General features: G+C 48.0%; 35 protein-coding genes and 4 pseudogenes (2 of these 39 only partly in view). 2 read left to right on the top strand and 37 right to left on the bottom strand.

The genetic code is table 11. The annotated features are described in order from the left end of the window. The 11 genes from BP95_RS30740 to alv form a co-directional block, all read right to left on the bottom strand. On the bottom strand, window positions 1-1059 hold the 5' portion of the coding sequence (locus BP95_RS30740; RefSeq protein ID WP_051614125.1) for a non-ribosomal peptide synthetase. It extends 9927 nt beyond the left edge of the window; the window shows 1059 of its 10986 coding nt (coding positions 1-1059); it begins with the start codon at window positions 1057-1059; the stop codon falls past the left edge of the window. An 18-nt stretch (window positions 1060-1077) separates the two neighbouring features. Continuing rightward, window positions 1078-8787, bottom strand: coding sequence for a non-ribosomal peptide synthetase (locus tag BP95_RS0117550; protein WP_028532856.1), 7710 nt, complete (start codon window positions 8785-8787; stop codon window positions 1078-1080). 24 nt (window positions 8788-8811) lie between these two features. Then, complete coding sequence (locus tag BP95_RS0117545) at window positions 8812-24519, bottom strand: non-ribosomal peptide synthetase (RefSeq protein WP_028532855.1); 15708 nt, start codon at window positions 24517-24519, stop codon at window positions 8812-8814. 16 nt (window positions 24520-24535) lie between these two features. Next, window positions 24536-25747, bottom strand: coding sequence for an ACP S-malonyltransferase (gene fabD / locus BP95_RS30735; RefSeq protein ID WP_036590782.1), 1212 nt, complete (start codon window positions 25745-25747; stop codon window positions 24536-24538). A gap of 290 nt (window positions 25748-26037) precedes the next feature. Then, entirely contained in the window at window positions 26038-28416 is a 2379-nt protein-coding gene (locus BP95_RS0117535; protein WP_021253397.1) for an ABC transporter permease, read from the bottom strand. 6 nt (window positions 28417-28422) lie between these two features. Next, on the bottom strand, window positions 28423-29193 hold the full coding sequence (locus BP95_RS0117530; protein WP_021253398.1) for an ABC transporter ATP-binding protein: 771 nt from the start codon (window positions 29191-29193) through the stop codon (window positions 28423-28425). 26 nt (window positions 29194-29219) lie between these two features. After that, window positions 29220-29963 (bottom strand): DUF4097 family beta strand repeat-containing protein, encoded by a 744-nt coding sequence (locus tag BP95_RS0117525; protein ID WP_021253399.1) that lies wholly within the window; start codon window positions 29961-29963, stop codon window positions 29220-29222. Between the two features lies 1 nt (window position 29964). Continuing rightward, window positions 29965-30510, bottom strand: a complete 546-nt coding sequence (locus BP95_RS0117520) for an HAAS signaling domain-containing protein (RefSeq protein WP_021253400.1) — start codon at window positions 30508-30510, stop codon at window positions 29965-29967. Beyond that, window positions 30507-30824, bottom strand: a complete 318-nt coding sequence (locus BP95_RS0117515; protein ID WP_021253401.1) for a PadR family transcriptional regulator — start codon at window positions 30822-30824, stop codon at window positions 30507-30509. The genes BP95_RS0117520 and BP95_RS0117515 overlap by 4 nt, the downstream gene beginning before the upstream one ends. 681 nt (window positions 30825-31505) lie before the next feature. After that, complete coding sequence (locus BP95_RS0117505) at window positions 31506-32702, bottom strand: macrolide family glycosyltransferase (protein ID WP_021253402.1); 1197 nt, start codon at window positions 32700-32702, stop codon at window positions 31506-31508. Window positions 32703-32968: 266 nt separating this feature from the next. Further along, window positions 32969-34474 (bottom strand): cholesterol-dependent cytolysin alveolysin, encoded by a 1506-nt coding sequence (gene alv / locus BP95_RS0117500; protein ID WP_021253403.1) that lies wholly within the window; start codon window positions 34472-34474, stop codon window positions 32969-32971. A gap of 438 nt (window positions 34475-34912) precedes the next feature. Here alv and BP95_RS0117495 point away from each other — a divergent pair, with 438 nt between their 5' ends. Next, window positions 34913-35101, top strand: coding sequence for a YgaP family membrane protein (locus tag BP95_RS0117495; protein WP_021253404.1), 189 nt, complete (start codon window positions 34913-34915; stop codon window positions 35099-35101). Between the two features lie 121 nt (window positions 35102-35222). Here BP95_RS0117495 and BP95_RS0117490 read toward each other — a convergent pair whose 3' ends face one another. The 15 genes and pseudogenes from BP95_RS0117490 to BP95_RS30730 all read right to left on the bottom strand — a co-directional run bounded on the left by BP95_RS0117490 (window position 35223) and on the right by BP95_RS30730 (window position 50631). Further along, complete coding sequence (locus BP95_RS0117490; protein WP_028532854.1) at window positions 35223-36119, bottom strand: LysR family transcriptional regulator; 897 nt, start codon at window positions 36117-36119, stop codon at window positions 35223-35225. A gap of 145 nt (window positions 36120-36264) precedes the next feature. Continuing rightward, entirely contained in the window at window positions 36265-37803 is a 1539-nt protein-coding gene (locus BP95_RS0117485; RefSeq protein ID WP_028532853.1) for an acyl-CoA carboxylase subunit beta, read from the bottom strand. Between the two features lie 31 nt (window positions 37804-37834). Then, entirely contained in the window at window positions 37835-38617 is a 783-nt protein-coding gene (locus BP95_RS0117480) for an enoyl-CoA hydratase (protein ID WP_021253407.1), read from the bottom strand. A gap of 51 nt (window positions 38618-38668) precedes the next feature. Next, window positions 38669-39571, bottom strand: coding sequence for a hydroxymethylglutaryl-CoA lyase (locus BP95_RS0117475; RefSeq protein WP_028532852.1), 903 nt, complete (start codon window positions 39569-39571; stop codon window positions 38669-38671). A gap of 23 nt (window positions 39572-39594) precedes the next feature. Continuing rightward, window positions 39595-39807, bottom strand: coding sequence for an acetyl-CoA carboxylase biotin carboxyl carrier protein subunit (locus BP95_RS0117470; protein ID WP_021253409.1), 213 nt, complete (start codon window positions 39805-39807; stop codon window positions 39595-39597). 63 nt (window positions 39808-39870) lie between these two features. Beyond that, the gene (locus tag BP95_RS0117465) at window positions 39871-41217 is read right to left on the bottom strand and encodes an acetyl-CoA carboxylase biotin carboxylase subunit (RefSeq protein ID WP_028532851.1); all 1347 of its coding nucleotides are present in this window, start codon (window positions 41215-41217) and stop codon (window positions 39871-39873) included. 14 nt (window positions 41218-41231) lie between these two features. Next, window positions 41232-42371, bottom strand: coding sequence for an acyl-CoA dehydrogenase family protein (locus BP95_RS0117460; protein ID WP_021253411.1), 1140 nt, complete (start codon window positions 42369-42371; stop codon window positions 41232-41234). Between the two features lie 17 nt (window positions 42372-42388). Further along, window positions 42389-43687, bottom strand: a complete 1299-nt coding sequence (locus BP95_RS0117455) for a dihydrolipoamide acetyltransferase family protein (protein ID WP_021253412.1) — start codon at window positions 43685-43687, stop codon at window positions 42389-42391. A gap of 17 nt (window positions 43688-43704) precedes the next feature. Further along, the gene (locus tag BP95_RS0117450; RefSeq protein WP_021253413.1) at window positions 43705-44688 is read right to left on the bottom strand and encodes an alpha-ketoacid dehydrogenase subunit beta; all 984 of its coding nucleotides are present in this window, start codon (window positions 44686-44688) and stop codon (window positions 43705-43707) included. A gap of 15 nt (window positions 44689-44703) precedes the next feature. Continuing rightward, a complete protein-coding gene (locus BP95_RS0117445; RefSeq protein ID WP_021253414.1) occupies window positions 44704-45717 on the bottom strand; it encodes a thiamine pyrophosphate-dependent dehydrogenase E1 component subunit alpha in 1014 nt (337 codons plus the stop codon). A 262-nt stretch (window positions 45718-45979) separates the two neighbouring features. Next, window positions 45980-46828, bottom strand: a complete 849-nt coding sequence (gene bla, locus BP95_RS0117440) for a class A beta-lactamase (RefSeq protein WP_081676862.1) — start codon at window positions 46826-46828, stop codon at window positions 45980-45982. A gap of 339 nt (window positions 46829-47167) precedes the next feature. Beyond that, window positions 47168-47263: pseudogene (locus BP95_RS32620) on the bottom strand (DNA-binding response regulator); the annotation flags it as partial. 81 nt (window positions 47264-47344) lie between these two features. Next, window positions 47345-48184 (bottom strand): polysaccharide deacetylase family protein, encoded by an 840-nt coding sequence (locus BP95_RS0117430; protein WP_028532849.1) that lies wholly within the window; start codon window positions 48182-48184, stop codon window positions 47345-47347. Window positions 48185-48479: 295 nt separating this feature from the next. Next, window positions 48480-49835, bottom strand: coding sequence for an erythromycin esterase family protein (locus tag BP95_RS0117425; protein ID WP_028532848.1), 1356 nt, complete (start codon window positions 49833-49835; stop codon window positions 48480-48482). 130 nt (window positions 49836-49965) lie between these two features. Then, entirely contained in the window at window positions 49966-50631 is a 666-nt protein-coding gene (locus BP95_RS30730; RefSeq protein WP_197035304.1) for an AraC family transcriptional regulator, read from the bottom strand. Between the two features lie 312 nt (window positions 50632-50943). Between BP95_RS30730 and BP95_RS0117415 the strand changes: the two genes are divergently transcribed. Next, window positions 50944-52386 carry an MFS transporter gene (locus tag BP95_RS0117415; protein WP_028532847.1) on the top strand — a complete coding sequence of 481 codons (1443 nt, stop codon included), beginning with the start codon at window positions 50944-50946 and terminating at the stop codon, window positions 52384-52386. Between the two features lie 175 nt (window positions 52387-52561). Here the strand turns inward: BP95_RS0117415 and BP95_RS33190 are convergent. The 11 genes and pseudogenes from BP95_RS33190 to BP95_RS34605 form a co-directional block, all read right to left on the bottom strand. Next, window positions 52562-52687, bottom strand: a pseudogene (locus BP95_RS33190) (DinB family protein); the annotation flags it as partial. A 28-nt stretch (window positions 52688-52715) separates the two neighbouring features. Then, a complete protein-coding gene (locus BP95_RS0117405) occupies window positions 52716-53348 on the bottom strand; it encodes a class I SAM-dependent methyltransferase (protein WP_028532846.1) in 633 nt (210 codons plus the stop codon). Window positions 53349-53926: 578 nt separating this feature from the next. Further along, a pseudogene (locus BP95_RS33185) lies at window positions 53927-54136 on the bottom strand (NADH-dependent alcohol dehydrogenase); the annotation flags it as partial. A 58-nt stretch (window positions 54137-54194) separates the two neighbouring features. After that, window positions 54195-55160, bottom strand: a complete 966-nt coding sequence (sbnB, locus tag BP95_RS0117400; RefSeq protein WP_028532845.1) for a 2,3-diaminopropionate biosynthesis protein SbnB — start codon at window positions 55158-55160, stop codon at window positions 54195-54197. Window positions 55161-55422: 262 nt separating this feature from the next. Continuing rightward, window positions 55423-55755, bottom strand: coding sequence for an AMP-binding protein (locus BP95_RS34615; RefSeq protein ID WP_442952335.1), 333 nt, complete (start codon window positions 55753-55755; stop codon window positions 55423-55425). Between the two features lie 225 nt (window positions 55756-55980). Then, a complete protein-coding gene (locus BP95_RS0117390; RefSeq protein WP_028532844.1) occupies window positions 55981-56208 on the bottom strand; it encodes an AMP-binding protein in 228 nt (75 codons plus the stop codon). 33 nt (window positions 56209-56241) lie between these two features. Further along, window positions 56242-56640, bottom strand: coding sequence for a VOC family protein (locus tag BP95_RS0117385; protein ID WP_021255701.1), 399 nt, complete (start codon window positions 56638-56640; stop codon window positions 56242-56244). Between the two features lie 108 nt (window positions 56641-56748). Beyond that, window positions 56749-56841 (bottom strand): annotated as a pseudogene (locus tag BP95_RS34610) (VOC family protein); the annotation flags it as partial. 9 nt (window positions 56842-56850) lie between these two features. Continuing rightward, the gene (locus tag BP95_RS0117380) at window positions 56851-57297 is read right to left on the bottom strand and encodes a GyrI-like domain-containing protein (RefSeq protein ID WP_051614123.1); all 447 of its coding nucleotides are present in this window, start codon (window positions 57295-57297) and stop codon (window positions 56851-56853) included. A gap of 19 nt (window positions 57298-57316) precedes the next feature. Further along, window positions 57317-57601, bottom strand: a complete 285-nt coding sequence (locus BP95_RS0117375; protein ID WP_028532842.1) for a VOC family protein — start codon at window positions 57599-57601, stop codon at window positions 57317-57319. Continuing rightward, window positions 57598-57671: the 3' portion of a VOC family protein gene (locus BP95_RS34605; RefSeq protein ID WP_414813110.1), read on the bottom strand. Its footprint extends 19 nt past the window's final position; the window shows 74 of its 93 coding nt (coding positions 20-93); the start codon falls outside the window, past its right edge; the stop codon is at window positions 57598-57600. Before BP95_RS34605 ends, BP95_RS0117375 begins: the two co-directional genes overlap by 4 nt.

Genomic DNA, 57671 nt, shown 5'->3' with positions numbered 1-57671 from the left:
GAAGCCGAATAGGTGATCGATCAAATTATGTTTCGGGCTAGAGAGCGATTGAATTTCCGCCAACGGTAAGTAGTCGTGATGCTTCGCTTCAGCGGATTGCTGCTGCACCTTCTTTGCCAACTCCGCGAATGTCTCATGATCGTGGCAGGAAACTCGAACCGGGATGGTGTTAATGAATAGTCCGACCATGCTCTCGAAGCCTTCAATCTCGGTTGGCCTGCCTGAAGCGACCATGCCGAATACGACATCGCTTGTGTTATTGTATCGGGCAAGCAGAAGTCCCCATGTTGTCTGTAGCAAGGTGTTCAGCGTCACCTGACTATCTTTCGCCGCAAGTTCAAGCCGTTCTGTTAACACTTCTGATACCGGGAAATAACGGTCAACCTGCTTGTAGCCGCCCGCTGTTTTCGCCATTGGCAACTTGGCCTTGCTGTCATAGCCGCTTAAATACGAGGACCAGAATTCGCGTGCCAGCTCCCGATCCTGTGCATCCAACCACTTGATATACTCCGAATATGGAGGTGGAGCCGGACGCTCCGGCAGCGGCTCCTTGCTGCAGAGCGAACGGTACGTCTCGAACAGCTCTTGTATAATAGTTTTCAGACAGCCTCCATCCATCAGAATATGGTGGTAACTCCAGATCAACTTGTGACGATGTGCCGTTATTCGCAGGACGCAAAGCCGCAGCAGAGCATCGGTCATCAGATTGAACCCGGCCTGCTTGTCCTGCTCTCGGTATTGTTCAATGAACAGCATTTGTTCCGCTTCTTCAAGCTGCGACAGATCTTCAAGCCGTACACGAATTTTACGTTCACTGAACACGACTTGCTTGGGCCTTGCGGTCTGTTCATGTACGAAGTTCGACCTCAAGACGTCGTGTCGTGCGATTAACACATTGAAGCTTTTCTCCAGAATGTCTACATCCAGCATGCCTTCAACGGTACAGGAGAACTGTTCGAAATACGCATACGACTTGGGATTTAACAGTGAATGAAACAGCATCCCTTCCTGCATCGGGCTCAAATTATAGATGGACATAATATTGCTTCTGCGTTCCACAACGAACCCCCCTCTCTATTAGCCTTCATACAAGGATAGAATGGCATCCAATTCATCAATGGACAGATCCTTCGCACCTACGTCCGAAGGTGTCACCTCGCTCGTTTCTTTCTCTGCGCAGTGTGCGATCATGAGGTTCAGGCTTTCCTTATACATGGAGCCAAAGGAGACAATGGTCGCTTCTTCAAACTCTTGCGTATTGTAATCAATAAAGATTGTCAGTATGCCATCCTCCACAATACCGCCGATGTTGAGAGCAATTTCTCTTTCCGATTCCAGGCTGACCGTACGTCCTTGCGAGATCGAAGAGGCTTGGAACGCCTCGGTATTAATATCGTTATCGAACTGCCCCAGGTAGTTGAACTTGATTTCCGGTTCAAGCTTAAATGCAATCCCACTCCGGCTTGACTCGGGGGTCAAGTAGCGGAGGATTCCATAACCGATGCCCTTATTTGGTACCTGCCTCAGCGTTTCTTTGACGTTTTTCAACTGGTAGGCATAATCGTCGTTTCTTCGCATATCCAGAATGACCGGATACATTGTCGTAAACCAGCCAACTGTACGGCCAATATTCATATCCGATAAAATCTCTTCTCTGCCGTGCCCCTCCAGGCATACCAGCACCTGATCGTGCCCGGTCCATCTCCGTACGGCCATGCCCAATCCGATTAGCAAAATATCGTTAATCTCCGTGTTGTAGGCTTTATTGACAACGGTCAGTAATTGATGCGTCGCTTCTGGCGACAGTGACCATTTCACCTGGCGATTATACCTGACTATAAGGTCGGTACTGGTAAAATTCTTCGGCAGTGGTTGAACTGCCGAGGCTTCAATCCGCCTCCAATACGCCTCCTCCGCCAATAGCGCCTTACTCTGCGCATACACCTTGAGCGCATGTGACCAATTCAAGTACGAGTCTGTCTTATCCGGAAGCACGATCATCTCTCCGTTCAGAGCCCGCCGATAGCTCTCGTTCAGATCCTCGAATAAAATCCTCCAGGAGACGCCGTCAATAACCAAATGATGAATGATAATGGCCAGGTGATCGCCAAGATCCGTCTTGAACAGGCCAATTCGGATAAGCGGCCCTTGCGTAAGATCGATGCTCTGTTGAATCTGATTAATCTTCTCGTCAATCAGAAGAGCAGTTTTCGCCGCTCCTTGGAAGTCAAACACCGACAGTACGAACCCATCTCCTGCTATGCCTTCATTGTAAGACATGACCGTGTCCTGCTCGATCTGGAAGGTCATACGCAGCGCGTCATGATGAGTGACAATCGCCTGCCATGCCTTCCTTAATGCCTCTTCCTCAAACCCGTTCTGGCTGTACAGAACAACGGCTTGATTCCAGTGATGCATCGAGGTAAAACGGCTATCGAAGAACCAGCGCTGAATCGGCGTTAGCTCGGCTTTCCCCTCGACCATCCTCTGATCGATAACCCTTTTGCTCCGCTTGACATGTTTGGCCAGCTTGCTGATCTGCGGGTTCTGGAACAAGTCCTTCACCTTCATTGTATACCCCATGCTGCCAAGCTTTGAGGCGATTTGAATGGCCTTGATGGAATCACCGCCGTGCTCAAAGAAGTGATGCTCGATCCCAAACTCATCTGCGCCCAGTACGTCTCCGAAGACGCCGACGAGCAATTCCTCCACCTCATTGCGCGGAGCAGTATAGTCCGTGTCGCCTACAGCTTGGAAGTCTGGTTCCGGTAAACCTGACCGACTAATCTTCCCGTTCTCAAGCAACGGCATCTTATCAAGCTGGATATAATGGGCTGGTATCATATAATCCGGCAGCTCAGATTGAAGCCGTTCTTTGAGTGCCGGCAGGCTGAAGGGCTGCATGGTGACCAGGTAGGCACACAGCCGCTTATCTCCCGCTTGATCGCCTTTAGCCACAACGACAGTCTCCCGAACACCGACTTCGGACAAAATCACCGCTTCAATCTCTTGTAGCTCGATGCGGTAACCTCTTATTTTCACCTGGAAGTCGGTTCTTCCCGAGAACTCGATATTTCCGTCTGGAAGCCAGCGGCCTATATCTCCCGTCTTGTATAGCCGGGTACCCCTCATGAATGGATTGTCAATGAACGCTGCCATCGTCCGAATTGGATCATGAATGTACCCACGACCGACGCCTAAGCCAGATACGGCGATTTCACCGAACACACCGACCGGGCACAGCCGCATGTTGCGATCTACAATATACAGTTTCATATTAGCGATCGGTTTTCCAATCGGCACAGACAAGGTACCATCTGGTAGCCACTCTATTACCAATTGGCTTACGTCATCAGCCGCTTCAGCCGGACCATAGGCATTGACCATCGGGATGCCTGGACACAGCCTGAACCAGCGCTCCGCCGTTGCAGGTTTAACCGTTTCGCCTGTAATCATCAGATACTGCAAGCTTGGAAGAAGGAGGCCTTCATTCTCGAGATAGTCCATTAGATGCTCCAAATATGTCGGGACAACCTCAAGAAGACGAACCTTGTCACGAATCAGCCTTTTAGTGAAAGCAGCGATTTCCAACACAAGTTCATTCGGATAAATCGCCGTTTGTCCGCCCAAGGCAAGTGGCCCGAACAGCTGCCAGACAGAGATGTCGAAGCATTGGTTTGCATTCTGCGCAAACACTAACTCAGGGCCCAACTGCAGCGCTTCTGCTTCAGCAAGAATATGGTTGAGCATCCCGAGATGCTCGATCATGACCCCTTTTGGCTTGCCTGTGGAGCCAGAGGTGAATAGAATATAGGCGAGACCGTGAATATCACCCGGTAATTGCAGGTTATCCGTCTGTTCCTCCTTCAGCTCTGCCGCAAGGAGATCAAGGCACATAATATGTCCATTGAATTCACGCTCAACCTCTGGTGACAGGTAAGCGGACATTGTAATTAGCACCTTCGCACCGGAGTCCATCAGCACCCCGACCTTCCGCTTAACACCATGGCCGATATCCATCGGCACGTAGGCGCCTTGGCTCTTCCATATGCCGAGTACGCATTCAACGAAAGCAGGTGAACGGTCCAGCAACACGGCAGCCACGTCCTCCATGCCCAGTCCCCTCTTTCTTAAGCAACGGGCAATCCTGTTAGCGCGTTGATTGAGCTCCATGTACGAGATCGCTTCGTCCTTATACAGCAGCGCGGGGCGGTCAGGCGAACGTGCCGCATGCGCCTCGAACCGTTCGTGAACGGTCTTGCTGAGGTCATATATCGCATCAGTAGCATTAAATTCGTTTACAATTTGCGCGGTTTCTGTCGCCGACAGCATGTTGATTCCGGCAATCATCATATCCGGTTCTGCACAAACCTCCTGCAAAATACGCATATAATGCTCCGCCATCCGTTGTGCCGTTGCATCCTTGAACAACGCTGTGCAATATTGCAGCTCGAAGAAAAAACTATCCTCGCTAAAGAAGGCGTCCATCATCAAATCGAATTTGGCTGATCGCTGCTCGAACGGATAAGAGGTAACGACCGCATCACCCAAGCGGAACTGCTCTTCATCCTGCTCGAACATGCTGAACATAACGTCAAACACCGGATTGCGGCTTGCATCCCGCGGCACATTCAGCTGCTCGACCAGCCGCTCAAATGGATACTCCTCGTTCGCGACCGCTCCACGGATCGCTTCGGCCACTTCATCCAGAAATCCGACGAAAGTCTTTTTGCCGTCGGGATAAACGCGAATCGCCACCGTATTAGCAAACATGCCGAGCATCGATTGAAGTTCCTGCTTGCCTCGGCCCGATACCGGAGAGCCGACAATCGTGTCCTCTTGCCCCGAATATCTCGACAGCAGAATTGAGAAGACTCCAAAAAGAACAGAGAAGGGTGTCGTGTTCGCACGTGCGGCTATCTGGCGTATTCGCTCTGCCAAGCCTGCTTCAGCCTGAAACCGAATCGTTCTGCCTTCGAAGTTTTGCTCGGCAGGCCTTCTGTAATCGAGCGGCAAATCGAGAACCGGGAGCTCTCCATTCAACTGCTCCAGCCAGTATTGCTCCTGTGTCAATAAATCGCCGCTCATATGCCGTTTATTATGCCAAACTGCATAATCCTTGTATTGTATAGCTGGGAGGGGCAATTCATGGCCTTCATACAGCTGGATCAGCTCCTCTAGAAACACCTGTCCCGACAGTCCATCTGAGATAATATGGTGCATATCGAACAGCAACATATGGTCGCCGTCTGCAACCTTTACGATTTCGATCCGAAATAAGGGTGCCTCGGCCAGGTCGAACGGGCGAATGAAAGATGCCACCGCATCATCGAGATTACTATATTTTGAAGCTGTGAGTTCATTGCAGCGCATCACGAACTCGATTTGCTCATGAACCAACTGAACAGGCTCTCCGTCGAGCGCTACGAAGCTCGTTCGTAATATTTCATGTCGGTTCACCATAGCCAGAATAGCTTGTTCCAGACGCTCAATGCCCAGCATACCTTGAATCTGGTAGACTCCAGGCATATTGTATGCAACGCTGTCGCTTGTCTCCAGCTCGTGCAAGATATACATCCGTCTTTGCGCTGCACTCAGCGCATAATAGTCGCTCTTTGGGGCAGGCGGAATTAGTGCATGGTAACCCTTGGCGCACGCGTCGATGTATTGGGCGAGCTGTGCAATAGTCGGATTCGCGAACAACTCCTTGACACCCAACTCTACATTCAACTCGTTGTAAATCCGGGATACGATGACCATCGCTTTAAGTGAGTGGCCACCCAGCTGATAGAAATTGTGGCGGATGCTGATTTGCTGCTTCGCTCCCAGTACGTCTTGCCAGATGGAAACTAGTAGCCGCTCGGTATCGGTGGCCGGTATGGCAAAGTCCTCTTGCGAGCCATGCTCCGGCTTCTGGAGCCGCTTCCGATCGACCTTACCGTTCGAATTTAGCGGCATTTCATCCAGCTGGATGAAATGCGCCGGAATCATATAATCAGGAACATACTCGCCCATGAATTGATTCAGCTCTTGTGCCGTCAAGCTATCATCCGATGTAAAGTAAGCGCACAGAAATTTGGCTTCGTTATGCTCCTCCCAAGCCAAAACGGCCGTTTCTTTCACCTTATTATGGGAGGTCAAGCGGCTCTCGATTTCACTCAGCTCAATCCGGAAGCCGCGAATTTTGACCTGAAAGTCCTTTCTGCCACAAAATTCAATGCTTCCATCGGCATTCCACTTCCCCAAATCCCCCGTCTTATAAAGCCGCGTTCCTTCTCCCAGCATAAAGGGATCGTCCATGAACTGCTCCTCTGTCTTCGCCTGGTTGTTCAAATACCCTCGGCCGACTGCTAAGCCTGCAACGCATATTTCGCCCTGAACGCCTACCGGACAACTGTTCATATGCCGATCGACGATATAGATACGAATGTTGGCTAGTGGTTTGCCGATTGGCACCGTATCCATCGTCTCTGCTGTTGCAGGATCTATAAGCAGCTGGGCAATGTCGTCCGAAGCTTCGGCCGGCCCGTACGCGTTCACCATCGGGATGTCCGGGCAAAGTGTGTACCATCTTCGTACAAGCGAAGGGGTGGCCGGCTCTCCTGTAATAAACAGATGGCCAAGGCGTGGCAGGTGAATCGACCGTTGTTCGATCAGGTCCAAAAGGACTGTTAAATAAGACGGCACGACCTCCAGCAGCGTGACTCCGTCCGCCTTCAACTGGTCAAGAAATTCGGCCGGTCGCATCACTACCTCATCTGGGTAGATTGCTGTCGTACCGCCAAGAGCAAGTGCGCCGAACAACTGCCATACGGAGATGTCGAAGCATTGATTCGCATTTTGCGCAAATACGAAATCCTCTGTCAGCCCCAGAAAATCGGCTTCTGCCAAAATGTGATTGAGCATTCCCAAATGCTCAATCACAACGCCTTTCGGCTTGCCGGTTGAGCCGGAAGTAAACAGTGCGTAAGCGACGTCCTGGATATGGATATCAAGGTTCATATTATGCTGAGGCTCCCTGCCTATCGCATCTTCATGCTCGTCCACTTTCACAAGGCGCTCGTCGTAAGGGAGGTTTTCATACACCGATAGCGATAGAATGAGTCTCGGCTGCGCATCGGCGATAACATCCGCATTCCGATCGGTCGGATGCTTTACATCCATCGGAATATAGGCCGCACCAGCCTTCCAAATTGCCAGAATACATTCGACCATAAGCGGTGAGCGCTCCATTAGTACATGGACGTAATCCCCCTTCTGAACACCACGATTGACAAGAAACCGCGCCAGCTGATTCGCTCTTCCGTTGAGATGCTCGTAGGTGATCCTCTGTCCATTAAATAGAAGCGCGGTGCGCCCCGGATCTTGTTCCGCGAATGATTCGAACCGTTGGAATAGCGTCCGACTCCAATCGTATGGCTTACCCGTCTGATTGAAATCGTACAGAATGGTTTGCTTTTCCTCGTCGGTAAGAATACTAAGTGTGGTTAGATCTGACGCTGGCATGGCGATCAATCGCGATGCAATCATCGTAATGTGGCCTTGCATCTGGTGAATAAAGGAAGATTCATAGACGGCCTCGTTATATGTAATGAGGAACGTCAGCTCCGGGTGCGGGAAGACGGTCACGTCAAAATGATAATTCGAATGCTGGTTCATATCGGACGCCGTAATGCGAAGACCGTGCTTTGGGTCAATCGTATCCCCATCCATCGGGTAATTCTCGAACACGAGAATATGGTCGATCAGATGGTTCTTCAAAGCCGACATGCCCGCAATATCAGCCAACGAGAGATAGTTGAAGTTGTTCACTTCCAGCATCGACTCGTTCACTTCCCGGAGCAGATCGCCGACTGACTTGCCCGCTGCGCTCGTTACACGCAGCGGAACCGTATTAATGAATAGGCCGATCATCTGCTCAATACCTGTAATTTCAGGCGGCCTGCCGGACACGACGGAACCAAACACAACATCGTCGGTGTTGTTATACTTCTGGAGCAGGATTCCCCAGATTGTATGAACGACCGTACTCATCGTGACCGAGTGTGCTGCGGCCAGTGCCTCTAATTCTGCGGTGAATCCCCGGCTCAGCTTGAATTCAGTCTGGATGTAGCTAAACGACTGCGTCGTTTCCGAAAAGCTGCTGACAGGAACAGAGGCTTGCTGCTCATATCCGTCCAGATAGCTCGTCCAGTACGCGATCGCCTTCTCTTTATCCTGTTCCTCCAGCCACATCAGGTAGTCGCCATATGGGAATACAGGATCCAACGTGAGCGGTGTGCATCCGGCTAGCGATAAATAAATGCCGAACAGTTCCTTTCCGACCAGGCTGAGGCTCCAGCCATCCATAATGATATGGTGATAGCTGACGATCAATTGATGCTTGCTTTCCTCTAGCTTGATAATCGCAAGGCGGATGAGTACATCTTTCTCGAGGTCGAAGCCTCGTTTCCTATTGCTTCTAATATAAGTCTGCACAGATTGTGCTTTGCAGTTATCCGTCGCATCGGAGACGTCTATGTACTCGATGCTCGTCGTTCGCTTATGGACAACAACCTGCAAAGGCCGGTCCGCTTCCTTATATACGAACAAGGTTCTAAGCGCGTCATGCCGCTCAATCAGCAGGTTGAGACTTTCCTCGAACAGAGCAGGGTTCAATTCCCCCTCGATAGTTAGGCTGACCTGCTCGACATAAGCCTCCGGGTCCTCACCGAGTACATAGTGGTACAAGATCCCTTCCTGCATGGGAGTCAATTCATAAATATCTTTAATATCAACTACACTCACACCAGTCCAACCCCCATATTCAACTTACTTATTCAATTTCAGCAGCTTGGCGATATTATTCAGCTGCTTCTGTGACAAGTTTTTGTACTGGTAATCGGTAAGCGTCGATTCACGTTGCTCCTTCGTGCAGCAATGCTCAATAATGGCGACCAGACGGCTCCGGTAGGCATCGCCGAGCTTCTGCACATCGCCAAGCTCATACTGGTTTCGGTTAAATTGGAAGTCTATCTCGAGCGCTCCGTCTCGAATCATGCAGTTGAGCTGGAATGATGCATGCCGCATAAAATCAAGTCCTGCTTCGCTTCCTGTCGACAGATCGGATGCGGTGAAGACATCGGTGGTGAACGTACCGTTGAATTCCCCGAGATAATTGAATATGATCTCCGGCTTCGAGTTAAACTTCAAAGGCAACTCCATGTAAGGTACGGTCAAGTGCTTCAGCACCTCATACCCGATTCCTTTATGGGGCACTCGCCTCAGCTCGTCCTTAACCGTTTTGATCAGCTCAAAACTGTCTTCAGTCTGTAGCACAAACGGGAACAAGGAGGTGAACCAGCCGACGGTTCGGGACACATTCATATCCGGAATTACTTCCTCTCGGCCATGCCCTTCGATCATCACAAGCACCTGAGCAATGCCGGACCACTCCTTTACCGCCATCCCCAGCGCCGCCAGCAGGAGATCGTTAATCTCCGTGTTATAAGCTGCATGCGCCTGTTTTAGCAATTGCTCGGTATGCTCGGCATCGAGCGTCAACTTGACGGATGAAACCTCCTTCACTGGATAGCCGATCGTTGGAAGCCTCATATTCAGGAGAGAAACGGTAGATTCCTCGACCTTCTGCCAGTACGACACCTCCCTTAGCAGCTTCTCGCTGACTGCATAACACCCAAGCTGCTCCGACCATACCTTGAACGAATCGGTTTTGTCTGGCAGCTTGATTCCCTGACCGCTTGTCAACTGGGCATATAAGGTGCAGAAGTCCTCAAGTATAAAGCGCCAGGACACGCCATCTATGACTAGATGGTGGATCACAATGAGCAGATGATCGCCATCATCGACCCGGAATAATGCCAGCTTCACAAGCGGTCCACGGTTTATATCGAAGGAGGCTTGAAGTTTGTCCGACTGTTCCGCAACCGCTGCACGGTAATTCGCCTCACCGATCAAATCGATCAAGCTGAATTCTGCCAAGGATTGCTCCAAGCCCCTGTTGTATTGGACGACCTCATCACCCTGCATGCGGTATTGCATGCGCAGCGCATCATGGTGCCGTACGATCTGCTCGAACGCCTGCTTCACAACATCGGCATCGAATCGCTCCTTCCGGTACAGCATGACGGAATGATTGTAATGCTGTGCTGCTTCCCAGGTTTGTTCGAACAGCCGCTTCTGGATCGGCGTCAGCCGGACCTCGCCTTCCACCGTCTCCTGCGATATCGTTCTCACGGACGGCTTCACATACTTGGCAAGCTCCTGAATAACCGGGTGGCGGAATAATGACCTCACCTCCATCTTGAGGCCATAGCGCATAAGCCGAGAAGAGATTTGCAAAGCCTTGATTGAATCACCGCCTAGCTCGAAGAAGTTGTGTTCCGTGCCAACCCCTTGTACGCCGAGCGTTTCCTCCCACACCTGAACCAGCTTCTTTTCGGTCTCATTCTGAGGCAGAGTTCCTTTCAGCTCAATGACAGCGTTAGCGTCCGGCTCCGGCAGTGCCCTGCGGTCAATCTTGCCATTCTCGTTCAGCGGCATATGCGCCAAGCAGATGATATGGGCCGGCATCATGTAGTTTGGAAGCTTCTTCTTCAGAAAGTTACGAATGTCCATGACGCTGCCTTCCTCATGCGTGACCACGTAGGCGCACAGATACGTGTGTATGGCATCCTGCTGCTTCGAAATTACGATCGCCTGCAAGACAGCCTCATGCGCAAGCAGGCATTGCTCGATCTCGGCCAGTTCTATCCTATAACCTTTAATTTTCACCTGGTGATCGACCCTGCCGATATATTCAATCGTTCCGTCAGGCAACCACCGGGCCATATCGCCACTTCTGTACATCCGTTGACCAGCTGCGTAACGATTTGGTATAAATTTGTCCAAGGTTAGTTGCTTGTTGTTCAAGTAGCCTCTGGCTAGCCCCTCGCCTGCGATCGCGAGCTCGCCCGGAACGCCAATCGGAACGAGCTGCCCGTATCGATCCAGAATATAGATGCTCACATTGGAGATCGGCTTGCCGATAACCGACTGAAGTCTTAACGTTTCGAATTGCCCGGTCGGAATCGGGTACGCCACGCAGCCAACCGCGGCTTCGGTAGGTCCATAGTGGTTCGCAAAGACTGCCTTCGGATATTGGGTATAGAAGGCGGCCACGTCCTCCACGTTAACCTTTTCCCCGCCGCAGACGACAAGCCTTAATGAGTCGAGCTTATCGTGCGCAGCGAAAAGTTCATTGTTCACCAGCAGGTGGAAGAGCGACGGCGTCGTTTTGATAAAGGTGATGCCTTGCGCATGGATGTAGTTTAGTACATATTCAGGATCGACAACATCATTGCGACCAACCAGATGCAGCTCGCAGCCTTTCACTAGGCAAGAATAAAGCGCCGTGTAGCCAAGATCGAAGCTTGCAGAAGAAAGGAGGACAGTCCGGTCTCCCGGCACAATACTGAACTTGTCCGTAAACCATGAGATATAGTTGACGAGATTCCGATGCTCCAGCATAGCCCCCTTCGGCATGCCGGTCGTGCCCGATGTATAGATGACATAGATCAGATCCTCTGGTTTGGAGGAGCGGCTGACAGTTTCATCAGTGCCCTCATCATAGAGCACCTTATCCAGGCTAATAAATTGAACATCCAGACCAAGCTTTTCTGGCGTCTGTCCATAGCCGAGCAGCATCTGTGCCCCGCTGTTATCAAGCATGAACGCCATTTTATCCTCTGGAAAATCGGCATCGATCGGCATATATGCGCATCCAGCCTTGAGAACCGCAACGATACCAATGACGGTCTCCGGGCGATTGTCCGTTATAATCCCGATGATCTTGCCGACTTCCGGTTCATTCGGCTTCCCTTCAAGCAGAGCGGTTATGGACTTCGCAAGACGGTTCGCCTTCCTATTCAACTCAGCGAATATCAACTTGCCACCTTCGTACACAATAGCAGCCTTGTCTGGCATCAGGACTGCCAGCTCCTCAAATAGGTCAATTACTGTACGATCTCTCGGATATGGCGTTAACTTTCCGTTGAACTCAGTAAGCAGCATATGACGCTCTGACTCAGCCAACAGATCCAGTTCGCTGATCAGGCCGCCGATATGACCTGGCATGAGCTGTAGCGTATTGACATAATGGCCTGCCAGCCGTTCCATACTGTCCTTGCGGAACAGCTTCGTGCAGAAGATCAAGTCAAAGTAGAGGATTCCGTCCCTCTCTTCAGCCTGCAGGGACATATCGTATTTCGTCGTATCACGGTTTAGCTCTTGGAACGTAGCCGTAAGCTGTTCTAGCTGGAATGTGGCTGTACCAACATTATTCATCGTGAACATAACATCGAAGAGAGGATTACGGCTGAGGTTGCGGTTCAAACGCAAGCTCTCGACGAGCTCCTCGAACGGGTATTCCTGGTGCTCGTAGGCGTTCAGGCAGTTGTCCTTGACCTCGGCCAGAAACTCCGCCAGCGTCTTACTTCCTACAGGCTGGTTGCGGATGGCCAGCGTATTCACGAACATCCCCATCACTTGCTGAAGTTCGGCATGGGTACGTCCCGCGATCGGCGTGCCAACGACAATATCCTCTTGCCCTGAATATTTGGATAGAATAATGTTGAAGGCAGCGAGCAGTACCATATACAACGTCGTTCCCGTTGTCACGGCCAGGGCATTTAGTTCCCTCGTCTGCTCGGCACCGATGGCAAATGAATAGCGGTCTCCCTCGAAGCTCTGATTCTGAGGCCGAGGGAAGTCAGTTGGCAGCAACAATACCGGCGTTTCGCCGCTGAATTGCTTGAGCCAATATGGCTTGTGGCGTTCGTCAACCGCCTGCTGTACGAACTCACGATACCAGTTGGCGTAGTCTTTATACTGATATTTCAAAGGTGCGAGCGTATGCCCGGCATACAGTAGATTGAATTCCTCGATAAACGTTGCTACAGAAGCCCCGTCCGAAATGATATGGTGCATATCCAGCATGAGCACATGCTTCGTCTCGGACAGCCTGACAAGGCTTGCCCGAAAGAGCGGAGCATGGCCCAGTTCAAACGGCTCCACGAACCGCTTCATGATGTCCTGAAGCTCCGCCTCATCTGCCCATCCGGCTAGATCCAGTGTGAAAGAAACGTCATCGTCGACGATTTGCACAGGCTCTTCATCTACCAGCCGGAATGAAGTGCGCAGCGCATCATGCCGACTTATGAGTTGCTTCAGAGCACTCTCCAGTCGGTGTACATCAATCATGCCACATAGCTCCAATGCGCCCGGCATATTATAGGAGGTGTTCGCTTCCTCATGAATCTGATTAAGAATGTACAGCCGCTTCTGTGCAGGCGATACCGCATAGTATTCTAACGGCTCCACTTTCCGTATCTCATCGAACTCGCTAGTGCCTAGTGATGCAATCAGCTCCGCCAAGCCGCTGATGGTCGGATTCATGAACATATCCCGAATTGGAATACGCACATCCCACTCTTTATTGATCTTCGCAATAAGTATGGAAGCCTTGAGTGAGTGCCCGCCGCACTCAAAAAAGTTATCGAAGATGCCGATGCCGGTCTGGCCAAGTTCCTCTTCCCATAGGCGGACAAGCATCCGCTCGGTATCATTCCGGGGCGGAACATGATCGGCTCGATCCAGCATATAGCTGCTGGTTTTCGGAAGCGCTTTCCGGTCCAGCTTCCCGTTCGATGTCAATGGCATGTGGCCGAGACGAATAAAGTAGGTCGGCACCATATAGTCCGGAAGCGACTCTAGCAATCGGCTTCTCATATACGAGACGCCCAGTTCCGTATCTGCCACATAATAGGCATAGAGCAGTTTATCATTCGAGCTCCCATCCCTCGCTAGAACGACCGCTTCTTTAATTTCGGGAATGAGAGACAAGCGATGTTCGATTTCGCCTAACTCGATTCGGAAACCACGGATTTTCACCTGATGGTCGATTCGACCCAAGTACTCCATTTCGCCATTAGCCAGCATCCGTACAAGGTCACCCGACTTGTAGAGCCGTTCCCCCGGCTTGTACGGATGCTCGACAAACCGCTCTCTAGTGAGACTGTCCCGGTTCAGGTATCCTCTTGCGACTCCTTCCCCGCCGACATACAGCTCGCCGGGCACGCCAAGTGGAACGAGCCGTTTATGCGCATCCATCACATAGCAGCTTAAAGTCGGGATTGGCGAACCAATGTTGCTAACATCGCTCTCCATCTCTCGCTCCGTGATTTCCTTGAATGTGACATGTACCGTTGTCTCGGTAATACCGTACATGTTGATTAGACGGGTGTCCGGGTAAGCTTGCTTCCAGCTTTGAAGCATAGCCGGCTTGAGCGATTCACCGCCGAAGATGATGTACCGGATCGAGCCCAGCGTACCCGATTGAAGCTTCGTTTCATGATGCAACAGGTGATAGAAGGCTGTCGGCGTCTGGTTTAATACCGTCACCTTTTCCTTCGACATTAGATCGATGAAGTCAGACGGATTCTGCGCCACATGCTTCGGTACGATGACCAACTTGCCACCGTATAGCAGTGCACCGTACATTTCCCAGACCGAGAAATCAAAGCAGTACGAATGGAACATCGTCCACACATCATGCTCGTTGAAAATAAACTGCATCCGGTTATTCGCCATTAGACGAATGACTTGCCGATGCTCGATCATGACGCCCTTCGGCTTGCCTGTCGTCCCTGAGGTGTAGATGATGTAGGCCAAATGCTCAGGCACAACGGGCTCATCTGGGTTTGCAGCAGGATACGTTTGAAGTACGGCGCAATCCGTAATGTTAAGCAGATGGCCCGAGAATACAATGCATTCCTCGATGGGCGCTCCGGTCAGCAGCATAGACAACCCGCTGTCGTCCAGCATGAACTGGATTCGCTCCTGCGGATAAGACGGATCGATCGGCAAGTAGGCCGCTCCCGCTTTCAGAATGCCAAGCATCCCGATGATCATCTCGATGGAGCGGTCAATCATGATGCCGACAAGCGTATCCGCCTTAGCTCCCTGCGACCGAAGCCAATGTGCCACTTGATTGGCCCGGTTGTTCAACTCGCCATACGTCATCGCGGCCTCCTCACAAACGACCGCAACCCGGTCAGGGGTTCGCATAGCCTGTGCTTCGAATACGCGATGAATCGTTGCAGCTGTGTCATATTTGGCATCCAGGCTATCCTGCTCATGGAGCAACCGGTGTTTCTCGTCAGCTGTCAGCAAATCGATATGTTTGATCTCCAGCGCCTCATGCGCAGCAACTTGATGCAGAATACGGCTGTAATGCGTGCTTATCCGCTCGATTGTCGCCCTCTCAAATAGCTGCGTGCTGTAATCCACATGCAGGATCAGTCCATTGGCGCGTTCCTCGACCGTAAACATGATGTCGTATTGGGATACACCTGGATTAATCTCCGAAGGGGTAAACGTCAATCCACCCGATGTCCATTGGCCGATCCCCATATTTTGAACGACGAACATTGTGTCAAATAGCGGACGTCGGCTGAGGTCGCGCTTCATATTTAACCGATCTACCAACCGTTCGAACGGATATTCTTGATGCTCGAAGGCCGACAGCACGCACGCCTTCGTCTCCTCGAGCAGCTCAATGAAGCTCCGATCTCCCGGATAGCCACGAAGGGCTACCGTGTTGACAAACATCCCAATCATTCGATCCACATCGGGATGACTTCTGCCAGATACCGGCGTACCTACAACGATGTCTTCCTGTCCGGTGTACAAATGGAGCAGCACTTGATAAGCCGATAGCAATACCATGAACAAGCTTGCGTTCGCATTCTCCGCTACATTCCGCAACTGCTGCGCCAACTGGCCATCCAGAGTGCACGTGAATCGATCCCCCTCTAGTGTGAGCTGCAGCGGTCTTGCAAAGTCCGTTGGTAGGTTCAGCACCGGAATTTCATCGCTGAACTGGCTCAGCCAATACGTCTCCTCTCGCACCATGCCCGCTTCGTTATTCGATTCCTTCAGCCACATGGAGTAATCGATGAATTGAATCTCAGTCGGTGGTAGCCGCTCACCGTCATATAGGCGAATTAGCTCATTCTGTATGACGGATACTGACACGCCGTCTGCGATAATATGATGCATATCGATAAGCAGAACATGATAGCTGTCCGAGACGGTAATCAGGTCTGCTCTACAGAGAGGGCCTTGCGCGAGATCGAACGACTGAACGAAGTGCGCGATTCTCGCTTCCAGCTCCTCTGCAGACATGCAGGTTCGATGACTGATTACAGGCTGCATTCGGTTCAAGATACGTTGGACGATACCGTCATTTTCTTTGTTGAACACGATCCGGAACACCTCATGTCTGTCAATCAACTGCTCCCACGCCTGCAGCAGACGGCCGGTGTCTAGCTCACCCTCGATAATGAGCTGGATTGGAATATTGTAGGCAAGACCATCCTTGTCGAATTCGTTCATGAGATAGATTCTTCGCTGGGCAGGGGTAAGCTCGTAGTATCCTTCTCGCTCAGCCCGCGGGATCGGTATGAAAACAGCATCCTCCGCTTCGGTAAGGCAGACGGCGAGCTGCTTGATGGTTGGACTCTGAAACAGCTGCCGCACTGGCAGCTGCTTGCCGAACTGCTTGTGTACATGCTTTAGCATGATGGTCGCCTGCAGAGAGTTTCCGCCTAGTGCCCAGAAGCTATCGTTTATACAGATGCACTGAACGCCCAAAATTCTGCTCCAAATCTCCGTCAGCTGCCGTTCGGTACTATTCCCCGGGCGGACATGCGGCTCCACTCGCTGAAGGAGATGCAATGCTTCCACGTCAACCTTGCCTTCATCGGTCAGAGGAAAGGTATCCACCACCGTAACCTGGCTTGGAAGCATATAATCAGGTAAACCATCGGCCAGTTTCTGCCGCACGTAATCTGCATCGAGCGAGCCTTCTATATAAGCTGCCAACTGCCGATCATGCTCTTTCCCGAATGTATCAAAGACGCATCCAACCACACCAAGGAGCTGTGCCACCGTATGTTCCAGTTGAACAAGGTTGACAAGAAAGCCTCGAATACGAATCATTCTTTCCTTATCGCCCAATACCGTCACTTTACCGTCCGCTGTATAGGCCGCCACTTTGCCCGTTGCCCTGTATTCTGAATCATCCTGCCAGTACAGTTCGCCAATCGTACCAATCTGCGACGGCTGCAGGTACGGATCCATAATCATATGCCCAGAGACTTCACCCATCTGTTCCGCGAATCTGCGATGCTCGGGCGAGATCAAATCAAGTTGACCGATATGACAATGACCATCTATTACGACGGCCTGCAGAAGTCGAATAAACGACTGCGTCCAAGCTTCCATCGTCTCCGGCTGCACGAGATCGGCGTTGTAATCAAAATCAAGCCGCAACTTATCGTTCATTTCCATCGCATTTAAGAACAGATCATAATGGGTGTACGGCGCCGGAAGCGGCGTCACCTCCAACGTTAAATCAGCGAACTTCAGGCCCCGCAACGGCCTATCCATATTAAACAAAATGTTGACCACCGGAGCTTGTCTGCCGACTAATCGTTCTGACAGACCGGCCAGGGAGTAGCTCTGGTAGGTATCGATCTCCTTAATCGCCATCTTCACATTGGCTGCGAATTCGCTGAAGGATGCGTCTCCGTCTGCACAAGTAATCACCGGCAGCAGGTTGACGCAGTTGCCTGCCAGGCAGTTCTGACCCATCTGTGCTTGGCCGGACGTAGCAATGGCCACCACCAGCTCATTCTGCCCTGTCAATCTATGCAGCCACACCTTGTACGCAGCAAGCAGCGTAACAAACAAACTATTGTGCGCGGAAATGCTGAACGATCGCAGCTGCTTCGTCAGCGCGGCATCTACGTAAGCCGTATGGCGGCCACTCTTGAAGAATCTCATCCCTATCGTTTCGTTCGTCGATGGAATCGACAGGGTCGGAACAGGCATCGCGAACTTATCACACCAGAATGATGCGGCTTCCTCGCTTTCCTGCTTATGCAGCTGCTTCTCCTGCCAATCGAGGTATGCGCCGAACGGAGTGGGATCGGGTAATGACAGCGACGTCCCGTCTCGCAGTGCAGCATACGCTTTGCCTAGCTCGTCCAAGTACAGCACGATGGACCAGCCATCGGTCGTGATATGGTGGAACACGAGCACGAGCTCATGCTCAAGCTCCGACAGCTTGAGCAGTCGAGCGCGGAATAAAGGCTCCCCAGTGAGCATACTCATGGCCGCTCCGGAAATCTGATGTAAGCACTGCTCCTTGGCAGCTTGCTGTTCCGCATGCTCCAGTCTGGACAGATCCAGCACAGGAAGGTGGACATCTAACACCGGGAGTACATGCTGATTTTCCTCATCTGCATCGACTACAATCCGCAAGGCATCATGGCGGTCGACGATTGTCCGCAGCGCCTCCTCCATCAGATGGGCATCCAGCGAGCCCTCAAGATTCAGGACAACCGTTTGGTTCAAAGCGGCCGACTGCGCCTCTCCGCCTAGCGATGCAAGCAGCAGTTGCTTCTGCTCTTCGGACATCGGAATGTACTTCGTATCCTTTCGTTCCACGTGCATATCCGGCGAACGGCCGCCAAGCGTTGGGGGTGTCGTCTCCGGTAAAAATCCTCCCTTCCTTAGTTCCTCCACCGTTTCTTTGACCGCTTCAATGATCCGGTCAAGGTCTTCGCGGGTATGTGCTGTGGATAAGAAGCAATTGCGGCCCTCCCATATATAAATCCCTTTATGAATCAGATGATAAAAGAACAACTCGGTATCTCCGTACGATACGAATCGGAACAGTGACCCGTAATTTACCATATGGATGGGCACGCTGGATGCTTTGAAATAAGCATTAAGCTCCTGGATCAAATATTCGGTGTTCTGATTGAGCGAGCTGTACAGCATGTCCTTATGATCCTTCAAATATTGAAGCGTTGTTCGCGCTGCCCGCATCGTTAGCGGATGGGTACAGAATGTGCCACCGACGAATGTCTTCAATTCAGCTTGGGACGGATAGGACGAATCTCCGAAACGCCATGATCCACCGTCAACCGGGCTCATGAACGCTTTCGTTCCCGCTACAACGCCGATCGGCAGGCCGCCACCGACAACCTTGCCGTAGACAACTAGATCCGCTTTCACGCCGAACCATGCCTGTGCGCCTCCAATACCGATTCGGAAGCCTGTAATGATCTCATCGAAAATAAGTACACTACCTGCCTGCTCCGTAATGCTTCGAAGTTCATGTAGGAATTTTCTAGGTTGTAAATCCGGACGCCTGCTCTGGACAGGCTCGACAAGGACCGCTGCCAGCTCATGGGCGTACTGCCGGATGACCGCTAGTGAATCCTGGCTGTTATAATTCAGCATCAGGACATCGTGCAAATAATGGTCCGCTATGCCAGGCGCCATCGGCTGCGCGAACGGATTGTCCGGCTGTGGATTCGATACACCAAGCACACCGTCGAAGGTACCATGATAGGAGCCGGCAAAGATGACAATCTTAGATCTTCCGGTTACAGCCCGCGCCAACCTTAAAGCGACCATCACCGCTTCGGTACCGGAGTTGTAGAAGGCAACACGCTCCACCCCAGTCATCTCGCTAACCATCGTAGCCACCTCGCCAGCGAGATCGGACATCGGCCCAAGCGGCGGCAAATCGGAGGACAGACTTCTTTCATGCTCCTCGTTAATGAACGGTGGGTTATGGCCAAGCAGATTGACGCCAAAGCCCATCGTCAAGTCGATATACTCATTCCCGTCGACATCCCACATTTTCGAGCCGGAGGACGCGGATGCAGCGATTGGGTAAACCATTTCCTTCCAATATGAACGGAATCCGGCTACATTACGGTTATTGGCATGGGTGAGCCGTGACGCCTCTGTTAATCGTTTCGAGCCTTGCGTCCGGTCAATATACTTCGTCATAAAGGCACTTAAGTACTCCGCCTGCTTCGGCGTCAGTCCGCCGTCCCCGCTAATGACAATCGGCTGATACGGAATAAACGGCTTCGATTCAGAAGCAGCCGGTACAGCAGTAGTCTTCTGTACATTTGGGCCGAATGGCGAGGCAGGCTGATGCTGTGGCTCTATTTTCGTGGATGCGGTGCCGCCAAGCGCATTCAGCTGCATGCTAATAATGTCAGCCATATGCTGCTGCTGGGCGCTCATTAGTTCGAGCTGCTGGCTTATAATGCGCTCCAATGCAGAAGATGAGTTGACAAGTGCTCTTGCATTAGGGGCTTCGGCATTGCTGTCTCCTCCCTGATGAGATCCTCCAATCACCACCGGCTGAGCTGCGCGCTGTTCTTCCGGTGCGACAGCAGTCTGCATCTGTATAGCGGGCTCGTTACCCGCAGAGGCAGGATGTAGAGGAACAACAGTCGCATGTACCGCGATATGATCAGCCAGCAACTGCAAGCAGGTTAGCGTATCAAAAAATTGTTCCATTGGGATTTCGACGCCGAAGCACTTCTTAATGTCGTCCCGAACTTGAACCAACATAATCGAATCCAGTCCCATCTCAAGAAAATGGACGCCTGGGTCAATATGCTCTGATTCAAATCCGGATGCGCGGCTGATGATTCCCTTCAGCGTCTCTGCGACGTCATCGGATGAAACTGCTAAGCGAACTGAAGTTGCCTCCCGCTTCCTCTCGACCATCGCAATGCCTGCCGCTACCTCCGTCAACGAATGGACAGGGTTCGGCAGCAACTTCGCTTCATTTGTATACCAGCACCGGTTCCGCTCAAACGGGTAGATCGGTAAAGGAAGCTTCTGACGGGCAGTCATCAACACTTCATACAGTGCGTTCCAGTGAATCGAGGCGCCTCTGCTGTACAGTTCGGCAATCGCTTCAAGTTCTTCCCTGCCCGCATATCGGCTATTGCGCACTTGGCTGATGATCTTCTCCACCCGGCTCTCCAAGACCTGAAGATGGTCACCGGCCGGAAAAATATTCACTCGCTCTAGCGCATTCAACTGATCCTCTCCTGCAAAAATAGCCTTAAGCTTGCTCAGCAGCTCCTGCGAGCTGTCGGCGACGATCGCAAGCCGATAATCGAACAGGCTTCTGCCCGTATTCGCCGTATAGCAGACGTCCGCAATCGAGACCTCCGGATACTGGACGAGGTAATCCGAATATTCCTTCACAAGCTCCTGAAGCGCCCGCTTGCTCTTGGCTGACAGCGTCAACAACTGTGGTCCGCCATCCGCTTTCTTCACCCTCACCGAGGCATGTTGATATTCTTCCAGTACCAAATGAGCGTTCGTTCCGCTAAAGCCGAAGGAGCTGATTCCACCTCGTAGAGGCGTCCCATCCGATTTGATTAAATCGGATGTTTCCGTGTTCAAATAGAACGGCGAAGCCTCGAACCGAATATTAGAATTCGGCTTATTGAAATGCACCAGCGGCGGATTTTGTTTATTCTTTATCATAAGCACCGATTTAATCAAACCGGCGATTCCGGCAGCCTCGAAAAGATGCCCGATGTTCGCCTTGACCGAGCCAATCGCACAAAACTGCTTTCTGCTTGTATAGCGCTCAAAGGCCTTAATCAGGCCGTCGAACTCAATCGGATCGCCGATCTTGGTGCCGGTTCCATGCGCTTCGATAAAATCGAGCGTATCTGGATGGATCCCTGCATTCCGCCAGGCCTCTTCAATCACTTCCGTCTGGGAAGCCCGGTTCGGCGCTGTAATTCCGGCTGTTGTACCGTCTTGATTAATCGCGCTTCCCTTTATGACGGCATAGATGTGATCACCATCCTGCTCCGCTTTGGCAAGCGGCTTGAGCAATAACGCTCCGACCCCTTCTCCGAATCCGGTGCCGTCGGCATCGGCATCGAAGGTTCTTGCCCTGCCGTCGGATGACTCCATATCCAATCCAAGCTGCAAAGGCAGCAGAATCGTACGCACACCGCCGGCTATAGCCATGTCGCAATCACCGCTGACAATACCCTGACATGCTAAATGAACTGCGACAAGAGAGGAAGAGCATGCGGTGTCCACCGTAACGGCTGGCCCTTTCAAATCCAGGTAATAAGCGATTCGGCTTGCCAGGACAGAGGGCAGGTTACCGATAATGTAGTTCTGGAACTTGTCCTGGTTGCCGCTGAACAGAAGCCGTTCATAATCGTAACCTACCTTGGAAAAACCAACGTAGACGCCCACCTTTTTGTTCCGAAGCTGATCGCCAGCATATCCCGCATCTTCAATCGTATGCCAGGCCGTCTGCAGGAACATCCGTTGATTCGGGTCCATATATTTCGCTTCATTCGGACTTATGCGGAAGAACGAGTAATCGAATTTATCGATCTCTTTCAGATATCCGCCTTCTACAAACGCTTTGCCGGTGTCCTCCATACCGATAGCAGATAGGTAATCGGCAGCGTCCTGTGTCCGCTCCAATCCGTAGACACCGATTGAGTCACGGCCTGCGGCCAGATTGTCCCACAATTGCTCCTTCGTCTTTGCTCCCGGCAGATCGAAGGCGATTCCGATTATGGCCACATCGGTTTCCTTCCGAGTTTCCGCCTCCCTAGGAGAATCTGTAGCAGACTTCCTCGGTTGGCTATGCTCTGCAATAAATGCCGCCAATCTTGCGATCGTCGGATATGTAAACATGTCGGTGATGGATAGCGGCATACCGAATTTCACTTCGATCTTACCAATAATCTGGGTAAGCAGCAGCGAACTGGCTCCGACGTCAAAGTAGCTGTCATCACGACCGATTGATTCTCTGAGTAGAGCCTCTTCAAACAGCTGCATCAAAAACCGTTCGACCTCACCCTGTGTATATGCGGGCGATTGCGCCTTCTCCATCTTCTTCTCCGCTGTGATCGCCTTCAATTCGGCTATAACTTCCGCATACTCGCCATCCTCGAACAGTCTGGCTAATTTATAACGCTGCACCTTACCGCTTGTCGTCTTGGGCAGTTGCTTGATCGGAACGACCTCGCGTACATCCCAGCCCGCAGCCACCAGAAGATGCTGCCTTACGCTTGCTGCGATCGGGATAAACTTCTCCAGCGAACGCTTGGATACGACGAACAAGACGATATCCTCCTCTTGGGAGGAGGGTTTCCGCACACCACAAGCGACGACACGGCCGACGCCGATACCATCCACCTCTTCAGCAACACGCTCGATATCATGCGGATATACGTTCTGGCTATTGACGAAAATAATATCCTTCGCCCTGCCAGTTATTACGAGCTTGCCTTGCCTCATAAAGCCCAGATCGCCAGTATTCAGCCACCCGTCTTGCAGAATCACTTTGGAGGTCGCTTCCTCGTTGTTATAGTAGCCCCTCGTTACGTTCAAGCCTTTGATATGTATATTGCCGATGATGCCCTCATCCACTTGAAGATGGTTCTCGCCAGTAATCCGAATCTCGCAATAATCGATTGCTGTCCCGACCTCTACGAAACTCACGCAGTTAGGAGTGCCTTCTTCGACTTCGACGACCTTCTCGCCCGTATTTAGATGCTCTCGGTCGAGATACACGGTCACCATTCCATCTTCAATACCAGAGAAGGATACCCCAACCGAGCCTTCTGCCATCCCGTACGCGGGCAGCATGGCTGTTTTGCTTAATCCGTAAGGGGCCAGCGTCTCATGAAACGTCTCACATAACTGAGTTGAGATCGGCTCGGCACCATTGACGATGACTCGAACTTGCGATAGATCCCAGCCGATTGCCTTCTCGGGTTTAAAAAAGGTAAGAAAATAGTTGTAGCCAAAGTTGGGTGAGGAAAGATGTGTAATGCGGTGCTGGCTTGCTTTTTTAATCCATAATTCGGGGTGTCGGATGAATAGATTCGTCGGCAGCATATATTGGTCGACCCCGGCGACGTAAGGAGCGATATGGTTGAAGATCAGCCCCATATCATGCGTTAATGGCATCCATTGCAGTAGCCTGTCTTCGGTTCTGAGATTCATGGCTTTTATGAGAGCGTATGTATTGTGGAGTAAATTGGAGTGGGTTAGAATCACCCCTTTGGGATCGCCTGTGGAGCCTGAAGAGAATTGAATGAATGCGATATCTTGAGGGTTGGGTGTGCGAGTAGGAGAAGAAAGCGGGAAAGTGACCGATTCATCGATTATGAACGCCCTGCTCTGGATCGTGGCCCAGTGCACTGACTCGCACTGCTTCTGAATGAATTTATCAAGATTATCATATGTTTTGGACGTTGCTAGCAAATAAGGACGATTGAGAATGTCCCAGATTTTAAACATTTTGCTGATGTGTTCCTTGTTGTTGCCAATGCTCACCGGAACCGGAATCATGCCACCTAATATGCAGGCCCAGAAAGCGATAGAGAATTTACGGTTATCGTCGATTTGGAACAGCACTTCATCGTTGGGCATAACGCCTTGGTGCTGCAGGAAGCCAAGAAATCCAACTGCTTCTTCATACATGTCTCGGTACGACAAAAAACTTTCCCGTTCATCGCCCTCTATGAACATAATCCCTTGCTGCGTAAGGGCGCTTCTTTCTTTGATTACGTCAGCTAACGTTTGAACGATACTCATGATTTATCCCCTATCGTCAAAATAGTTGCTTGATTTTACCTAGAAAACGCTGTATTTCCGCCTGGGTAGCTTGCTTGGCTTCCAAGACGGCTTGCAGAAGAGTCAATGCCTCGTTAGTCACAGTCATGTTCATAGCATAAGTATGATCCTTCGTCTGCTTATGTAAAGTCTCGAGTGCCCTGCAGGATGCGTTCACACGCATCTCGTAATCATCGAGGCTCCAGTTGCGGTTACGTGCTGTAACAGCTGCGGTTAGGCATTGTTCAACAACCCTCTGTTGCTTGTCCCGAGTGGACGACAATAGCGTCCCAAATTCGGACAATGAGTCCGGTCCGGAGAATGAATGGGCAGCGACATCAGGTATGGTGTCACTTATGAATTCGCCAAGCAGCCGCTTCGGGCCTATCTCGATGACATCGGTAACTTTTTGCTTCTTCAAATAGCGCATCGTATCGGCCCACCGGACGGGCATGGTCATCTGCTTGAGCAGCATTTCCTTGACCGTATTGTCGATTCCCTCATATGGCAATGCGGTCACATTCGATATGACGCGGCTGTTCATTGGGCCAAACGAGTACTTCTTTAGCTCCGAATCCATCTCTGAAGCAGCTCCATGCATCAACGGGCAGTGAAAAGGAGCACTGACATTCAGCGGTATTGCCCTTGCATGCATTGCGTTTAACCGCTTGATAGCAACCTCCACCACTTCCGTATGACCGGAGATCACATTCTGGTTCGTCGAATTAAGACAAGCGACGTGAATGGATCGGCTTCCCTGCGTCAGATCGGCACATAAAGACTCTAAGACTTCGAGCGTGACCCCTTTAACGGCGGCCATCTTACCTTCTCCTAGCGGAACGGCCCGCTGCATGAAATTCCCTCTGTGACGCACCAGCTTTACCGCGTCGGAGAATGCGATCGCCCCACTGCATACCAAGGCGGTGTATTCCCCCAAGCTATGTCCTGCCATATATGCCGGTTCGATACCAAACTCCTCCTGCCACACCCGGAAGGCGATGACGCTAACCGTCAATATGGCAGGCTGGGCATTGCTTGTCATCGCTAATTCCGTACGTTCGCCTTCGAAGCACAAACTTTTCAAATCAAAGCCTAAGGAATCACCTGCCTCTTCAAATAGCTGCCGCGCGAATGAAAATTGCTGATAAAACCTGCTCCCCATGCCAGTATATTGGCACCCTTGTCCCGGAAACACAACTGCTAGGTTCACTACTCAGCCTTCTTTCTAGAACTATTTATGGGATGAAATAACTGCTTGCATAGGAAGTATATTACATCAAAATACAATATATAGTCAATTCAAACTATGTCGAATGACATAATATATTCAGGTTTCGTAGACATTTTTGCTGAACTAACGAATCAAAATCACTTAATGATGGTTTTTGTCATGTTTCGGGGGGAATCTCTTTTGAATCCATAAACAGCTGTCTCCTATCTGATGAACGCGACAAAAAACCTCTGGCACCAAGGCCAGAGGTCATGGATATTGACCGCCTATTAATCTACGGTCAGTATGCGTGGGGACATGCTCTTCACCGTCTTCGATGCAAGCCAAGATCCCAATGTGGCGGCAGCTACGCTCAGAATAGCTCCTAATACAACTTGCTCCGCTTGAATCGACAATGGCATTTCGACAATGCCATAGTTGGCAAGAATGACATTCAAGAGGCGCGGTAGTAGGAATAGACCCACAGGGATACCGATAATGGCCCCGATCATCGATAGATTAAAGACGCCGCTGGAGATCGATACTCTTATTTTGCGGGAGGTCATGCCGATTGATTTGTAAATACCATAGTTTTTTTGCTCTTTGCGGATGTTAATCCGGCAAATACTGAAAATAATAACGAACGTAGCGAGCAGGAACAGTAATCCGATGACGGACATCGGCAGAACCAATCCGGCTACCGCAGCAGAGAAAACCTCATTGACCAGCGATTCATGCGTAGCCGACCAGAGCGCGCTTCCGTACGAATTATTCAATTCAGTGACGAAGGTATCCGGATTGATATTGTCTTGAAGGTTAACGAAGTAGGAATCCATGTTGATGACATGTCGCTGACTGTTCGGAATGGCAGCAGCTTTCATGCGGGCAGAATACGCAAGATTTGCAATCGCCTGATAGACACCCGTGATCGTCATTGACTTCTTATCGCCAAGTACGTAGACATCGATTTTGTCCCCTACATCTTTTTTCAATTGCTTCGCAACGTTGATGCCGATCGAAATTTCATCATCCGCATGCGGATTGCCGCCTCTTAGATTCGACACTCCGATCTCATCATAATTTCCATCGACTAAAGTCAGCACGACATTGAGCTGGTTGGTGCCCGTATCGTCCTCGAAAGGGATAACGCCGTTCGTATCGCCAAATCGACTGTGGTTAACAATACGGCTGTCCCTAAACAGTGTCTGGTTCAACTGCTCATTAGACAGTTCCTTCGGCTCATCGATTCGCATCGAAATATCCGAGGAGTCATAACCCCAAGACGAAATCGTCTTGTTAATCGAGACGATGCTGTATATAAAGATGGAGCAGAAAATGAGCACCGCACTTGTAGCGACCGCCATTAACGTCATGAGGATGGAGCCTGCTCGGTTTTTTAACACCCCTCTTAGCCCCAGCACCCACACGATTGGAAGCCTGGAGAAGCTGATCAGCCAATTGGACTGCTGCTTCGCAGCACTTCTTTCGGACATACCGTAGCGGATAGCCTGGACTGGCTGTATGAACCGGGTACGATATGAGAACAACCATGAGATAACTATGACAACTACGAGAATGGACGCACCTACTGCTGCCGCCGCACCGAAATATTGAATGCTAAAGCTGGCGTCTCCCGATCTTAAGTAGGCTAGCGACTGGGCAATAATGAACTTGGAGAAGGGGTAGCTTAAGGCGATGCCTGGAATGATGGAAATGACGGACAGAACAGTATATTGTAAGACGTAAATCCCTGTTGTTCGGTACGAGGTGAAGCCTTGCGATTTTAAGATTCCTATCGTTTTGTAACTAGAAAGCACCGCGTCTGAAATCGTAAAGCCTACCGTATATAAGGCGACTAGAATCATCATAAGCGCCAGGAAAATGATCACGAAGCCCAGCATTTTGTTCGTCACCGTGTAGAACGAGGATAAGCTTTCAAACTTCGTTACGCTCTCCAAATACGGTGTTCCCAATTCGCGTTCGAATGATCGCCAATACGTAGCGTTCTCTTCGTAATGATCAAAGCGCAAGGCAAGCATAAACATGTCTTTGCCCTGCATGCTCAAGAGGTTACTTTGGAAATCAGCATGGTTCATCCACACTCTTCCTGTTGAAGTGAAGGGTGAACTGTACGCTACATCGATGACGACGGCAGCTACTTTCATTGACATCGTTCTCGTATCTTTCTTGAACTCAATTGTGTCACCGACCCCAATTCCTTTCGGGTAGGCGATTGATGTAGGCAGCCACACTGTGCCTTCCTCTGGCTCTGCCTGCTGTGTCCCCTCCGCGAACACAAGTCGATCCACCGTCACAGGCTGCGCAGGCGTATCCATCATCATTAGATCCGTGTTGGGATAATCCTTTCCGTTGAATGTATATCCTGTCATGCTCCGGTATCGCAGAAGCCCAGAGGACTGAACACCTTGCTGACTGCCCCACCAACTTTCCACTTGATTCGGATTATGCAAGTCCTGCTCCAATTTCAGAATTTGATGCGAGCCTTGTACCTTGGTATGAAAATCCATGTAGCTGTTATTCGTGTTCGTAATGACAATGACAGCAGTTGAGAACAGCAAGGATGCGAGTAGCATGATTAGCGCGATAAAGCCGTTCTGTATTTTCCTCCGTTTGAGATTGGATAAACATAACAGCCAAATTGGATACACGTGGGTTCACTCCTTCTCAGATACGAAATTGAAGATGGTACTTTCCCTCAATTTCATGTCGGATGACCGATAACTGCCCAACTCCAATATGCCGCCGATCATACCATCTCTCACCACGATGAGACGATTTGCTCTGCAGGCAGCCTTGATATCGTGCGTAACCATAACGATCGATTGGCCCTGCTCGTTCATCTGCGTGAAAATATCAAGAATTCCCATGCCCTGCTCATGGCTGAGCGCTCCGGTCGGTTCATCTGCAAAAATAATCTCTGGAGAGTTGATCAGCGCCCTGGAGATTGCCGCTCTCTGCTGCTGTCCGCCTGACACTTGAGAAGGTAAGCGGTTTTGATGCTCACTGAGCCCGACCCGCTTTAGAAGAGTGGCTGCTTTCTTGTTGACTTCGCTTTTACTGATACCTGCTATATAACCAGGGAATGCGACATTCTCAAGTAAGGTGAGATCAGGAACCAAATTTATCGACTGATAGACGTAACCGATTTTGCGGGCACGGAAGTCAGCCATTTCCTGTTCGGTGAAACGGTCAATTCGACGTCCATTGAAATAAATCTCTCCTCTTGTAACGGAGTCCAGGCCACTCAACATGTAGAGAAGCGTTGACTTGCCTGAACCGGAGCTTCCCATGATGACAGTGAAGTCGCCTTTGTACAAGTCCATATCGATATTTTTGATGGCATGGAATTGTTCTGAGCCGGATATGTATGTTTTGTTCAGGCCAGTCACTTTCAGAATTGTCTTTTTCTCTGTTAATACAGGCATCTTGATCGCATCCTTCTTATTCAAAATTATTGGGTCAGCATTACATCCCCAGAATCCGATAAGAGACTGACCATAGGTCCATCCATACCGATTGTCCCATTCGCTGCATCCGGGATATCTATGATGATTTTGCCTGAATCAGACTGCAGGCTCGTTTGCAGAGCGCTTGGGCGTTCCTTCACCTTTACCGTAATATTACCGGCATTCGTCTTCGCGGTAATCGGATGCTTGATCTCGGTTAGATCTAGGTTGACATGACCGGAGTCGGAGTAAATGTCGAATGCCCCGGCAGCTTCCTTCACATTGATGTTCCCGGTATCGCTGGCTAATTGGAACCGCTCTACGTTAATGTCCTGAACTTGAATGCTCTCGGTATCAGTAGTAACCTTGATCAAACTGAAGGATTGACTTGGAACCAAGAGAGATAGATGCAGCTTATTGTAGATATCGAAAAATCTCAGCGGCGTTTTTTCCTTCAGTTCGATTGTTAGTTGTCCGTTGTCGGTACTTGCGACAATTTCATAGTCATCTTTCCATTTATATGTCGTCTTGCCATGTATCTGTACTTCGATCGTATTTCCGTTGGTTGGAATGATCTTTACATCTGAGAGAGCCGACTTTACATCGATCGTACGAATGCCTTCGGCGTTTAACGTTCGGCTGCTGTTAATCTCAACAATGTTGTACGGTGAATTTCCAATCAGAAACCATACTCCCATTCCGAATATGGCAATTGTGATGAGCACGACACCTATCTTTTTGACTGACATATCAAGTTCTCCCCCTAATGATGGAAAGATTGTAGTTGAGGTAACGTAGAACCGTTTTATAATACCAGCGAGTCACCCGTACGACGCCGATTCCACAGAGTAACCCCAATCCGAATAAGCCCAAAATATAGAAGATGTCTTGGAAAAATGATGCGGAAAAGTTGTGCTGAATAAGAAAGAGGATCGGTGAGCTTAATAGAGCGGCAGTCAGGAAGTAGTATCCACCCAGTAGGACTAAAGTTACTATAAACGGCACGAGAACAAACACTAGATTCAATATGCTTACTCGGATCGTGACTCGAACGGCTCGAAGCAGGTTGCGGAATGATTGAGTATCACTGGCTTTGCGGATTTCGTATTGTGCTAAAATTTCATTTGCAATCGACGACGGCGCGCCCAACTTGCTTATAATTTCACTCATGGGACGACCTGCATCGATCGCGTAGTCAAAATGTTCAGAATAATCAAGTAGCACTTCATCTCTCTCGACCTTGGACAATGGCCTCAGCAGCTTGGCCATCTCTGCCAAATACGATTGTTTGTTCATTTCCTCCCCTCCTCGATTACAGCGTAGACACCATCTGTAAATCGCATCCATTCGTCTGTCAAATCGGCCAGCATTTCTCTCCCTCGTTCCGTCAGTTTGTAATATTTACGAGGTGGCCCTTCAGTTGATTCCTTTAAGTAAGTGGAAAATACGCCGTCAACTGTAAGCCTTCGCAAAAGTGGATATATTGTACCTTCGGCAATCTCGATCTTATTCGATATGGCCTCAACCAACTCGTACCCGTAACAATCTTTCTTGGCTGTCAGGGCCAATACGCAAAGCTCCAACACCCCTTTTTTGAATTGTACGTTCATCGCCATGTCACCTGCGCTTTGCTTGGTACTGATTATTGTAAGGTACTGTTTTTTTGCAAATCATACCAAATTATGTTCAGAATAGCAAGTGAACTTCATTATTACCAGAGCATTGCGGTTGACTCATATTGGGCTAAAGTTAAGGCAATATATAAGAAGGCATCAGGACGCGATAAGCATTGGCAATCACGCCGGCAGCAACTGGTCGACAGCTTTTAACGCACGGCAGCGGCGAATTCTGAGCGGATCAAAGCCTGCCAGCTCGGAGCTGGGGTTGAGCGTCATTTGTTCGGATTAAAGAGAATAGATCAAACGATGGGGGATGATTACCTGGATTACTTCTCGCTGCGCTATAACCGCTTGCGTCGAAATAATCAAGTATTAAGCATGCAACCGGATTACCCTATTGCTGACATGGTGATGCGCGAGCACTAGCCGTCGCTTGTGCTGGAATGACAAACTTTCGGAACTTTACCCAGTCCCTTTTTTAAATGATCGACCAATTGGATAATTTACAAAAAACCTGTACTTTCTAATCTATATGGATAAAAAAACAGGTTTTTGTAATATGAGCAATGTGATTCCGGACATCCCCCAAGACTCGAATGCCAATATGGCTGTAAATCTTGGGGGATGATTAATTCGTTATATACAGGGAATCAATTATGAGCATTCTGGAGACTAATTAAGGCTTCTATATTCTAATATCTCATCAACAGCTAGTACAAACCCACCCGATTCGCGGAAGGATTGTTGCATGTTTACAGCGGCTGTCTTGTAAGATGCGTGGCTTAACACATGGTCTGCGGCTTCGCGGATTTGCTCTGCAGTCAAGTCATCCATACGTAATGTAACACCCGCTCCAACTCTGGAGATTTGCTCGGCAATGACTGGCTGATCGGCACTTTGCGGGATAACAATGAGCGGAACTCCGTAATAGAGACCTTCATGAGCACTATTCATGCCACCATGTGTAATAAATAATTTCGTGTGTGGCAATAGATCGGTTTGTGGCACAACGTTTTTTACGATGAAGTTTGCAGGGATCCTACCTAAATCTGAAATTTGGACTTTATCACCGATCGACATGACAATCGTATGTTCCATGTCTCCCAAAGCATCCATACAGAGCTTATAGAAATCAATCGCTTGGTTAAAGACAGTACCGAGTGAAATGTAAATGAGGCTTCTTCCTTCGATTGCCGTAAGGTCGAAGTCTGTTTGGCTGACCCGTGAAGAGATGGATGGCCCAACAAATTGAAAGGAATGATCAAATGTTTCTCCTTCAGGTTGGAACTCCCTAGTCGTATACACGATGGTAAGTGGTGCTGGATTACAAAATACTTCATAAGGAGAATGGATCTTCACATGATAGGTTTCCTTTACTTTATCCGTCAGGCTTACAAATGTATCATGGATAGGCTTCGCGATCTCTGCAGGTACACTTGCATGGAACTGTTCCATCAAGCTTACGAAGGATGCCTCTGATTGCACAAAAGAAGTACAGGAATTGATTGCAGGCAGTTTCAACATGTGAGCTAGTATTCGTCCACAACCGAACATAGAATCATGAATGATGTAATCGAATTGCTCTCCCTTGATTTGTTCAAGTACGCTTGGTATGACGACATCTGCCGTAAGCAGCAAGCCGTTGATTCGTTCAAGTACATAATTTCGTCCACCTGAAATAAAGGCTTTGATGAATTTCTCATCATCAAATGTTCGTACGATAGCGCCTGTCTTCTCCAATCGCTCCCGGAATGCTTCTATGCAGAAGTACACGACCTCTTCTCCCCGTGAGATAAGCTCCTGTACGACTCCAATCGTGGGATTGATATGTCCCTCTGATCCCCCATTTATAAATAAAACACGTGCCATTATCATCACTCCTAAACAATACGGTTCGCTTACATTGTTCGCAAGGATCCACATGCCCTCGCTTGGATCAACTTGAAATTGTATTCGGGATCAAGTTTATCATAGTATACAAATAGTACAAATAATTTTTGTATAACCCCCGTAAATCTTCTCACTCCAAATGTAATTAGTGCAAATCCTATCATAAATGGGGATAAAGAAAAGATGCTAAAGCAAAAAAAACATCTCCCCAAATGAATGAGGAGATGTCCATGTATTCATATTAATTAGTGAGTAATGGATGATTTCGGATATAACGTTGTTCCCCAAATCGAAACATTAATATCGCTAGCTAACGGAACGTTATATTCATCAACAACTGTTCTCCACCATTCCCAAGCAAGACCTGTGCATTCTCTTGCAAAAATTCTGATGTTCTTGGCATTAGGCGGAAGTGGGATTTCTGTTGAGAAATGAGCAGTTCTATCGCGCCAATTTCCATCCCAACTTTTACGAGTCACGATTTCTTGTCCATTTTCATCATATGAAAACTCGTCCCAATATACTTCAAACTGAGCTACATATGCACCACTATGGTCAAGCTTAATTTTACCCTTCGTATATTCCGTCGTTTTCGTCTCGATATACTCGGTATTATTGTGAACGGCAGCGATGGAATTGTCTTTCAAGAAGACGCTTGTATATGAAATCGGGTAAGCTGGATTCTTGCTGCTGAATTCTGCATTGTCCTTGATTACGCTTTGGATAACATTGAAGTCTTTCGTGACAACTTGGTTATGTGTTTGCGCGTCGCCACCTAGTACAACGGCAGTAAATGAACTGTTTTCATAAATATCTTTGTACTGTCCGCTTGCCTGAATGCTAGGATTATTGAGCAATAATTTAAATGCCGTTTGTACATCATTGCTCTTGGAGGTCGTCTCCAATTTGACGTAAATGGTACGGCCATAAGCTACGTTTGATACCATCAACGGCGGAGTCTCGTTGCTAACCCCTTTACGGACTAGCTCGGCAAACGACACACTGTCATCAAACAGATCCGATGGATTGTTGGGCAGTCCTGCACTTACGGTATAGAAGATTTGCTTATAAGCAGCAACCATCACTTTTTTCTCGCCGTTTGCGACCGCGTTAAAGTCGATTCCCAGCGTCCCGTTAAGCACTTTAGCGTTCACATTCAGTGCACTGGAAATTTGATTTTGGCTGTAAACCATGGATTCAGCATACTGTAATCTAGCTGGGAGTGTATGCGTGCTGGAATACTTCTCGCCCCAAGTCGATACGAGCTGATCAATGGCACTAGATACGCTGCCGTAATTTGGATTTTGAACGGAAATTGTGTTCTCGTTCTTCAACCCAGGCAGATCAATGCTAATATCCATTGGCTTTCTTGCAGCCATAACCAGACTAGGCTGATTATCTGCAAAATCCTTATTTGCAAGCTGTATTGCACCTGGATAAGTACGATTCGTGATCGAATCAATGATTGAAATATCTACGGGTGACGTTGTAAGTGATTTTTTGTCCCGTTCAACCACGATGAATTTACCGTTGGACTGAATGCCTTCTTTGGGAACAAAACTACTGATTTGATCCCCTTGTACTGCCAAAACCTCATTGCGATTATAGTTCAAGCCTGCGATTCCAAGATCAATATCATTGGATTCGTTGGGTGCAGCGGAGGAAATACTCGCAAAAGTGAACACTTGCAAACTCACCAACAGACTTACGAGTACTTTCCTTCCTTTCACATAGTTTGATTTTTTCTTCATACAATTACCCCTCTTTATGTAAAATTGTAGTACTAATGTACTACATTAATTTTTTTATCGGTAATTTGGTATGAAATTTTTATATTTTTATTAAGAAATAATACGAAACTTCATAACTTTTATGACATGAATAAAATATTTTTAAGTCTAGTTCGATTATTTAGAGTAATATTTTCAAATTATAGGAATTTTCTTGTTTATTCTATTATCGTATATGAAATCCTAAATTACTAATAATATCCTTTTGATGAAAGAGTGAAATAAAACACTCCCCTAAGCATTACATTAGGAGAGTGTCGATAACCTGTTACATAAAAAGGCAGCCTCGAACCAATCAATTCCACGCATGAGAATGTGCCCTATTTCAAACCATAATTATGCGGCAACTCTAAATGGTGTATGAGCAAATTGACAGTAGCTTATGGAGGTGTAAAGTACGTGAACTGTAATGTTGGAAAAACGGAACAAGCGATTCGAATATCAGTTGGAGCTGCAATCATCTTTACGGGACTTTATTACAGAAAATGGTGGGGATTAATTGGATTGGCTCCTATCATTACAGGCACAACCCGCTATTGCCCGGCGAATGCAGTTCTCGGCATACAAAATTGCAAAAAAGTGAAATAAATGCTTCCCTTCGCTTTACTATTTACCGTAATCCAATGATGATTGGGTGAAGTCTCCAATAAAGAGTCTAAAACCTTAATAGGTTTTGGACTCATGCTTCATCCAATTTCTTCAGCCACTGTCATAATCCCGGTTGATTCGGCGGATTGGCCTTGATATAGGAGATAAACGCGCGGGATGCATAAGAAAGATATTTATCCCGAGGATAAATGAGAGCCAGCTCCCAAGCGATTTCCGGTTGGGACACGGTAACGGCATGAATGGCAAGATGATGCAATCGGTTCGCCATCGATCGGGGAATCAATGATATTCCTAGTTGCGAAGCTACCATCTCGCAGCAGAAATCCCATAGAGAGGTCAAATGAGCCACCTTGGGTTCGAACCCAGCCTGCAAGCATGCTTGCTCAACTACATCATGAAGGGCAAATTCCTTGGTGAACAGAATGAAGGGCTCATTCTGCAATTCGTTCAAGCTGACGGATTTCCTTCCAGCCAGCCAGTGATGATTACTCACGATGACAACCAGTTCTTCCGTTAACAAGGAAACCGTTCGATACAGCTGCGTGTTCACCGGCAGCACCGTGACCCCAAAATCGATATTTCCTTGCTCCATCTGCATCTTTACTTGTTTCGCGCTGTATTCTACCATTTGAATCTCAATCTTGGGATAGTTCTTCTTGAATCCGGAAATGATTTTTGGGAAAAGCAATGCGCTAATTGTAGGCATGATCCCCATTGTCACTTTTCCTCTTTGCACGTGAACCAGCTCATTTACGGAAGAAGATAAATCCTCTAGCATCTGCAAAATTTTTAAAGCTTTCTCGTTAACCAGCCTTCCTGTATCGGTGAGTACAACTTCCCTGTCGGAACGGTCAAGCAACATAACGCCCAATTCATCCTCGAGACTCTTGATCATCTTGCTGATGGACGGCTGAGAAACATACAAAACCTGAGAAGCTTTTGTAAAATTTTTATGCTTGGCTACTTCTGCAAAATAATGAAGTTGTTTAATATCCATGTGATCCGGATCTTCCTCCTTCCCCTACAGGCAAAGTGGTATCCAAACCATTCATCCCTTGGCTCAAGATCATGATATGCCTAACATGCCAAAAACAGCACTTCGCGCCGTTAAACGCTTAGTGCTGTTCAAATATGCCAATGGATTAAACCGGATATACCGGGTGCTTGCGCTCTGAGAAGACGACAGCCTTTGATGAATAAGCCGCAAAACGGTTCACTAACTCGGTACGCAGCGAATTGGCGGGAATAATTCCGTCAATAATCATTTCGGAGGCCAGTCGGTAAATATCAATGTCCTGCTTATATTCTTCACGCTTTTGTTCGATAAAAGCAGCCCTCTCGCTTTCAGGCAATTGAGCAATTTTATTGGCATAGACGGCATTGACTGCAGCCTCTGGCCCCATCACCGCGATTTGAGCTGTAGGCAGTGCGAGGCAACAATCCGGTTCAAAAGCTGGACCAGCCATCGCGTAAAGACCCGCTCCGTACGCTTTGCGAACGATTACTGAAATTTTAGGCACGGTTGCTTCGGACATCGCTGAAATCATTTTCGCCCCATGGCGGATAATTCCTGCCCGCTCCACCTTTGTGCCGATCATAAAACCAGGGACGTCGGCAAGGAATAGAAGCGGGATATGAAATGCGTCGCAAAGCGTAATAAATCTGGCTGCCTTATCCGCTGAATCGAGGAACAGCACGCCACCCTTCACCCGTGGCTGATTGGCAATGATCCCGACCGGTTTGCCATTCATTCGTGCCAGTCCTGTAATAAGCTCACCGGCAAACAGCTTCTTCATCTCAAAAAATGATCCCTCGTCGATAATACGGTCAATCAGATCAACCATATTGAACGGGGCATTCTGATTGGTCGGGATGAGCTCTTCTAATGATTTCTCAAAGGATGGCGGTGCCACTGGTTTCGCAACCGGCGGTTGTTCGGAAAAATGGGAGGGAAAGTATGAGAGATATTGCCGCGCCATCAAAATGGCTTCTTCTTCATTCTTCGCCAGCACATCCCCACACCCTGAAATCGAACAGTGCATGTGCGCACCGCCCATCTCTTCTAGCGTAACCTTTTCTCCGATTACCATCTCCGCCATCCGCGGGGAACCGAGATACATGGATGCATTTCCATCTACCATAATCACGATATCACAAAATGCCGGAATGTAGGCTCCGCCCGCAGCCGAAGGGCCGAACAGCAGGCAGATTTGAGGAATTTTGCCTGACAACTTGACCTGATTGTAAAAAATACGGCCAGCCCCGCGCCTGCCAGGAAACATCTCGACCTGATCTGTAATGCGGGCACCTGCGGAATCCACGAGGTAAATTAACGGCACTCTCATTTTCTCAGCTGTCTCTTGGATTCGAATGATCTTCTCTACCGTACGCGATCCCCACGATCCGGCTTTTACCGTAGAATCATTGGCCATTACGCATACGATTCTTCCGTTCATTTTCCCTATCGCCGTAACGACGCCATCCGCTGGAAGATCTTCTGCGGCGCAGTTGGCGAACAGCGCATCCTCCAGCTCGAAACCCGGATCAAACAGTAGGTTTAGTCGGTCGCGAACAAATAACTTCCCTTTTACCGCATTCTTTTGATGATAAGACGGATCCCCTCCTTCGAGGATTCGTGAAACACGTTTCTGCAGCTCCTCCGGATTGAATTCGATGGACATCCCCTATTCCTCCTTATCTGCGATATGCTTGTTACTCGCCCTTAAATATGGGAGGACGTTTATCTTTGAACGCCTGCAGTCCTTCTAAGCGATCCTTTGTCGGAATTGTGACTTCATATGCATGCTGCTCAATCGCAAGTCCAGTGTTCAGCTCCACTTCCAATCCCTTATCGATGGCGAATTTGGACTGAGTCACAGCGATAGGAGCATTTCGAACAATACGGCCTGCTATTTCCAAGGCCTTATCTATCAGGAATTCAGGCGGTGCCACAGCCTCTGCCAGTCCGATGTTCCTTGCTTCTTCAGCGTCGATTTTTCTTGCCGTGAAAATGAGCTCCTTCGCCCGTCCCTTCCCGATCAGCCTCGGCAGCCGCTGTGTTCCTCCTGCGCCGGGAATAATTCCAAGTGAAGTCTCTGCAAGGGCGAATGCGGCTGTTGTGGAAGCAATCCGAATGTCACAGGCCAAGATCAATTCCATTCCCCCGCCAATAGCGGCTCCGTTTACCGCGGCAATGACCGGCTGGGGCAAGGCTTCCACATCATTGATGGTCTCGCGAATGAAAGATACCGTTCTACGTACTTGGCTCATGTCCATCCCTGCGCGTTCTTTTAAATCAGCACCTGCGCAAAAGGCTTTCTCTCCAGCGCCTGTGATGATAATACAGCGAACAGCCCGATCCAATTTACATGCATTTGCCGCATCACGCAATTGTTCGAGCATCTTGATGGATAACGCATTGGCAGCTTCCGGCCGGTTCAACGTGATGAGCACAATTCCATTTCCCATATTGGAGACCAGTACGGCTTTTTCCATGATCGCCCCTCCTTCCTAGTACCGAATCATTCTCCTACATCATGTACCTGCTCATACGTTCGAGCTGCTGACCTGAAGATTCCGGCTCGGCAAGGTTCTTCCGACCTTCTCCTGAATATAACGCGCCGCGGAGAGAAGCTTTTCCTGATTGATCCCCGTCTGAATGCCCATTGAATCCAGCATGAACAACAAGTCCTCTGAAGCGACATTGCCGGAGGCTCCAGGTGCATACGGGCATCCGCCCAACCCTCCGACAGAGGCATCGAATGTTGTGATCCCCATGTTCATGGACGCTAGAATATTAGCCAGCGCCGTTCCACGCGTATCGTGGAAATGCAAAGTCAGTTTCTCGGCATCAAAACGCTTGAGCATCATTTCCAATACATCTTCTACCTGTTTCGGATTTGCAATGCCAATCGTATCCCCTAGAGATAATTCGCCAATCCCCATTTCGAACAACGTTTCCGATACACGGATGACCTCGTCGATAGAGATAGGCCCTTCATAGGGGCAGCCAAAAACCGTTGACACGTAACCGCGGACTGATTTTCCAGCGGAATGGGCTGCTTGCACGACTTCATGCAGAATGGGAAACGTAGCGTTTATTGACTTGTTGATATTTCTTTGATTGTGGGTCTCACTGGCAGACATAAAGACTGCCACCTCATCTACATCGGTCTCAAGTGCTCGCTCTAGGCCCTGCCGATTCGGAACGAGTGCCGAATACGTAATGCCAGGCATCCGCTCAATCCCTTTGGCAACTTCAGCGGCATCTGCCAGTGCTGGAATCCACTTCGGATTCACAAATGAAGTGATTTCTAAGGATGTGATTCCGGTACGGGACAGTTGGTTGATCCAAGCGATTTTATCTTCTGTTGCAACGAAAACCTTCTCATTTTGCAGTCCGTCCCTTGGACCAACCTCTTTGATCGTTACTTTCGCCGGCCAGTTCATCTCCCCCAACCCCCAGCATCTGTTTAATCAAGCTCGATCAACAAATCTCCTTCATCAACAAAGTCGCCTTCGCTCACGTTGACCTTGTTTACCGTTCCTCCGGTGCCAGACGTAATCGAGATCTCCATTTTCATCGATTCCAACACGACTACATTTTGCCCTGCCTCGACTTGATCCCCAGGGTTGACAAGAATCTTGTATACATTCCCCGCCATAACCGCCACGATTTTGCTCATCTGAATAACCTCCTTTTTTACGAATAGCCTTACGGTAACTCGCCGAGGCCTTATCCGATACAGTTATGTCTGCTCCAGCACATATTTCGCAACAAAGCCTGTTGTTGTCTCGCCTGAACGGAATGCTGGATGCGCGATGACTTCTTGCAGCATTGGAATGTTGGTCTTGATGCCTTCAACCTGATAATCGGCCAGCGCCTGTTGAAGCCGCTCAATCGCTTCATTGCGATCCTTCCCTGCGACGATGAGCTTTGCAATCATCGGATCATAGAAGGGCGTGACGACAGAACCATCATGTACAGCCAGCTCATGGCGAATTCCGTCTCCTTCAGGGATAGCGAACTTCGTAATGATTCCAGGAGATGGGAAGAACGTCTTCGGATCTTCTGCATAAATCCGTACTTCTATCGCATGGCCTTCGCGTTTCACATCAGATTGACCGAAGTTCAAGGAATGTCCTGCCGCAATTCGCAGCTGCTCCGCAACCAGGTCCAAGCCGGTAATCTCTTCTGTGATCGTATGCTCCACCTGCAGACGAGTATTCATTTCAAGAAAGTAGAAATTTTTATGCTCGTCGACTAAAAATTCGATGGTTCCGGCATTCCGGTATCCGATGGATTTAGCGGCTCTAACCGCCGCTTCTCCCATTTTTTCTCGTGTGAGTTCATCTAAAAAGGTTGAAGGAGCTTCTTCCACGACTTTTTGATGACGCCGTTGTATCGAACATTCCCGCTCCCACAAGTAGACGGTATTTCCCTGGGCGTCCGCTAAAATCTGAATTTCGATATGCCGAGGATTTTCTACAACCTTCTCTAGATACATGGCCCCATCTCCGAAGAAATTAGAGGCACGCTTCTGGTTCCCTTCAAATGCTTGCTTCATCTCCGCTTCGTTATTCACGATTTGCATGCCGATGCCGCCACCACCGGCTGAGGCTTTCAGCATAACCGGATAGCCGATTCGGCCGGCTGCCTGTGCTGCTTCTTCCGCATCCGCTAATGCACAGGAAATGCCGGGAATAACAGGCACGCCTGCCTGTTCCATGCTGTTTCGGGCTTCAATTTTACTGCCCATGCGGGCGATGACATCTGATGATGGGCCGATGAATACAATACCCGCTTCCTCGCAACGGCGTGCAAATTCCGCATTTTCCGAAAGTAACCCGTATCCGGGGTGAATCGCATCCGCTTGTGAAAGCTGGGCGATTTCTAAAATCTTGTCGATTTTTAAATAGCTATCTGTAACTTTTGGATTTCCTACCTCATAGGCCTCATCTGCCATTTTGACATGCGGAGCTTCCTTATCCACTTTCGAGTAGATGCTGACGGTGGCAATGCCCAGCGCTTTGCAAGTGCGGATCACTCGAGCAGCAATTTCGCCTCGGTTGGCGATTAGAATCTTTTTGAACATAGAACCAATCCCCTTTAACAACCGATCTGGCGTGCAATGACCATTCGTTGCACTTCCGAAGTTCCTTCCCCGATCTCAAGCAGCTTGGCATCCCGAAAGAATCGTTCAACCTGGTATTCCTTCATATATCCATAACCGCCATGGATTTGTACGGCTTGATCGCATGCTTTCATGCATATTTCCGAGGCAAATAATTTGGCCATCGCCGCCTCCTTCTTGAACTTCCTGCCCTTATCTTTAAGCCATGCCGCTTTATAAACCATTGTGCGTGCGAGTTCAATATGCATGGCCATGTCAGCCAGCTTGAATTGGATCGCTTGAAAGGAGGATAAGCTTTGGCCGAATTGTTTTCTTTCTTTGGCATATTGAAGCGATTTTTCGTAAGCCCCTTGGGCAATTCCGACCGCCATCGCACCGATACCGATTCGGCCTCCGTCAAGCGTAGCTAAAAATTGCTTGTATCCATGCCCTTCTTTCCCGAGAAGATTTTCTTTGGGAACGGTTACATCTTGTAAAATTAATTCCGTTGTATTTGATGAATGCAGCCCCATTTTTTCATAATTGTCAATGACCGTAAATCCTGGCGCATCTGTAGACACGATAAATGCACTGATTCCATTCGTCCCTTTAGTGCGATCCGTAACGGCTGTGAGGGACAAGTTTTTGGCATAGCTTGCATTGGTAATAAAGCATTTGGAGCCGGAAATGATCCACTTATCTCCATGCAGATTCGCTTTTGTCTGGGTTCCGCCTGCATCCGATCCTGCATTTGGTTCCGTCAGCCCGAACGCGCCCATGTATTCTCCTGTACATAAAGGGGTTAAGTATTTTTCCTTTTGCTCATGTGTTCCGAATAAATGGATGGGTGCCCCGCCTAAAGAAATATGGGCGGAATAGGTAATGCCCGTGGAAGCACAGACCCGGCTTAATTCTTCTACAGTGATAGCGAAGCTAATGGTATCCGCTCCGCCGCCGCCATATTGTTCGGGAAAAGGCAGGCCCATGACGCCCAGCTTCGTTAATTTTTCGAAAACATCCTTCGGAAATTGCTTCGTACGATCCCGTTCATCCGCGCCTGGGGCAACCTCGCCCTCCGAAAAATCGCGCATCATTTTTTTGATCAACGCTTGTTCCTCGGTTAAATCAAAATGCATGAATTCATCGCTCCCTTTTAATATAGTCCGATGTCCGTGCCGTAGCTTTCAATCTTTTGCTTGACTCTCTTCAAGAAGCGGCCGCACACAAGACCGTCCAAAACCCGGTGATCCAAGGAAAGACAAATGTTCATCATATCGCGAACGGCAATCATGTTATTAATGACGATCGGGCGTTTGACGATGGCTTCCATACTTAGAATGGCTACCTGCGGTGGATTGATGATCGGGGCTGAAAGTACGGAGCCGAAGGAGCCTGTGTTATTCACGGTAAACGTTCCGCCAGTTAGATCCGCCTGCGTTAATTTGCCTTCTCTCGTTTTCGTGACCATTTCGTCTATCGCTTTGGCTAGACCGAAAATGCTTTTTTGGTCGGCGTCCTTAATGACAGGAACGAATAAGGCATTCTCGGTAGCAACGGCAATCGAGATATGAACCGCTTTTTTGGCGATGATGTGATTGTCTGTCCACTGCGAATTTAAAATAGGGAATTCTTTTAGCGTCTCTGCTACTGACTTAATAAAGAATGGCAAATAAGTAAGCTGGAGTCCTTCTTTTTTCTTAAATTCCTCTTTGATCTGGCTGCGATAACTAACCAAATTCGTGACATCACATTCCACCATAAGCCATGCGTGCGGAATTTCCTGCTTGCTTTGTACCATTCGCTTGGCTATGGTTTTGCGGATGCCGGTAACTGGGATCTTCTCGTCGGCTTGATGAATGGTAGAATGGCCAGCAGATAAGGCATCAAATGTTTCGGACGGTAACGCAATATCGGGAACTGATGCAGCCGCTTGTGATAATGACTGAGATGGAGATTCGATTTGCTGAGCTGGGGAGTCTTCAGACTGTTTCTTTCCTTGGACGAGTTGCAAGATGTCTCTTCGGGTGATGCGTCCCGCAGTGCCCGAACCCTCTATACAGGAAAGATCCAGGTTGTAGTCTTGCGCCAGTTTGAGTACGGCCGGCGAATAGCGCTGCTGCTTGGCTGATTGTATAGTTGAATCATCGGTCTCCTCGTATGGGGCGGCGGCATCGGCGGCAGCTGGCTTGGATTCAATCGGCGTGACCGCTTGTTTTTCCTCCTCAATACAGCAGAGCAGCGTTCCTACTGCTACCGTTTCGTCTTCTTGAACGACAATTTCGGTTATCGTGCCGCTAAATGAAGAAGGAACCTCCGCATTCACTTTATCTGTCAGCACTTCGCATACAGGATCGTATTTATTGACTTTATCCCCGACGTTGACGAGCCACTTGGAGATGGTTCCTTCCGTTACGCTTTCGCCTAACTGGGGCATGACGATTTTCTTAGCCATATTCTCCTCCCGTCGGCTCACAATTCGGCCAATTCTTTCATGGCCTGATATACTTTATCCGGGTTGAGCATGAAGAACTTTTCCATTGGCAAGCTGTAAGGCATAGCAGGGACATCCGGACTGCAGAGACGTTTGATTGGCGCGTCCAATTCATAAAGGCATTCTTCTGCGATGACAGCAGCTACTTCAGCTCCAACGCCGCCCTCTTTGTTGTCTTCATGAACAATGAGCACTTTGCCGGTTTTGCGAGCAGCCTCTACAATAGCTTCCTTGTCCAGAGGATAGAGGGTACGTAAATCCAGAATGTGAGCGCTGTATCCATCTTTAGAAAGCTGCTCTGCCGCTTTTATCGCAAAATGCAAAGAAAGTCCGTAAGAAATAACCGTGATGTCTTCCCCTTGCCGCTTAATATCCGCCTTCCCGATCGGAACCGTATAATCCGAGTCTGGCACTTCTCCCTTGATCGATCGATAGCATCGCTTATGTTCGAAGAAAAGAACAGGGTCTTCATCGCGGATGGCCGCCTTTAGCAGGCCTTTGGCATCATACGGTGTGGAAGGCGTGACCACTTTTAGACCAGGAATACAGCAAAACATCGCTTCTACGCTTTGCGAATGATAGAGGGCTCCGCGAACTCCTCCGCCATAAGGGGCACGGATGACCAAGGGACAGTTCCAATCTCCGTTGGAGCGGTATCTCATTTTGGCTGCTTCATTCACAATTTGGTTGACGGCAGGCATGATATACTCGGCGAACTGAATTTCTGCAACAGGCCTCATTCCATGAGCGGCTGCACCAATCGATACACCTGCAATGGCTGCTTCCGATAGCGGTGTGTCGATAACCCGTTGTTCCCCGAATTCTTCCTGGAATCCCTGTGTAACCCGAAATACGCCCCCACGCACTCCGACGTCTTCTCCTAATACAAATACCCTGCTATCTCGCTGCATTTCCTCTCGAAGAGCTTGGGACACTGCTTCAAGATAAGAAATTACGGCCATTTCTCCTCACTCCCCCTATTCTGCATAAACGTGCTTAAGGGCATCTTCCGGGGCTGAATCCGGGGCATTCTCCGCATATTCCGTGGCCTCATCGACCTCCATGCGTATTCGGTCATGAATCTCCATGTCTTTATGTTCATCTAATAGCCCCGATGCTTTCAGATAATTGCTGAAGGTTATGAGCGGATCCCGCTTCTTGGCTTCTTCCACTTCTTCACGGGAACGGTAGGTTCGATCATCATCGTCGCTTGAATGCGGGACTAAACGATAGAGCACCGTCTCGATAAGCGTTGGCCCTTCACCTCTTCTTGCCCGATCGGCCGCCTCTTTTGTGACTTTGTATACTTCTAATAGATCATTTCCATCCACACTGATGCCGGGAAACCCATATCCCTTTGCCCGATCCGCGATGCTTTCGCAAGCCGCCTGCTTGGAGAACGGAACCGATATGGCGTACTTGTTGTTCTCACACATGAAAATGACAGGCAGCTTGTGCACCCCAGCATAGTTAGCCGCTTCGTGAAACTCCCCTTGGTTGCTGCCGCCGTCCCCGAAGGCCGTTAATGCAACTAGCCTTTTTCCTTGCATTTTTCCAGATAAAGCGATTCCAACTGCGTGCGGAATTTGGCTCGACACGACACTAGAGCCCGAAAGAATATTCCGGCTTTTGCTCCCGTAATGACCTGGCATTTGGCGGCCTCCGCTCGTTGGATCTTCTGCCTTGGCGAAAGCGGAAAGCATTAATTCCTGTGCTGTCAGCCCGAAAGCAACGACCATACCCATGTCCCGATAATAGGGACACAGAAAATCTCTCGTTCGATCAAGCGCATATGCCGCCCCTACCTGAGCTGCTTCATGGCCTTGGCAGGAAACGAGAAAAGGGATCTTTCCCGCACGATTGAGCAGCCACATCCGTTCATCTACTTTTCGCGCCAGAACCATATGCTGATACATGTCAAGAACCTGCTGATCTGATAACCCCAGTGCTTGGTGCCGGTTCTGGACTTGACCAAATTCGGTGTTATTCATATCGTATCCCTCCGACAATTGTGCCGCTGCATACTGCGGTTTCCTTTATTTTATTAACCATCGTTCCAATCGTGAAATACATATACTGCATAGTAACGATGCAAAAAAAATATAGCCATTTGAAATGCTTCAGAAATATGTTCGACAAGAACCATGTGAAAATAAAAACACAGCGCCTTTGTCGGCGCTGTGCGTTTTTGATCTGATATGATGAGGGCCACCATATGGATAGCATTTTATAGGAGATGGAACAGCAAAGGGGTCACTGGAGAGCTTTCATTGTAACCTTAGCAGCCTCTGCAATCAGTTCATTATGATAGGCAGCATCTTTCTTATCGCGGCTGGATAGAACTGCAATGATAATAGGTGCTCGATTTGGTGGCCATATGATGGCGATATCGTTTCGCGTTCCGTAGCCTCCTGCTCCTGATTTATCGGCAACTTCCCAATCCTTTGGTACGCCAGCACGAATGAGCTTGTCTCCAGTAGCATTTCCACGCATCCAATCCGTTAGGAGTTTGCGTTTATCGGGCGGGAGCGCATTTCCGACTGTGAGGGCCTTCAGATCGTCAGCGAGCGCTTGAGGTGTGCTTGTATCACGAATGTCCCCAGGAGCAGCCTCGTTTAATTCTGTTTCAAAACGATCCGCGTGAGTAACTTGATCGCCAATTTGTCTGAGCGCTTTTTCGAATCCTTTCGGTCCATCTAGTTCTTTAAGAATAAGGTTGCCTGCCGTATTATCACTGAAACGAACAGCAGCCTCTGCAAGTTCTCCAAGCTTCATCCCTGTATCTACATGCTTTTCCGTGACCGGTGAATATTCAACAAGGTCATCTTTTGTATACGTAATTACTTTATCAAGCTGCTTTATTGAGTTTTGCTGCAGCAGAACTCCTGCAGCCAGAGCTTTGAAGGTAGACGCATGGGCAAACCGTTCATTCGAACGATAAGTGATTGATTGGTTTGTGCCCGTATCGATCGCATAAACACCTAGTCGAGCATCATACTTTTTCTCAAGTTGAACGAATTGTTGATGAACTTGATTTACAGGCTTGAGTTGTTGCTCATTTTTGTCTTTTGCTTCTGCCTGTAAGGATACTCCAGTAAACATGTTGCTATTTGCAAGAGACAAAGTTAGTATTCCGACGAACAGCGCTATTTTTCGTATCCTGGTATGTTTCAAAAAGATCCTTCCTTCCCTAGTTTGTTCAATACGTTTCACTACATTGATCGTGTATCGTGTTGATTATAAAATGTGTAGTTATTACCAGCTTAACAAGCGTTACCTAGAATTACAAATCTAGCTGTGCAGTTGAGATTGGTAGAGGCTCATTTGGCCACGATTTCAATCGGGGCTTGCGATACCTTCAGACTCAATTGCTTGTTTGAACTATCAGCATACAGCTTTTCGCATGATTGCTAGATGACAGTGTCAATAAGGAACGTTTCCAGCTTCTAAAACGTAATATCCTTTGCTAAGAAAGTAATCTTTCATAATTTCTCGTAAAATATGCTCGTCTTCTACAATTAATATTGATTTACTCATGGTTGATCCCCCAATTACATGAAAAATCCCCCCTTTTTATGGGGGGGCTGCGTACATAATATCATCACCAACATGTGGGTGTTATAAACGGTTATCCTTTTGGAAGTTAAGACGAAAATGCTCTTCATCCCGGTACACTGCAAACTCATATCCTTTTTCTTTATAAAATTCAATGATTTCCGGTAATACCTGCAAGGTTTGCGGCTTCTCGTGCATAAGGACAACTTCCAAATCTTCAGTCGTTTGTTCTTTTACATTTTCAACAATCTTATTTGGGTTATCTTTTAACTTCCAATCATACGAGTCAATCGTCCAATCCCATATTTTAATACCTGCATCTGCGATTTGATCACGAATTTGTTCTTCTTTCAAGCCGGGAGCTGAACCATATGGAGGACGTGTCAATTTCGGATTTGTACCGGTAATATTGCGGATCAAATGTAATGTTTCTAGCATTTCGGGGACAAATTGTTTATTGTCATATAATTTGATAGCATCATGCGTCATACTATGGGCTCCAACATAGTGACCTTCTTCTACGGCTCTTTTGACGTTATCTTGATACCCCGTATTTTTTAGATTGCTTCCTTGCATGAAAAAGGTTGCTTTTACATTGTGCTCTTGCAATACATCTAGAAATTGCCCCGTTAATGAGCTCGGCCCATCGTCAAAAGTGAGGTAGACTACCTTTCCCTTCGGTTTACCGTCTGACTGTTTTTGCTGTGCTGGCAGTGTGAAAGGTCTCTTATCTTGCTGTTGAACAGCGCTTTGGCTGACATCTCTGACCCTTTCAGCTGCAGTAGAGGATAGTTTTCCAATATTAAAAAATATAAGAAAAGATACTACTAGGACGATCCCTACTAAAAAACCTGCTTTCATGATTGAGCGCTTATTACTTCTGCCGTGTCGTGATGATCTCATGTTATCGATCCTTTCTCTGTCATTCACTTGTTGAGATGAATACATTCATGTCTATTTCTTCTTTTTACAAGTGATAGATTAATGTAGAAAGATAAAGATAAGATGCAGATCATGTCGATAATATTTAAAGAATAGGCTGTACAAATAAATATCGTGTAGTGAGGTCAGTCAACTAATTGGTTACTTCCTCTTCGATTAACGAGGCTTGAGAACGAAGCCCGAACAAAAATCCCCCTGCAGCAGCACGCGCGGTGTTACTGACAGGGGGAACGATTAATTCTCCAATGGAATAAGATTAGTATTTCGTTGTCGGTTCCTTCACTTTATCGAAGACGATGATCCCGTCGAACTGTTCTCTCGGAACGAATCGCATTGACATTGGTGCGATAATCTCGGAGGTCATGCCATCTTCCGCTGCATAGATCGGTTTGAACATCCATGAGTTACTCTGCTTCGGAGATTTTTGCTTGGACAAATCGGCAAATGCAATTTTATACCCGCTACGCATCATCAACTCTTCCAGACTTCCCTTCGGCATTGGCTTTATATCGAAGAGCTTCTGCGTCGTAATGGTGCTTGCCCTGCCGCTGTTCATATAGAGCCCGACTACATAAGCTTTATCCTTCAGCTTCTTATGGAGCAGTTCACCCATGCTGGTGAAGCTGCCGATCCATTTTCCTTGCTCTTTGGTCTGAATTTTAGATGTATTCTTCGCCAAATGATCGTTATGTGCCCATAAAATCACTTTTTTGCCGGGATACATCACCTTCATTAGCCATTCGACGTTGTCAGCCATAATCCGGTCGCGGAATTCATAGCTTTCCTTCGTATTATACATCCCCATCTCGATGAACTTCACTCGATCTCCGAGCGTCTTGATCGCAATATCCACCATATGCGGGTTGGCTGGATAAGCCGCTGCGAGCTCCTTCTTGTGCTCTTGGATGAATTGGATCAAGGCGTTGTATTTTGGCTCGTACGTTTCCTTTACCTTCTTAACAGCTGTCTTTGCCTCTGGATGGCCGTCTTCCATGCCATATTCATTAAACACCTTATACAAATCCGTCATGGCTTGCATCTCGAAGTTGAAATACTGCTGTCCTTGATCCTTGTCCACCTTGGCAATCCAACCGGCAATAAACTGTGTGAGATAGCCCGAAGTGAATTGCATGTCATAACCAGCGAGATGGAGCGGGTTGTTGGTTCCCTGCTGCTTCTTGATGTATTCGAATAGATTCAGCGTCTCCTTGGAGTGCCAGATTGGGAATATCGAATGCTGCATCATCTCTTTCGGGGTCAAGTTGCGGGCATTCTCGTTCGTCATGAAGGCATCCCCAAGTCCGGATTCAAATGCAATCACGTCATAACCCAGCTCTTCGTGCAAATACTTAATCAATCTTGTCTTCATGCTGCTGTATTCTGCAACACGGTGGAAATTCTCACCGAGACTGACGACCGTCTTATCCTTCAAGATCGGCTTCAGAAACTCTAAATCTTTATAATTTGATGACGTTGTCGATGTAATCTCCCATATATTTTCCTTCACTCCGTCATTCTTTTGCGCTGCCGCTGAGGCATTGAACGGGGATAGAACGAGCGTAAACGCCATACCTAGAGCTATCAATCCTTTTAATCGTTGTACTGCTTGCATGATGAAAATACTCCTCCTTAGAAATCCATTCTCGTTACTCTTTTGTTTGCAAAGACATCGTAACAGCGAATTCTAAGGAAAGTATAAAGATAGAATACAATTCTAGTTATTTTCCGTCCGTATACCCCATTCAGTGATTAGGAGTATGTGGAAGGTTATGTTTCAATTCGCGTCTGACCGCCAAATAATGCGATGGAGAATCACCGAATGCGCGGCGGAACATCGCAATAAAGCTGCTCGGAGTTCCATAGCCAAGCGCATCAGCTACCATCCCTACAGAATCCCCTTGCGCCAGCATTTCCAATGCAAGCGTGAGACGAGCCTGTTGGCGCCACTGCGCAAAGGTCAACCCGGTTTCTGCCAATATTAAGCGGCGCAATGTACGTGGAGATAATGCTGCCCAAACGGCCCATTCGTTAAGCGTACGATTATCTTCGGGCTGCTGCAGGATCGCGTCCGTTATGCGCAAAAGGCGCGGATCAACCGGTAAGGGCAAATGTAATGGCTCAAGCGGAGCGATTTTAATCTCATCGAGCAAAACCGCGATTATTCTTTCTTGATGAGGTTCCATGATTTCTTGATCCCTCCACGACACCGTTCGCTGCACAAGCGCACGCATGAGCTCACTTACATTGATGACACACGGAGTATTTGATAAGTCTCTGCTGATTTCAGGTGTAAGCAGTAAGCTCCAGCCGCTCATGGCTCCACTAACTGTGACCTTATGCGCTACATCCGGCGGAATCCACCCTGCACGGCGGGGAGGCAGCAACCAGGAACCGGTTGCAGTTCGCACATGGATTAGCCCGCTTTCCACACAAAAAAACTGCCCTCGCCGATGGCTGTGCCAATCGTATTCACGTGTTCCAAGCCGGAAAGGGTTGTCGGAATCATCATTGCCCCAAAAGGCAATTAATGAAGGCCCTTCCAGCCAATCACTCTTATCTACCTCTTCTGAGTTCAGTTTGCTACGCCCCTTTTTTTGGCCATTTCTCGTTATTTTTTGTCCAATTAGCGTTATCGTACATCGTTATTCCTATTCTAAAATATAGAACAGACCATGTCTAATTGATTGAATTCACCAGCATATTTTTATGGAGGGATCTCGATGTCATCTAATTCTGTGAATTTGTCTGCCCCAATCGTGTCGTCACCACTGAAAAAAGGCATACCTGCATGGGTTGCCGCATTAGTTGCTTGTTTATGCGCCTTTATGGTTGTCATGGACAGCTCGATTGTTAATGTTGCTTTGCCGGCCATGCAAACGGATCTGGGCCTTTCTGTTGCTGAACAGCAATGGGTAATTGATGCCTATTTGCTGACATTAGGCGGTTTTATGCTGCTTGCGGCACGTGCCAGCGACATTTATGGCAGAAGAGTAATACTTCAGTCTGGACTTATCCTATTTACGTTAGCCAGCCTCGCTGGCGGACTTGCAACAACAGGCCCCATGTTATTAGCGGCACGTGCTGTACAAGGACTGGGAGGCTCTGTGCTCGCCACATCTACACTAACCGTAATCGTTGCTGCATATCCGAGAGGTGCCAAGCAAGATCGGGCGATATCGTTATGGGCAGCCTCTTCCTCTATTGCATCTGCGTTCGGAGTAATGATTGGCGGAGTTCTAACGAGCTTAATCAACTGGCGTTGGGTAATGTTTGTTAATGTTCCGATCGGGGTTGTGCTCAGCGGTATGGTCGCCATTTGCCTGCTTCCACAGTCGAAAGAAAATAGTCCCGCCAAGCTGGATATACCAGGAGCTGCTGCAATTACGCTTGCTCTGACAGCCTTTATTTTTGGAATCACACAAACGCTTGAACGGGGTTGGAAATCTCCAGTTGTTCTGTGCTCGTTAGCCGGTGCGCTTGTGCTATTACTGGTGTTCATCGCTATTGAGAAGAACACGGCTGCGCCTTTAATTCGTTTAAGCATTTTCCGCCACTGGAATGTACGGATTGGCATTTTCATGGTACTTGGACTTGGCGGAGCACTAACAGCCAACGTGTTATTTTCATCCCTAAGTTTACAGCAAATCAGCGGATACAGTCCGCTGCAAACGGGATTAGCGCTGCTGCCTATGGCGGCTATGCTTGCTATTTCTTCGATTATATCCCGGCCACTTCGTGCCGCTGGCTTTAAAAGGCTTCCATTTCTGGGTGGTCTCTTGGCCGCTGCAGGATTTGTCTGGTTCAATTGGCTGCCGGCTCAACCCGACTATATTTCTGAGTTCTTGTTTCCAAGTTTACTTGTAGGATCAGGACTAGGCTTGATGTTAATGACCGCCATCCAAGCTGTGCTTGCGGGCATTCCGGCACAGGATACAGGCCTTGCTTCCGGTTTGCAAAATACGGCACGTCAACTTGGTGGCGCGCTTGGTATAGCCATACTTGTGACACTCTCTCATACGGTGACCACGATACATGTAGAATCTGGGAGTACTGCCGTAGTGGCACAGCTAGCTGGTTACCATAGTGCATTCCTTGCAGCAGGCGTAATCTGTGGCATATCCACCTTGATATCGTTATTACTTCGAAGTAATAGAGCCGATTGATAGTGAATACATCGCTAGTGTATGTCATGAACCGTAATGAAACCAACGGCAGACTTCTTAGAGTTTGTTCGAAGTTTCATTCATAGAACACAAATAAGCCGCAAGGAATAATCCTCGCGGCTTCGATATCCATAGTAATGAGTCTTTTCATTACCTCTTTCTTCCCATCAATCCTCTATTCTCCCAAATAACGTTCCTTCAGCACATGCAAATGATGCAGCTCATGCCCCGCGATCGTATAAGCAAGCGCACGCGCCGATATCGTCATGTTGTTCGTGGTACCTGTGCGAAGCGCAGCTTCTATGACTATTAACGAGCGGATTTAAAGTTTAGATAGCTCCCTTTTTACATGTTATAATTACAAAATTCATAGCAGGCTTATCTTTCATATTTTTATTGGGCTCGTCAATTTCTGAGAACTCGATTAATCCATACTTCTCAAATTCTCGTCTTACTGAATTCGAATCATAGTAGAACATTTTGACGCCTTCCATAATCTCAAATCGATCTTTACTCAGTTCTCTGCCTTTGCCATACATGGGAGCTTTTTTTGTAACAGCAGTAAACATCATGTATCCATCGGGTTGTAACTGATTGTAGCAATCTTGAATCAATTTTTCCCGTTCACGACGGTTCAGTAAATGAATCAGGGCGTAGCAGAATATCGCATCATATCGCTTGTTATCAAATGGCATATTCGTCACTGAACCATGATAAATAGTAGCATTTACCCCGTTTTTCCTAGCTAAATCAATTGCTGTTTTTGATATCTCAATACCTGTCACATGCATTCCGTTATCTGAGAATATCTTTGCATTTCTTCCGTAACCAAAACCAGGTATCAATACGTCCTTCACTTTCTTCTCGAGGAAAAAGTCCTTTGCCATAAAAGCAGAGTCGGAAGGTTCCAATCCCCACATCATTTGTTTCTCAATAAAGCTTGCTTCCCAGAATTCTGTCATTGCTTTCTCCTCTGTGATGGTTTCAAATGCGATATAATACAAAAGCATATAATGTATATTGTAGATATCTTATATCTGTAAATAGAATATAAAAAACATCTCTGATGAAGTGAATGTTACTTTACTTCATGAATTGCAAGCATATTGGGTTACTTTAGTAACCTTTTTGTTCTGCAGATGCGCTCTAAAATAGGTTTTGCTTGTGTCATCATATTGAAAAGAAAGAGGACAATTTCAAAAGATATTATAGATCCCATTTGTCTATTATTGTACAGATGCGAAGTACGTAAGTCAATCGGTTGACACGATGTGGTTCACGGAACCAGATTAGAATTTCGTCGCATCTTGAAATTGAAACACTGCTCACCTTGCTCCTTGTCCACCTTGGCGATCCAACCGACATTAAACTGCGTTAATTATCCCGAAGTGAAATGCATGTCATACCCTGCAACATAGAGCAACACTGATGATTAGTGAGGCATCACTACATATTCCCATACTCCAGACACATAATAAAAACCGATCCTGGCCCCCTTTACTTGGAAGGAGTAGGATCGGTAATATGAATTAATGTTCTCTTAAAGCGACATCCGGTATATATGCAAGACATCGGAGCGGCTCAATTTCTTAAAGTTTCCTAAATCACCATATATCATTGCTTTATCCGCCATTAATTCAATCGTTGAATCGTCGATGCCATAATCCGCTAATCTGCTTGGTGCAGAAAGGGATGCAAAGAATTTCCTAAGCTCGGCGATACCTTCTTCAGCAACTTGTTGATCGTTTTTGCGCTCCTACCGCGACTGCTTTCGCGTCTTCCTCCTTAATTGTAGCATTGTCTCATTTCTAGCTACTTAAGAGGGTTCCTATCCCTCGGTTCATAGCCAGCTTATAGTAGTGATGGGCCATGGCGATATCGAATATCGCCATGCCCATAGGGCTAAACATGATAGCATCGTTTGGTCTTCGTTGTTTTAGTTCATTTTCCAGCACAATGTCCACAATGGATTTCGTGTGCTCTTTTTGCAATCCCATTTGTTCATTCATGTGCAGGATATCCGTATTTTCCCGACAAACCTCTTCCCAGTTGTCGACTATAATGGATTTCGTGTGATTCAGAATTTCAGGCTTAAAATCCCTTAAGGATACATTCAGAATAAGAGCGTTGTCCTTTGGTTTTCGATCTATATAACCAGATTTGGACACCGTGCAAGTTATAAATATATCCGAGTTTACATAAGCATCTTCCCAGCTATTGCAAACCTCTACTTTCCCTTCTAAATGCGAAATTTCTTCTGGCCGAACTCCTGCTACATCATAAATATATATTTTGCTTAAGCGATCTCCCAGTAATGCGCATAGCATCTTCAAATGGAACTTACCGATAGGGCCAAATCCTACAATGCCGGCTTGAATATTTTGTAGCCGTCTCGTATTTTCATAGTACTTCACGATTAAGCCTGACACGGCTGATGTGCGTATGACGCTTATCAGCGAAGTATTGATAGTTGCTATCGGTACACCCGTTTCCGCGTCGTTAAGGATCGTTACCGAATTGGCCCGAGGCAAACCTTTTTGTATATTCTCTGGAAAGCTGGCAATCCACTTTATTCCCGCGATCTGAAATGCGCCGCCTGCGTAGGCAGGCATTGCAATGATGCGGTTGGCTTGATTCTGGAATCGCAAATAAGGTTTAATCGGTTGCGAGTATTCCTCATTCGCGATGCAACGAACCGCATGTTCGATGACATCAATATTGGCATCCCAATCCACACCGAGATCCAAAATATCAGCATGATTCAAATACAGCATATGGAGAACCTCCCGTCATTTGTACGGCCTTTGACCGGCACGCAGTTAAAATAGTGACTATCTAAGCTTTTTCCCAAATTGCTGAACGCCGTCCTGCGAGCATAGAACTCCGATTATGCGCTCTTCCTGGGAAATCCAGGAACATTGACGCCGCCCGTATGGCTGAGCAGCTGCCGGATACTGGACTATCTAAAAACTTCTCCATCGTCTGCTCTTTCGCCCGGTAATATCCGCGAGCCAGTCCAACACCTCCAATATAGAGTTAACCGACCATCCCAAGCGGAAGCACCTGTAGGTTTTCATCAAGTACATATAACTGAGTATTATAAACCGAACTGCCGATCGGCACATTCGTTCCATGAGATACATCTTGGTGAGTAAGCTGATAATAAGATGAGACATCCGTAAATTCGGTTGGGCCGTACGTATTGATAATCTCTGCGCAGAAAGAAGGCGACGTTGTCCATGGTCGTAATTTTAATAAATTGATTGGTTCGCCTCCCAAAAACAATCGATTGACAGAGCGGAGACGCGAAAAATGATGCCCGAGATCCTTTTGATCTTCCTCAGGCGCATGCAAGTGATCAAGGGATATATACGGCTGTGCGCACAGTTGATCACAGTTACTTGCTCTCGTTCGATCGTTTCAGATATGCCTGCATAATCATTGACGCCTGCTGGAAAAAGACAAAGGCGTCCACCGGTTAGTAGCGGAGCATACAAGTTTTTTTGCGCCAAGTCAAGACTGATTGAAGCAATCAACAGTACACAATCCGATTCACTAAATGTAAATTCGTGCGTGTACCAATGCATTAGATTCTCAAAAGGCATGAGATCTAATCATGACCCCTTTGGGTCTGCCGGTAGAGCCGGAAGTGTAAAGCACATACATTAAGCGATCAGGGTTATAAGTAAGTGTGATGTTATCAACCGGGACAGAAGATTCTGATTCAAGCATTTCTTTTACTGGCACAATGCGGCTTTTTGCGGGCAAATCAAAGTGAAGCCTGTCCTTTGTGAGCACTACTGCGCACTCTGCATGCTGCATCAAGTAATGCCTCTTTGTTGTGTGAGAAAATAATCAGCTTTCTTCCTTTGGCCAACCGCCCCACAAATGCCCCATATGACCGTCCGGGTCGCGGAAAGTGAAGCCATACCCGCCCTGTGGCTTGTACACCATTTCGCCGATATCGTTCCCTTTCTTCTTTAACTCCTCGTACACTTCATGAATATTGTCTACCTCCAGCGAGATGATTGGCTGATGCTCTCCACTGCTATTCGTAAAGTCCAGCTTTGGCACCTCTGGGCATCGAATAAGCCCAAGTCCGACTCCCCCGACGTTAAGCCAAGCCTCTTGGTCACCCGGGGAGTATTCGAAAGTGAACGGAATACCGAGTACCTCATTGTACCACCTAACGGAAACCTCTAGATCACGAACCGGCAATGAAACAACTGCATAGTTTTTTATCTTTATTTCCATTATGTGTATTCCTCCTTGTTAAATATATTGATTTCAAGGCTTCTGTAATCACAATTCCCCATCGGCTTAAAGCTTTGGCGGGGTGCTGAACATGCTATTATGTACCTTTTCTATTGGAAGCACATAAATATGGCCAAATAATATCTCTCCATCAGTCTGCAAGCCGAGTAATTTGCAATACCAATCTCTTGCGTTCTCAATATTGCTTACTTAATCGATAACTGGAACGAATACATCTACTTTTCCTGGCCATTCCGGATCTTCAAATTGATAGACCTCAAGTGCAAGTGCCTTCGAATTGTTTTCAAATCCATTGTTTGCAAGGTAAGTATGGATTTCTTCATAAGGGTCTTTTTCTGTTCTTGTTGTCGCATAGGAATGTGGCGGAGCTGTAAAACCAATCATGCCTTCAGGGATATCCTCAAGGGAACTTACTTCCATGCAGAAAAAATAAGTAAATAGTACTTCCGATGAGAAGTGCGGACACACATATTCATGTGAATTGATTACGTTTTTGATTTCATGTTTGCGATTCAAGAAAGATTCTTTTGTAGCTTCAACTCGCTTTGGGTCATGATTCTGAAAACTAGATGTTACTGGAATGCCGATAAATTTTTTTTCCTGGAGGTGAACAACCACGACTTGGTTTTGGTTCATATTCATTTCTCCTTTGAAATTATCTCGTAAGGCTTTTGAGCCATCTTGAATCCTGATTCAAATCAATCATACTGAGCAAGTTTCCATCTGGATCTTCAAAATCCATTAAATAAAAATCGCCACTGTCACGGATATCAAACACGTTTACTCCATTGTTCTTCAGATACTCATGGGCAGAGTGGACATCCTCAGTTAAGAAATTGTAGTACGGAGTGATTAATGAATCTTTCTTCTTAAATGTATCCGGCTGCTTTTCATCTACTTGAATCAGTCCTAATACAGCAGGAGTATGATTCAGTTTCAATGTTGCACCCTTCCCCAATTTACGGTTAGTTGAAAGCCTAAGATGCTCTCATACCAGTGAATGGACTCTT

This window comes from Paenibacillus sp. UNC217MF, assembly GCF_000686865.1.
Classification (GTDB): Bacteria; Bacillota; Bacilli; order Paenibacillales; family Paenibacillaceae; genus Paenibacillus_B; species Paenibacillus_B suaedae.
Note: the sequence above shows the minus strand (reverse complement) of the source record. Positions and strands in the feature narration are given on the sequence as shown.

Excerpts from the sequence above, each read along its gene's own strand:
- alv (WP_021253403.1), bottom strand. The coding sequence starts at position 34,474 with ATGAAGAAAAAATCAAACTATGTGAAAGGAAGGAAAGTACTCGTAAGT.
- BP95_RS0117480 (WP_021253407.1), bottom strand. The coding sequence starts at position 38,617 with ATGGAAAAAGCCGTACTGGTCTCCAATATGGGAAATGGAATTGTGCTC.
- BP95_RS0117485 (WP_028532853.1), bottom strand. The coding sequence starts at position 37,803 with ATGTCCATCGAATTCAATCCGGAGGAGCTGCAGAAACGTGTTTCACGA.
- BP95_RS0117520 (WP_021253400.1), bottom strand. The coding sequence starts at position 30,510 with ATGAACAAACAATCGTATTTGGCAGAGATGGCCAAGCTGCTGAGGCCA.
- BP95_RS0117460 (WP_021253411.1), bottom strand. The coding sequence starts at position 42,371 with ATGCATTTTGATTTAACCGAGGAACAAGCGTTGATCAAAAAAATGATG.
- BP95_RS0117390 (WP_028532844.1), bottom strand. The coding sequence starts at position 56,208 with ATGCAGCATGCAGAGTGCGCAGTAGTGCTCACAAAGGACAGGCTTCAC.
- bla (WP_081676862.1), bottom strand. The coding sequence starts at position 46,828 with ATGTTTACTGGAGTATCCTTACAGGCAGAAGCAAAAGACAAAAATGAG.
- BP95_RS0117380 (WP_051614123.1), bottom strand. The coding sequence starts at position 57,297 with ATGAACCAAAACCAAGTCGTGGTTGTTCACCTCCAGGAAAAAAAATTT.
- BP95_RS0117490 (WP_028532854.1), bottom strand. The coding sequence starts at position 36,119 with ATGGATATTAAACAACTTCATTATTTTGCAGAAGTAGCCAAGCATAAA.
- BP95_RS0117385 (WP_021255701.1), bottom strand. The coding sequence starts at position 56,640 with ATGGAAATAAAGATAAAAAACTATGCAGTTGTTTCATTGCCGGTTCGT.
- BP95_RS0117405 (WP_028532846.1), bottom strand. The coding sequence starts at position 53,348 with ATGACAGAATTCTGGGAAGCAAGCTTTATTGAGAAACAAATGATGTGG.
- BP95_RS0117530 (WP_021253398.1), bottom strand. The coding sequence starts at position 29,193 with ATGCCTGTATTAACAGAGAAAAAGACAATTCTGAAAGTGACTGGCCTG.
- BP95_RS0117505 (WP_021253402.1), bottom strand. The coding sequence starts at position 32,702 with ATGGCACGTGTTTTATTTATAAATGGGGGATCAGAGGGACATATCAAT.
- BP95_RS0117545 (WP_028532855.1), bottom strand. The coding sequence starts at position 24,519 with ATGAGTATCGTTCAAACGTTAGCTGACGTAATCAAAGAAAGAAGCGCC.
- BP95_RS0117515 (WP_021253401.1), bottom strand. The coding sequence starts at position 30,824 with ATGAACGTACAATTCAAAAAAGGGGTGTTGGAGCTTTGCGTATTGGCC.
- BP95_RS0117465 (WP_028532851.1), bottom strand. The coding sequence starts at position 41,217 with ATGTTCAAAAAGATTCTAATCGCCAACCGAGGCGAAATTGCTGCTCGA.
- BP95_RS0117525 (WP_021253399.1), bottom strand. The coding sequence starts at position 29,963 with ATGTCAGTCAAAAAGATAGGTGTCGTGCTCATCACAATTGCCATATTC.
- BP95_RS0117415 (WP_028532847.1), top strand. The coding sequence starts at position 50,944 with ATGTCATCTAATTCTGTGAATTTGTCTGCCCCAATCGTGTCGTCACCA.
- BP95_RS0117470 (WP_021253409.1), bottom strand. The coding sequence starts at position 39,807 with ATGAGCAAAATCGTGGCGGTTATGGCGGGGAATGTATACAAGATTCTT.
- BP95_RS0117430 (WP_028532849.1), bottom strand. The coding sequence starts at position 48,184 with ATGAGATCATCACGACACGGCAGAAGTAATAAGCGCTCAATCATGAAA.
- BP95_RS0117450 (WP_021253413.1), bottom strand. The coding sequence starts at position 44,688 with ATGGCCGTAATTTCTTATCTTGAAGCAGTGTCCCAAGCTCTTCGAGAG.
- BP95_RS0117475 (WP_028532852.1), bottom strand. The coding sequence starts at position 39,571 with ATGAACTGGCCGGCGAAAGTAACGATCAAAGAGGTTGGTCCAAGGGAC.
- BP95_RS0117445 (WP_021253414.1), bottom strand. The coding sequence starts at position 45,717 with ATGAATAACACCGAATTTGGTCAAGTCCAGAACCGGCACCAAGCACTG.
- BP95_RS0117455 (WP_021253412.1), bottom strand. The coding sequence starts at position 43,687 with ATGGCTAAGAAAATCGTCATGCCCCAGTTAGGCGAAAGCGTAACGGAA.
- sbnB (WP_028532845.1), bottom strand. The coding sequence starts at position 55,160 with ATGCTGTATTTGAATCATGCTGATATTTTGGATCTCGGTGTGGATTGG.
- BP95_RS0117425 (WP_028532848.1), bottom strand. The coding sequence starts at position 49,835 with ATGCAAGCAGTACAACGATTAAAAGGATTGATAGCTCTAGGTATGGCG.